The organism is Mucilaginibacter sp. SJ, assembly GCF_028993635.1.
GTDB lineage: Bacteria > Bacteroidota > Bacteroidia > Sphingobacteriales > Sphingobacteriaceae > Mucilaginibacter.
Genome location: NZ_CP118631.1, coordinates 6,283,274 through 6,340,944 on the forward strand (window position 1 = coordinate 6,283,274; position 57,671 = coordinate 6,340,944).

A 57,671-nucleotide genomic window follows, 5' to 3' on the forward strand; every position below is an offset into this window, starting at 1 on the left:
ATAACAAAGCCTCCTATGGTTTTGACCTGGTATCGAACCTGAATACCCTTTGGCAAAATACAAAGGCGGGTACTGCAACTGCTGAGGAAGTGTTCTCGATCCATAATTGTGGTACCTGTAACTGGTTCAACTCAAACGTAGTTACCGGTGCTTCGGCCATGCCGCTTGAGGAAAACGGCTGGGACGATTATTTTACCGAGATCAGGTTTTTTAATGATTTTCCGGCAGGGATAAGGAAGGATGTTACTTTTCATACTGTCATTACCAAAGCTGACGGTACTAAAATTCCGTGGCAGAGCACTTTCGTGAAACATCCTTATTACCAGAAGTTCAGGGCACCGGATGATGGCAATATTAATTCGCCAAGTTCCACGCTTCACCTTATGAGGTTTGCACATGTGCTTTTGATTTACGCGGAAGCGCAGGCACGTACAGGCGCACCGAATGAACAGGCTTATAGCAGTATTAATTCGATACGTTCAAGGGCTGGGCTGGCCCCGTTAAGCGGTCTCTCCAGCACAGATTTCATTAACGCTGTGATCAATGAAAGGGCATGGGAATTTGCGGGAGAATATACCCGTTGGTTTGATATCACGCGGTTACAAATTTTGCCGGCGGTCATCGCTAAAAGAGATGCAGCGGAAAATCCGGTGATTGGCACACCTAAATATTATTTGCCTGTTCCGGCTGGCGAAACTCAGCTTGATCCTAATTTGAGCAACTGATAAATTCAATTTCGGGGATATGTTAAGACAAAAGGATGGCTGCGTTGCAGCCACCTTTTTTGTCTATTTTTAAACCTTATTCATAAGCCTGGCCCATAAAGCCTTAGTACAATAATCTACCTGTTAAAATAGAAAACAAAATATATGAAATATACAGTACTAATCCTGATCTTATCCATATTTTTCACTAATCAGGCGCGTTCGCAAAACATCATTTCGGGCGGAGATTTTAAGGATACCGACGGAAACGTCATTAATGCCCACGGAGCCGGGGTACTTTATCACAATGAGGTATATTACCTGTTTGGGGAAATTAAAAAAGGCAAAACCTGGCTTGTCCCCGGGCAAAACTGGGAAGATTACCGGGTTCCTGCAGGTGGTGTATCCTGTTATTCGTCGACAGATCTGAAACATTGGAAAAACCTCGGAATTGCATTAAAATCTGTGACAGGTGATCAATCAAACGATTTGGATACCGGTAGGGTAATTGAGCGGCCCAAGGTGCTTTACAATGAGAAAACCAGAAAATTTGTGATGTGGTTCCATAACGACAAAAATGATTACCAGGATTCAAAGGCCGGTATCGCGGTAAGCGATTCACCCGAGGGGCCATACACATACCTGGGTAGTATCAAACCAAACAACCAAATGCTGCGCGACATGACACTTTTTAAGGATACCGACGGAAAAGCCTACGTTGTGTATTCATCTGAAGATAACAACACTATGCATGTTTGCCTGCTGACAGATGATTATTTAAAGCCAACGGAACATTATACCAGGATTCTGATCGACAGAAAGCGCGAAAGCCCGGCACTTTTCAAAAATAACGGCAAATATTTCCTGCTCACTTCGGGATGCTCTGGTTGGAGCCCTAATGCAGCGTCCTACGCAACTGCGGATAATATCATGGGACCATGGAGTGAGATAGGTAATCCCTGTAATGGTACCAATTCGGAACAGACATTCTTTGCCCAGGGAAATTACGTTTTGCCGGTAAATGGAAAACCTTCAAATTTTATCTTTATGGGAGATTTGTGGAACAAACTTGACCTGGAGAAATCTGGTTATCTGTGGATTCCTTTTGAGGTAATAGACGGCGAAGTGAAGATAAATAACTGATGTGTTGCTGTCGATAAATTGATTTAGCTTTTAGCTTATTAGTTCTAAGTAATCAGTTAGTAGAAAATTAACATCCCGCATTCATTTAGGGCAACGGCGAGTTGAAAGAAGTAGGTTAACCGGCCACCGGGGCTTATCGGGTCTGATTTGGCAGTTTGTAGCCGATATTACAGTTACCTATGACCCGCCGATAAATTATGGCCTGTAACAGCCGCTGAAAAATGGAATAAAGGCGCTAAATTAGAGCGGAATCATGGATGTTAAAAATCAACCAAACTGATGGTTTATCTCACCGGTTTGGTTGATTTTTAATATGGTCACACGATACAGTATTACATATGTTAAAATCACTCTTGAATACCGCGTAAGTTATCATGAATAATGAATATTATAACCGCAACATATTAAAAACAACACCGCTACTGTATTTACTGCTAACCTTAGCAACAACGATAAACGTTAATGCTCAAAATTTGAGTGTAAAAACTGCTTTAGCTTCAAAACCAACAGATATTACATTGGCCACTGCTCAAAAAAGTATAAGTTTGGCTATTGATGATTCTGATTACCAGGCGGTGAAACTTGCGGCTGGTTTTTTTGCCGACGATATAAAACAGGTTACCGGAACTTCGCCGGCTATTACTACCTTGAAGCATCCTGCCGCTGAAATGATTATTGCCGGCACTATTGGTAAAAGCCCGGCTATTGATAGGTTGATAGCGGCACACAAGATCAAAAATATTAATAAAATTAAAGGCCGTTGGGAGGCTTCATTATGGCAAATAGTTAACAACCCCGCACCTGGTGTAAAAAAAGCGCTCATTATAGTTGGAAGCGATAGACGAGGGACAGTTTATGGGCTTTTACAAATTTCAAGGAAAATAGGTGTATCACCATGGCATTGGTGGGCCGATGTTCCCACTGCTAAAAGAAAAACAGTTACGATCTCCGTACCTAAACCAACATGGGACGAACCGGCAGTTAAATATCGTGGTATTTTTATTAATGACGAAGACTGGGGAATAAATCAATGGGCAAGGAAAAACTTTGAAAAGGATTTTGCACACGGCATTGGGCCCAAGACATATGAAAAATTATTTGAATTGATGTTGCGTTTGCGGCTCAACTATATTTGGCCTGCTATGCATGAAGTGTCTAAAGAATTTGGCGATACTCCGGAGAATGTAGCTTTGGCCGATCGTTATGGTATTGTTGCAGGTTCATCACATTGTGAACCGATGCTGTATAATAACGTGCATTGGAACGAGAAAATTAAAGGTGCCTGGAATTACAGCACCAACACTGATAGCGTTTATAAATACTGGAAAGAAACTGCTAAGGATAGAAAAGATAAAGAAGCAGTTTGGACAATGGGTATACGCGGCATACATGATCGTGGTATGGAATCGCCTCCGTCAGGTATACCCGAAAGGATAATTCTTTTGGAAAAAGTATTTAAAAACCAGCGAGATCTTATTAATCAGTATGTCAATAAACAATGGGGGCCTGTTGCTCAATGTTTTGTTCCTTATAAAGAGGTACTGCCTGTGTATGATGCCGGCTTAAAAGTACCCGATGATGTAACCCTGATTTGGGTAGATGACAATTTTGGATATATTCGCCGCTTATCGAATCCCACGGAAAGGAAACGGGCCGGCGGTAGCGGATTATACTGGCACTTATCGTACTATGGTGGCCCTCATTCGTATACCTGGATTAATTCTACCTCGCCGGCATTAATGTGGGAAGAGTTTCATAAGGCCTGGGAGAATCAGGCCCGGACGATGTGGGTGATTAACGTAGGTGATGTTAAACCAATGGAATTGGGGATCGACTATTTTTCACGTTTATCATGGAACCCGGAAAGTCAACATACGGATGCACAACCCCAATTTTTGAAAGCATTTCTAACAGAACATTTTGACGAAAATGTAACCACACTTAACAACTTGCTTACAGAATTTTATCGTTTAGGCACGGTGCGGAAACCTGAATTAATGAATCGTGATTGGGCTATTTCTTTGTCGGATAACGAAGCTGTGCAATTACAAGCTGATTATCAGAGATTATTAAATCTTGAAACTTCTGTAGCAAAGTCTGTACCTTTAAATAAGCAGGATCCCTATACAGAAATGATTGGTTTTTCGGCCCGTATCATGGCAGAAACCGGACTTATATTTATGCATGACAGGGCAATTGTTTATGGCGCAAATCAATCTGTTCATCAGGCAGAGATAGATCGCCTTAAAGCAGCATTGGAATCCGAAGTTGATAATTATAACAATAAAATAGCAGGGGGGAAATGGCAATATATGATGCCGGGAACAGTAACCGGTCAAAATCTCCTATCATGGAGTAGCCAGGTAGCATGGCCATGGGCTGAAACCAGGAAACCGGACACCACCAAAAAAGCAATTGAGGCGGATATAACAAGAAACGCTTCATCTGCCGATGAACAAACCACAGCCGGAACCGCAAAATGGTCGGTTATACAAGGATTGGGCAACAGCGGCCGGGCTATGGCATTGACACCGGTTAACCTTAATTTATCATGGAAACCTGATGATGCAAAAGCTCCTGCATTGAATTACAATTTTAAAACTGATGGCAACTTAGCAAAGGTGAGGATTGATTTTATGCCAACTTTCAGAATTTATCCTGGTATGCAATTAAGGGTAGCCATTTTAGTTGATAATAAATTTATTTCAACAACAGAAGTGCCGGGGTCAAATGGTAAGGAAGATGAGAATGGACCTAACCGTAACCAGGGTATTAGAAATAATTACGTTAGTGCATTAATAGATTTACCATCATTAGCCACCGGTACACACAAATTATCTATCAGGGCTATTGACCCTGGTGTAGTAATTGATAAAATTTCATTTTATAAAAATTAGCGTCCTTAACTTTTTTATTTATCCCCAAAGCCGACGGGCCAAAAGAAAAGATATATTCAGGAAACCGTCCTGCGGAAATCAGTAGGTGATTGCTGCGTGTGCTTCAAATCTTTATGGCAGGATCTGTGAAATTGTAATGGAACATGCAGAGCCGTTTTGGAGAAACGAGGGTTATGCCGGCTCATAAATATTAAACCCCTGATGGACAACAAATGATGATCACGACCAATCTTTCAGGAATGCGGCAAAAACTTCTTTATATTGTTCTGTTACAGGTATCGTAGTGTTTTCAATCTGAACAGAATTTTTGGTAACGGATTTGACTGCTTCTTTGGATACGATAAATGAGCGGTGGATTCGCAGGAAAATACTGGCCGGGAGTTTCTCTTCAAGGTTTTTCAGGCTTGTGAGGGTCAATAACGGTTTATCCTGGTTCGCCAGGAAAATCTTTACATAATCTTTAAGTCCTTCGATATAAAGGATGTCTGCTATATTAACTTTTACCAGCTGATAATCAACCTTAAGATAAATATAGTTCTTTTCAACAGGCGTTCCGGGAGTTATATTATTTTGAGCGCTTTCCAAAATCTCAAAATAATCATATGCTTTGGTAGCTGCTTTTGAAAAATCAACAAAACTAAACGGTTTCAATAAGTAATCTAACGCGTTCACCTTAAAGCCGTCTAAAGCATATTGATCATAAGCTGTTGTAAATATAACGCGCGGACCTTTTTTCTTTCCGGTTTGCTCAATGATCCGGGCCAGTTCCACACCGCTTAGGTCGGCCATCCGGATGTCTAAAAATATCAACTGAAGGCCGGGTTGTTGATGAATAGCTTTGAGCGCTTCGATAGCGTTGCCGAACGTACCCTGTAAATTTAAAAATGGGGTTTGTTCAATGTACGAAGTAATTAGCTTTAAAGCTATCGGTTCGTCGTCTACAGCTATGCAGTCAATTTTCATTTGAATCGGAAAGTTAAATTTACAATGAATTCCCTGATATTGGAGTCGCGGTGTACCGATAAAGTGTAGCGCCCGGGATAAAGCAGGTCGAGCCTTCTTTTCGTATTGACAATACCGATGCCATTACTATCTTCCAACTGAGCTGTTTGTTCTTCAAAAAGGGAATTTCTGATCTCCAGCTTCAACTCTTCGGCAGATTGACTGATCTCTATATAAATGTAACTTGGGTGTACCCCGCTGATGCCATGCTTAAAGGCATTTTCAACAAATGGCAGGAAAAGCATGGGGCCTATGTCGTGATTTTTTAAGCTGGCCTGTTTTTCAAAAATGATCTGTACATCATCGCTCAGCCTCAGTTTCATCAGCTTGATATAGTCTTCCATAAATTTGATCTCCTTTTCCAGGTCGGTCAGATCATTCTTTGTTTCATAAATAACATAACGCATCATATGCGAAAGTGTATAAACCGCATCTTTGGAGGCCACAGGGTTGCTATCAGCGAGTGCATAAATGGTATGCAGGATATTAAAAAAGAAGTGCGGATTGATCTGTGCTTTTAAAAAAGAAAGCTCAGAGCTGATTTTTTCCTGTTCGGTAGCACGGAAGGCTTCCTGGTCGGCCTTGATTTTCCTGGAGACCGCGATGATTGTACTCACTCCGAGTAAAACAAGTGCAGTTATAATAGTCCAATAATTATAAACATGGTTATCGTCAGATGATTTTTTAGCCGGGTTTTTGTAAACTTTGGTAAATACAGCTTTCCAGCCGGTCACTTCATCTAACCAATTGTTTAAGTACACAACGGAGACGAGAATAGCTATCATCAAAAGAACAAATAATACAGCCTTGTTTTTGTAAATCAATTGGGGCGTAAAATAAAACAGATTGGCATAGAATAATGTTGCCCATACCAAATGTATCAATACCTGTTTGATCCAAAATTCACCGGGGAGTTTTAAGGGCCAGGATAATGGGAATAACATTAACGCTAATAAACAGGCCACTATATAAAAGTGAACTGAGAAAAAGATCTTCTTTAAGCCTGAAAAAGCCATATCGGGAATTTACCATAAAAATAGCGGAAAAAAGTGCGTTTTGTTTCTCAGGCAAAACGCACCATACTGTAATAAAATACAGTAATCAACTAAATCCCATCTCAGCGGGATGATGCAAATGACCAAATGTTTTTTTTATTTTTTTTAAGGAATAGACGGTTTACAGGAATTAATAGACAGAATGACAACTTTTATCTATAGTTTTTATTGAAAATTCCTCAATCGCCAAGCTATAGACTCTAACGTTCGTTTGGTCTATTATTAAGGCCGATCCGTCTATTCTGCAGATTTTGATCAATGTATTTGCTTTGTTTTGTTTCAAAATCTCGAATATGGGAACTGAAAATTACAAGCTCAAGTTAAAAAATACCACGAGCCTGCGGGCATTGAAACTGATAACATGGTTTTTATTGGCGGCAGGAACCGTGCAAGCCCAACAGCCAGCTGGCCCGCCATCAGGGGCCTCTTTGGGTAATGGAACCATCTCAGGAACCGTAATAGACTCCCTGACTAAAAAGCCACTTGACTATTCGACAGTAAGCTTATTTAAAGCAGGCACAACTGCTCCAATGAACGGCAGCCTGACAGATCAGAAAGGGAGTTTCAAAATCACCGGTGTAGCGCCCGGAACTTATCGCGTCCAAATCGCTTTTATAGGTTACTCTACCAAAACAATTGACGGCGTTATTTTAACGGGAACCAAAACCGACAGGAACCTTGGGCAGGTTATCGTTTCGCCAAGTGCTAAGATGCTGGCCGATGTTCAGGTTACCGGGCAAAGAGCCCTGGTGGAGAACCATATTGATAAATTAGTTTTTAATGCGGAAAAAGATGTGACCAGTGCCGGCGGTAATGCTTCTGACATCCTGCGCAAAGTGCCCATGGTTTCGGTTGACATGGACGGCAATGTTTCCCTTCGCGGAAATCAGAACGTACGGATACTGATCAATGGCAAGCCTTCAGGCGCGTTGGTAACCAACGCGGGCGACGTTTTGAAATCCATGCCTTCCGATCAGATCAAGAATATTGAAGTGATAACGGCGCCGTCGGCTAAATATGATGCGGAAGGTTCGGCCGGCATCATCAATATCATCACGAAGAAGAAGGAGGTTGCCGGTGTAAGCGGCTCCATCAATATGGGTATAGGCACCCGTCAAAACAATGAGAGCGGGAATATCAACTTCAACAAAAATAAACTAAGCATTACAGCTAACCTGGGTTATAACGTTGGATGGCCACAAACCACTTATCAATCCTTCAGCAGTCGAAATACCGAACTGGGTACATCATCCTCGTCAAACGGGCAAAATACATCAAACCGTCATTTTACCAATGGCTCGGCATCTTTGGGATATGATTTTAATGATCAAAACACGTTTAACTCTACTTTTAGCCTTAGGGGCGGGGCATTTAAAAATAAAGGTAATTCGGTAAATAGTAATAATTCTGCATCAGAGGGGAATATCGATTATACAGCCTTAACAAGCAACGAATTCAAAGTCTCCAATTTTGACTGGAATAACGATTTTACTCATAAGTTTAAAAAGGAAGGTGAAGAATTAAGCTTTGCTTTTCAATGGACACATGGTACATCAGATGTAAACTATCTGTCAGAATATTCTGCTTTTACCCAAAACCAGCGTGCGGTTAACAACGGTACCAATAATGAATACACTTACCAGTTGGATTACGTACTGCCTGTCAGCAAGGTATTTAAGCTGGAAACAGGTGCGAAAAGTATTTTAAGGAGAATCTCCAGCGAATACGATTTTTTTAATCCTGATGCTTCCGGAGCGTACGTATTTAATGCGGCCACATCCAACACCTATAGTTACGACCAGGATGTATACTCGGGCTACGGCTTGCTTACAGCAAATTTGAAAGATGGTTTTACAGTTCAGGCAGGTGCCCGGTTAGAGAATACAAAAATTAATGGAAATTCGGGCAATGTCAGTGCAGGCCTGGCACCTTTTGATAATACGTATACCAATTTTATTCCAAGCTTTGTGATTTCAAAAGCTTTAACGCCCACCCAAACGCTGAAACTAAGCTATAGTAAGCGTATCCAGCGGCCGAGCCTGCAATATTTAAACCCGTTTCTGAACACCAGTAATCCTCTTAACCAATCGCAGGGTAACCCGGAATTGTCGCCCGAAATTACGCAGACCGTAGAAATGACTTATTCCACCTTCATCAAAAGCAGTGTGATCAATGCCTCCGTTTACTACAGGAAGACCGATGATATTATTGAAAGCTATGTGCGTACTGTGCCTTATACTACGGTGGATAATAGCGGGAACCCGGTTACCAGGGATGTTTCCCTAACCAATTACCTTAACGTGGGTAACAATAATTCCATTGGTGTAACCTTCTTTGGCTCAACAGAACTGTTCAGGGTCCTCACCATACGGGGCAACGTTAATGCGTTTACCTATAAGCCGCAGGTGATCAGCAGCCTGCAACAGGCAAGCCAGTCTACCTATGTTCAGTACAATGCTTTTATTAGTGGAACAGTAAAAATAAACAAAGCATTGTCTGCCGAAACTTTTTTGATCCAGAACTCGGCAAGGAGAACTTTCCAGGGAACAAACCCTTCTTTCAATTTGTGGGTGATAGGTTTGAAGCAGGATGTTTGGAAAAAACGCGGAACGATTGGTTTGAACATTACGCAGCCATTTAAGGATTATAAAGACTTTACCTCCAATATCAATAGCGGTCCGCTTAGTCAAAGCAGCAGGTTCTCGGTGCCGTTCAGATCTTTTGGCGTTAGCTTTGCCTATAATTTCGGCAAAATGAATTTTGGTCCGCAAATGCCAAAGAAGAAACGCGGCGTTAACAATGATGATTTAAAACAGGGCGACAGCAATGGGCAGGGGGCGCAAAACTGATAGACAATATTAAGAGTAGCTTTGTCTTCTAAATGTGTTTAAGTATGTTCCGTATCCATTGACCATGCCTTCTAAAAAATAAACGGGTTATTCTATAACACTTTAATTTACTCAATGTTTATTTGACTTTTCTTACCACTACGCGGTTCTGTGCTCTTAGAGCACAGAACCGCGTAGTCTCACTTGCCATAAAACATAGGTTTTACTCATGACCCGGTTAATAACCAAATTATTAATAACAAATGCTTTCAATGATTTCGTAAGGGTAGTTCTGTACATTTTGCCGGTTTAGGTCCCTGCGAAATCAGGTCTGGTACGTTGCTCTTTTACCTCAAATCATGGCAAGGTTCGGGGCCGTACAATTTGAATAAACTTGAATGGATTTGAACAGTAAATGAATTTGATATAAATGGCACCTCCTGTAAATTTAATTGAGCAAAACGGTTTACATGTTAACCGACATCAATTAATCATAAACCAATGAAAAAGTTAAGATTTTTATTTCTGCTGTTACCGCTTATCGGGAGCCTGCGCCTTCAGGCCCAAATTTTGTATGTTGATCCAGCCAAAGGTAAAGAAGCAGCTTCGGGCTCCGCAACCGATCCGCTGTTAAGCCTTGAAAAAGCAGTGACATTGGCAGGCTCCTTTACGGGAGAACAGCCGGTTACCATCAAACTTGCACCCGGCTTATATGTGGTAGCGCATGAAATGATCATCAAAACTGCGAAAAATGAGGATGATCACTCAAAACTTACCATTGAGGCGGTTATTATGCCGGATGACCCCGACTGGCAGCCGGCGAAAATGCCGGTTATCCAATCCGTGTCGCCAAATAATTCTGAGGTACAGTTTATTCATTGTGTGGGCTTCCTGGTCGCTAAGAATAATGTAAGTTTTAAAGGCTTAAAATTCGTTGGTAATTCGCACCCGGAGGTGCCTTATTATTATCCCATTACCCGTGAAGATGAAAACCTGAACGGGCTTGAAGTTTCCCAGTGTTATTTCATCGGCGAGAAAAATGCCGCCCGCCTGCAAAGCGGGCTCTGGACACATGGTGCCGGTATCCATGTTGATCATTGCATATTTTATAACTGTCGTAATGCAATGGTGCTGATAAAAGGAATAAAGGATTTCTCATTAACCAATTCCATTATTTACGGTGCTTATGAATCGGGCATTTGGTACGGCCTCTCTGACGCTCCCTTTGTTTTTGACCATAATATTGTAACCCATTGCAAATTTTTTTGGGTGAGGCCTGATAAGACACAACCCGCTTACACGTTCAGTAATTCCCTTATCACGGAAAATGATGGCTATCTGGGCTATATCTCTAACGAACTGATCCCGGCAATAACAAACAATCTGATTGAAAAAAATATTAAAAAAACAGGAAAGGTACTATTGGTGGAGATTAAAACGGAAAAGCAACAACCTCATAATTACCTGAACCTTGCGCCGGGCTCGGCGGGCAGCGACATACCTGCCGGGATATTTAAAAATGATAAAAAGTAATCCTGATAAATATCCCGGACTGGTTTGTTTGGTACGATACTATTTAAATGACTTAAAAGCCGCAGCAGCCTGGTTTAATTGCGCTGCGCTGTTGGTTTGCGGGCCATTGTGTATGATGATCCGATACCTGAATGTTACTGATTCGCCTTTCTTTAAAGTAAGGTTCTTTTCAGATTTGCCGTTGGTAAACACCTTTTCGCCCAGCGGATTGGCTGCAAACAGTCCATAGCCACGGGCATGCCAAAAAGTAGGATAATTAGGATTTTGAGGATGATCAATAATGGTGACGCTTACCGAATCGGCTCCAATTTTACCATATACCTTGCACCAAACGCCGCGGGTGCTCCATGCGTCGTTACCTGTTTTGCCCTCGCTTGTAAGGTAAGTGCCGTTGGCAACTTTATCGGTACCACCTTTTACTATGGTTACATTGCCTTTATCGTCGGTAAATTTCTGATCGGCAGGGTCAGGGATTTGCAGCTCATGGGCCAGGCGCAGGCCAAGCATGCCGTCTTTGGCATCTTTAAAAAGAGCGTCCTTATCCGCAGTAAGCGTAGTTACACGGTCAATGATCCGTTCCTGGGTATTTCCGCTAAATTCAAAACGGGTTTGCTCTTCCAGTATCACCTGCTTTTGCTGGTCTGTCCAGTTTGCATGATAGGCCAGTATGCCTTTTGTACCATCTTTTGTTTCCAGAATTTTGTCGGTGCGGATCCAGCCATAACTGCTCTTTTTAGCCGCGGGTATGGCATAGGAGTTATTCCAGAAATCCAGACCGTTCAGGTTTTCAAAGTTAAACCATAACCCTATGTGATGCGGGTGATCTGTAGGGTCGCCGGGTCGTGGGGCCAGCGGAAAGCCGCGGGTTACCAATGTGCCGTTTGCCGACCGCAAAGGATAAAGAACGGGTTTTTCTAAACTGTCCGGATACAGGAAACTGGTAAAGGGTTTTCCACCTATCAGGATATCTATTTTATTATTTGTTGTTTTTACCAGCCTTACCGGTTCGGCTTTTTGAGCTTGGGCCGTTACTGCAAACAGGGTGTTTGCGGCAAAAACAAAAGCCCAGTTTTTTAATACTCTCATGGATAGATGGGGTTATATGATTAGTGTGTAAGATTAACTACATGGAGAGGGGGAATCTACGATTCCTCTCTCTTGGGGGGGTAGGGGTGTGTTTTTGCTGTTTGCTTATCGCTTGCGCAACACACCCCTGCTATCGCTGGTTCCGCCGCTCACCCTCTCGAGAGGGGGGGAATCTTTCCTTTAACTTACATCATTAAGCGTTAATATTTAAATACTTTACCATTAGCCATCACCTCCTGGGTAGCTTCATCAAAAGTTGCTTTATAACCGGTATGTACGGCAGCGTTGGTCATGATGTTGGCTATTGAATGGCTATAGCCGGCTTCAACCGGGGCGTTTGGCTGCTTACGGCTGCGCACGCATTCCATCCAGTTGCGTACGTGGTTTGAAGTAAGTACATCGCCTCCTGTATTGGCCGACGCTACTACCTTTTCTGTATTGGCCAGGCTAATCTCAGGCAGCAGGTTTGCCTTCATATGCATGGCATCGGCCATTTTTTGAGTAAGGCCTCCTTTTGGTGATACTGTATTGGTGATCAGGTTAAGCTCGCCGCCATTTGAATAGTAAATTTCGGCCGGGTGCTCATCACCATTATGCATCCGTGAGCCAAAAGTAACCTGGAAGCCGGTTGAAGGATCATTAAGCGGACCGTAATCAAATGCGGCCAGTATGGTATCCCAGTTACGGCGCCCATCTTTCCACATATAGATGCCGCCGTTGGCAACTACACTACGGGGGTGTTTTAAGCCCGTAAACCAGTGTACAGTATCAATCTGATGGCTCATCCACTGTCCGGGCAGCCCTGACGAGTACGGCCAAAACAGGCGGTACTCCAGGTATTTACGCGGGTCGAAATCTTCATAAGGCCTGTTCATGATAAAGCGTTTCCAGTCGGTATCCTGTTCCTTCAGCTGTCCTAATAGCTCCGGCCGGCGCCAGCGTCCGGGTTGGTTCACGTTCCAGGTAAGCTCAACCATGGTGATAGGCCCAAATTTGCCCGAACTGATAAATTCGTTAGCAGCATGATAATTAGCGCCGCTTCTGCGCTGCGATCCAATTTGCACAATTTTGCCCGATTCCTTTACCGCTTTTAAGGCAGCCCGGTTATCTTCCATGGTTTCGGCAAATGGTTTTTCTACATACGCGTCACATCCGGCCTTTACTGCTTCAATAGCATGGCGCGCATGCTGAAAATCGGCAGTGCTGATGAATACAGCATCTACGCTTTTACTATCATATAATTCTTCATTATTGCGGTAAGCTTTTACATCATGCTGCATTTTTTCTTTCCAGAGGGCAGAGCCTTCTTCCCGCCGCCTGTTCCAGATATCAGATACGGCCACCACATCAAAGTTGAGTTCTTTATAATGGTTCATGAAACTGGGCACGTGTGAGCTTTTGTGCCTGTCTGAAAAGCCCACAACCCCAACCCTGACCCGATCATTGGCGCCAATGATACGTTTATAACTTTGTGCGCTCCAGCTTTTGGGGGTAAGCATAATTCCGGCCCCGGCTAACGAGGCCTGCCTGATAAAGGTACGGCGTGATTTTTCCATGTAGTAAATAGTTTGATTTGCAGGTTGTTTTTCTTCAAAATACCGGTACCGTCAGGGGGCAGGTACCTGCATTTTTTGCTGATTAAAAGGTAAACTGGTTAAAGCCGACACTTATGCGCGGCTAAATCAAATATCGAAGAATAGAATTGAAAAGCAATAGCGTTTTTAACTGTTAATGTAACAATAATACTGTTTTTTGCAGATCAGATTTCCTTAAACATTAACCTGTTTGAAAAATGTAACAGGTTAATATTTAATTAAGCTAAATTGGCTAAGCATTAAGCATAATTACCATGTATTTTATTTTCTTTAGATACTTATCATTTTGTTTTTCAGTGTTTTCTCGTTTAATTAACCTGTCTATTAATGAAATTGAAAGGCATTTTCGCAAGTGATGCGCTAATTTATATTTATATGGCATATTAATTAGCCCGCAATCGGGGGCAAACTGATTGTAAATGCTATTAGTTTAATACAATTATTTTATTTTAGTTTGTACCGGTCGATACTGATCTTGTATCGCAATAAACCTATATTAATTTTAAGCAATCAGAAATGCCCCACAATTTATCTGAGTTAACGGATATTGTCGAAGAAATAGCTGTACATGACAGTTATATTGCTTACAAAAAATTATTTGGGTTGCTTTTTCCATCCATAAAACACTTTTCTTACTGTTTGTTAAAATCGCCCGAACTGGCAGAAGAAGTAGCATCAGATGTAATGATCACTATATGGCGAAAGCGGAAGACAATTACCTCCATCAATAATATCAAAGTGTATGCCTTTGTTATTGCGAAAAATCTTTGCCTAAATATTTTAAAGAGCAACTCCCGGGGCAGAATAGTTTCTTTAGATGATGTTGCTGTCAATTTGCAAATTGATACTACCCCCGAGTGGATCCTGATTAATGATGAATTGAGGAAAAGCCTCAATAATGCCATCAACAAATTACCTACCAGGTGTAAAATGATTTTCAGGCTTGTAAAAGAAGACGGCCTGAGTTATAAAGAAGTTTCTGAAATCCTTGATATATCCATCAAAACAGTTGATTCTCAGCTTGTTATTGCTTCCCGGCGTTTATCTGTCTCCATTAAAAAAGAGTTTAACCTCGGTACAGTAAAAAAATATTAATTTTCTTTTAGGGAGAATTTTTGTTTCTGTTGTCCTTAAGGCTTACCACCAAACATTTCATCATTGATGGAGCAGGAAAGGATCATACAGTTAATAACCAGGAAGCTGGCCGGTGAGGCCACTCCGCAGGAACTTCGGGAACTGGATGAATGGCTGCTATCGTTTCCTGACGCTTTGTATTACGAAGAAGTGTTAAACCAGATTGCTTTTAAAAACGAACTTCCGGAAGAAACTGATATAGATAAGGCGTTTAACCTGCACGAACAAAAATACAGTTATGAATTTGATGGATATAAAGATGCAGGCCAGCCAGCCACAATAAAAAAGAGCCCTGTTAAACGCTGGCTGATAGCCGCCTCGTTCATAGCGATAAGCAGTTTCGTTTTTTATTTCTTATACCATAAAAACAACGCCACTGCTGCATATGTGCCTGATACCGAAATTGTATGCGGAAAGCGGATGCGCAAAAAGATAGTGCTCCCCGATGGCACTAACGTTTGGCTCAATACCAACAGTAAGCTGCAGTATAATGATTCCATGCTGTATAAAGACTGCCGGGAAGTAAGGCTGTACGGCGAGGCTTTTTTTGACGTGGCCAAAGATAAAAAGCACCCTTTTATAATACATACCCAAAAAATAGCTGTGAAAGTTTTAGGTACTGCTTTTAATATCAAAGCATACCCCGGTGATGCTGTTACTGAAACAACACTCATCAGGGGATTAATAGAACTATCGCTTAACAGCGACCCTCAACGGAAGATCTTGCTTCGGCCCAAAGAAAAATTAGCGCTAAATGAAAATGTGCCTAATGAGCATACCGATAAACGCCTTGTCCCGGTAATTCATAACCAAATGGTTATAGAAAACATCGAACCGGTTGAAATATCGAATAAGGATTATTTTGAAGAAACTTCATGGGTTCAAAATAAGCTGGTTTTCAAAGATGAATCTTTTGAAGAGCTGGCCCCGAAGTTAGAGAAGTGGTATAACGTAACCTTTAAAATTAATAATAAAGCCGTGGCCAACTACAGGTTTACGGGTATTCTTGAAAACGAAACACTAACCCAGGCATTAACAGGAATGCAAATAATAAGGCCATTTAAATTTAAGATAACCGCCAATGACGTAGTGACCATTAACTAAAGAAGAGGGTTGAAATAAAAAAGCGGGAAATGCTCGAATATTCCCCGCTGTATATCGATCCATTAATCAGCAACAGGATGCTGCTGATAACTAACCGATTATTTAATTATTAACACCGTAAAATTATGAAAAAAGAAATACTTCATGATAAAGTATTTTCTGTGCCCCATTACCGAAAATTTTTATTGATGCTTAACTGGATTTTTGTACTGACTTTTCTGTTTTGTTTGGATGTATCGGCAAACAGTTATTCGCAAAATGCAAAGGTTAGTTTTAACCTTAAAGATGCGTCGCTGAAAAAAGCCATCTACACACTTGAGCAAAAAGGGCAAACCCGTTTTTTATACAGCGAACAATTACTGCCGCAAAACAAGCAAATTACACTTGATGTTAACAATGTGCCATTGCTTGATGTATTAAACAGGATCCTTGAAGATACAGGCCTTGATTACCAGGTAACTGATAACGGATTGGTGATTATAGCCCTGAAAGGCTCTATTATTAAAAACATTGACGTAAAGGGAAAGGTACTTGATGATAAGGGCAACTCTTTACCGGGGGTAAGTGTAAAGGTACTGGGTACAAATACCGGTACGGTAACCAGTGCAGGGGGCGAGTTCAGTGTATCGGTGCCCGAGGGGGCATCTCTTGTGTTTTCATACATTGGTTATCTTTCGCAAACTGTAGAGGTTGGTACAAAAACGCAAATCAACATAGTTTTAAAGGTAGATGAAGCCAGCCAGAAACTAAGCGAAGTAATTGTGGTTGGATACGGAACCCAGCGTAAAAGCGACCTTACCGGATCAGTTGCATCTATAAGCGGGAAAGATCTGGATAAAACACCGGTATTAGGGGCCGACCAGATGTTACAGGGAAGGGTGAGTGGTTTACAGCTTACACAATCAGACGGGCAGCCAGGCAGCGCTACTTCTGTCCGCATACGGGGTACCAATTCAATAAATTCGGGTAATGAGCCTTTATATGTTATAGATGGCTTTGCAGGTGTGGGAAACCTAAGCTCTATCAATCCCAGCGATATACAATCTATCGAGGTTTTAAAAGATGCTTCGGCAACGGCAATTTATGGTAGCCGTGGCGCTAACGGGGTAATACTTATCACTACAAAAAAGGGAAAAGCCGGGCAGCATAACATAAACTTTGAATCATACACCGGCCTGCAGCACATAGCCCGTAAAATTCCGTTGATGGATGCTACTCAGTTTGGCAATTACCTCAATCAATATTATACCGAATACAATGCGGCTAACCCAGCCACCGCTAAAGCCCTGCCTTATACAAACGAGCAGATTGCCGGGTTTGGGAAAGGTACCGACTGGCAGGATGAGTTGTACCGCACTGCCCCCATCCAAAATTATCAGCTTAGCTTTAACGGCGGTACCAACGAAGCCCGGTATTACCTTAGCCTGAACCATTTTGATCAGGATGGTATTATGAGGGCTACCGGTTTCAGGCGCGAACTGATCCGTTTAAACCTGGACAGGAATATTGGTAAGAAGATTAAGATGGGCTTTTCTTCTCAAATATCATATAATGTACAGGCAGTTGACCCAAGTATAACAGGGGTAGGATATGGCGCTGCAGGCGGCGCCCTGAGTATGAGCCCTATTGTACCTGTAAAAGATGCAAGCGGAGCATATACATTTGCAAATGCGCCGGCCGCATATGTTGGTACTTATGGAAACCCGGTTGCTGCTGTTGAATTGGGTAAAGACCGCATTGCTAATTCGCGCGGACTCATCAATACCTTTGGCGAATATGAATTTATCCCCGGCTTTAAATTTAAAAGCAGTTTTGGGGTCGACTATAATAACACCAACGAAAATTCATACCTGCCTACTACCATGTACATCGGGCAGCAAACCAACGGGGCGGCTTATTCATCAAATAATATCAGCTATAGTTGGTTAAATGAAAATACGTTATCTTTTAATAAGCAATTTAACAAGAACCATGCAATTGATGCCGTAGTAGGGGTTTCGTTACAGGAGTTTAAAACCAAGGCTTTCAGCAGCAGCGCCCAGGGCTTTTTTACAGATAACTTAGGCACCGATAACCTGGCTTTAGGCGCAAATGTTTTGACACCGCAATCCAACACTTATAAAAATACCATCGCTTCATATTTTGGCCGTGTTAATTACCGGTTGATGGAAAAGTACCTGTTTACTTTTACCATGCGTTCCGACGGGTCTTCGCGCTTTGGGGCAACCAAAAAATGGGGTTATTTTCCGTCCGGAGCGTTTGCATGGAGAGCATCGGAGGAGAAATTCATTAAAAATATAAAACAGATCTCAGACCTGAAGATCAGGGCGAGCTACGGGGTTACCGGTAACCAGGAAATAGGCTCTTATCAATCATTATCTCAATATGCCATTAACAGCTACTCATTAGGTACTTCTACAACACGCGTGGTTGGCGTATCGCCAAATAACATTGCCAATCCTAAATTAAGCTGGGAGTCTACAGCTTCGTTTGACGTGGGCGCCGATGTGGGATTCTTTAATAACCGCATCAGCCTTACTGCCGATTATTACCGCAAAACAACCAGCGATCTGCTGCTTAACTTTTCGATACCTCAATCATCAGGCTTTTCAAGCATACTGCTTAATGCAGGGAAAGTAGGGAACCACGGGATTGAATTTTCTTTAAATACCAGAAACATCGAGACGCGAAATTTCAACTGGTCGACTACGATTACTTATGCAGCAAACAAAAACAAAGTATTGGATATGAACGGCACCAACAACATAATGGTGGGCAGCACCGGCCCGTATATTGTAACCAATGGTCTTGCCCCTTCTATTTTACGGGTGGGCCAACCCATCGGATCTTTCTATGGCTATCATTTTGATGGCATATATCAAACCCCGGCCCAAATTGCTGCTGCAGGTATATCAGGCGTAGTACCGGGAGATGCCATAATCCGCGACGTTGACGGTAATAAGATCATTGATGGCAATGACCGCGAAATTATCGGGCAGGCAGCTCCGAAGTTTATTTATAGTGTCAACAACACTTTTTCTTACAAACACTTTGATCTTACCATTTTTGCACAGGGGGTGCAAGGTAATAAAGTGCTCAACCTTACCAGCTACGCGCACAGTAACGGCACTACAGCAAATGTGTATACCTATATGGCTAATGCCTGGAACGGTCCCGGAACCAGTAATACTATCCCCAGAGTTTTGAGCACGTCTATACGTAATGCAGGTGTGGTAGATAATTACCTGGAAGATGGAAGTTATTTAAGGATCCAAACGGTATCGCTGGCATACAATGTACCGGTTTCGCCAAAATCGCGGGTATTTAAAACCTCAACGGTATATTTTACAGTTCAAAACTTACACACCTTTACAAAATACACAGGCTATAACCCGGAAATAAACAGCTTTGGCGCCCAAAATCTGAATGCGGGTACACAGAACCTGAACCCGGGCAGTCAGAATTTAAACCTCGGCGCTGATGTTAATTCATATCCGCCGCCACGTACTCTTTTATTGGGGGTTAAATTAGGATTTTAAATAAAAACATATCAAATATCATTTATATGAAGATAAGAATTTTAATGGCTGTTGCGATAATTGCGTTCAGCCTTACCTCGTGTAAGAAATTTCTTGCCGAGCAGCCATACAGCTTTTTAACGCCCACAAATTTTTATAAAAACCAGGGGGATGCGGTTGCGGCTTTAAACGGTGTTTTTAGTACGATGCAGCCTCAAACCTTTTATCAGCGTACGGTTTATACGGTATCGGATAATGCTTCGGATTTGATGTACGCTGCACCCGGCTCATCAACCGACAGGAACTCGCTGACCAACCACACCTTTGCCGCGGTAAACGGCGAAATTGCCAATTGGTATATTAATGATTATAAAATGATCAAAAATGCCAATGACGTTATTAAATACGTTCCGCCGATTTCGATGGATGCAGTTGAAAAGGCAAATATTATTGGTAATGCCCGTTTTTTGCGTGGCTTAGGTTATTTTAACCTGCTTACAGCTTTTGGACAGGTGCCGCTTATCACAGAGCCCGTTACCGCTACCGATCCAAACCTGTATCCAAAAAAAGCTTCTATTGCAGCGCTTTATGACCAGGTTGTTGCCGATCTTCAATTTGCGGAAGCCAATTGCTATGTAGAGAAAAATATCGCGGCCGCCAATAAAGGAAGGGTATCCTCTGGCGCGGCATCTGCTTTATTGGCAAAGGTATTGTTAACACGGGCCAAATCAGATGCTGCAAAGGCTACCGATAGTCAGGATGCGCTCACCGAATGTAATAAGGTAATTAATGATGGCTCATACAGTTTGCTTAGCGATTATGCCAGCATCTTTAGCTCAGATAATAAATATAACAAGGAGATTGTTTTTGCCGTGCGGTTTGGCACAGCACCTAATGTTGGTAATATTATATTACGGATGTTCTATCCAACTGTATTAGGTGGGTATGGTTCATTTTTTGCTCAGAATAACTTTTTCAACAATGGTTTTCCGGATGGTAACAGGGATGTGCGTAAAACCTATAGCATATCTAACCAGGCTGTTGACAGTAAGGGTGTAACCCAAACTGTAACACCTTTTATTTATAAATTCAGGGACAGCCAATGGAAACAGGATAATAATTCCAGGTCGGATTGGTTTGTGTTACGTTTGGCCGAGGTTTACCTGTTACAGGCAGAGGCTATGAATAATATCAATCCGGCCGACCCTAACAAATTTAACGGGATAAATATAGTAAGGGCAAGGGCTGGGTTATCATTGCCTACAGACCAGCTGAATTTAACCAATACACCTACCGCTGATGCTTTTGTAAATGCTTTACTGGCCGAACGGGCTCGTGAGCTTTGCGGGGAAGGACAACGCCGCTGGGATCTTTTACGTTTAGGAAAGTTAAAAGCGGCAATGGCTGTTGTTGGCGTTACTGTTGATGATAACCATTTGTTATTTCCGATACCTCAATCTGAAAAAGACGCCAACCCCAATTTATAGTGGTATAAGGTTTGGGATGAAATTTAAATCTGTAACGTCAAGCCTTGAGGCAAGGAAGGTGCGTTGTCCTTATGCATGACAGGTCGTTGAATCCAGACTTACGAAGTAATTAAAAGCTTCGTAAGTCTTCAACAGCTTTTGTAATTGCTTTCTTCAGCATTAGCGGGATTTTGACACTCAACCTAATTGGGAGGGGACGCTGTTCATGCTCTTGAGCCGAATATCAAAACCTTACATTGTTCCTAACTTTCTTTAGGATTAGGCTCTCCTTTACCTGTAGTAATGAGGTTGTACAAACTTCCTGTAATATAACCGGTCCAGGCGTTTGAGCAAACCTCATAACATTCATGCTGTGGAACCAGGCCCTGGTGTGTGAAGCGGACTTGTGTTTTGCCGTCGTGTTCGGAAATTTCAAAGATCACTTTGGTGCCTTTCCACTCGGTTTGGTCTTTGGTGAAACTAAAATAGTTATCCAGTACAAGCCAAACCACTTTTTTGTTGGGGATTACTTCTGTTAATCTCATGGTACAGCGGTGAAGCTCCCGGGCTTTGTAGGTAAACTCATCATTGAGTTTCTCTGTGCCTCCTATAACTTCTTCCGACCACCATCCGCGAACGTTATTAATGGCATCAAAAGCCTCTTTAGAGGTTTTATCAACCGAAATGGTGATAGTTAAATCCTGATCTTTCATTTTTTGTTCATTTTATCGTTCATTAAAGCTCCCAGTTTATCCAGATTATCGCCCCAGAATTTATCATAGTAAGCTAACCAGGCCTGTAGCTCTTTAAAGCCGTCTTGTTTCAACACACAATGCCTTTCTCTGCCGATATCCTGAATGGAGATAAAACCTGCATTATAAAGCACTTTGATATGCTTTGAAACTGCAGGCCTGCTCATGTCAAAGTTTTCGGCCAGCGCGTTAATGGTGCTGCTATCTTTCGAAAGCAGGTGTAGTATCTGCCTCCTGCTTGGGTCGGCAATTACCTGGAATACATCAAGCCTGTGCTGTTCCATCTTTTTCCGCGTTTATGATCTGCAGCATTTTGTTGATAAGCACTAACCAGCCTTTTTCCATCGAGCTAAACATCAACGGGTTTACAGCGTCTTTAAAATCACGGTGTACCAGCAAAAGTTCGGTGCCATTATCTTTTTCAGTTAACGTCCAGTTCACTGTCGAATCGCTTAATTCGCCATTGCCGGGTCCGAATTTCCATGAATAGGAAAGTTTTTTTAAAGGGACTACTTCCAGGATCTTGCAATAAAAAATCCCGTCGAAATCCATTTCAGGCATAGGTTTGGCCCGGAGCTGAAATTCGTGACCTGGTATAGGTTTCAGGTCGCCTGGCATCAACCATTGCGATATCAGTTCCTGATCTGTTAGAAATTCCCAAACCACCGCGGGTGGGTGCGGGTAAAATAATTGGTGCTGAATAATTTTTGCCATGATAGGTAACTTTTAAGTTACTCAAATATATATGTAACTTATGAGTTACGCAAATTTATTTTTATTTTTATTTTGAATGTCTGAAAAGCTTGTTAAAAATGTAGAGACGCATCACATGCGTCTCCCTGCATGCAAATTGCGATAAGCAAGTGCTGTAAAGGGAGTTTACCTTATAGGAAACGCATCCATGCGTTTCTACATAAAAAATAATTGAGTGTTTTGTGTCTTAGGGCAGCTTCTCTATGCAGGATGAGCGTTTTGATACAAGATCACAACGGTTATTATCAACGCAATTACAAACAGCACGGCCAGGATAATTTTAATGGCGCTCACCGGGCGCTGGCCGATAACCTCACCTGTGCTGGCGTTAACTGTAAACTGATAAATCTTATTATTATAGTTATAAGCGCTTACCCAAACCGGCAGCATCAGGTATTTTATAGCTTTATCAAGATATTGGGTGTCGGTGCTGTCAATCCTTTGTTCGTCTCCGCCTATGTCGTCTCGTATGGCCGAATTTATCGCTCCAACGGTTTGTTCAGCTGCCTTAGCAAACCCTTGTTCCGGGCCTAACTGGTAGGTTTCGGAACGGAAGCCGCTCATGTAGCGTTCATCAAACTTAACCAGCATATTAAAATTCCAGGGGCCAAGTTTATCAAGTGTTTTTTCGGGCAATGATTTACTTGCGGGTACCATCAGGTCGCGGAAATCACATTCTACTCTTCCGGATGCGTATGACCAATCGGTATGGCGTACCTGCCTGGTTTTGGTTTGTGTTTTACCGTCGACAGTTTCTGTATAGGTCTCGGTAGTATAGTAGTAATCGCCGCGCTCACCGCTATAATCGGTTATAGTATAAGTATCATAGGTCCAGTGGGGCAGGTAAACACCTTTTAATGCTGATGATGCATCGCTTACTTTTTTAGCCAGGTCGTTTGGCGCCCACCAAAGGCTTTTAAGCCATTTTTTGAAAAAGTCAACGCCCTGTTGTTGTGTAACTGCAAACGGCAAAATATAATGCGGCGATACATATTGCTGCCCGCTTTCAAGGTCTAAAACCAGGGGGGCTGTACAAAACGGGCATTTATCCGAGGTTACAAACTGATCGAGGAGGGTTTGCGAGCCGCAGTTTTTACAGTTCACTACCTTAAGATCGGCACTTTGTTTATTGTTATCAATACCGGCGACAAATTCTTCATAATCATAGGGCAGGATATCGCGACTGTCGGGGGCGCTTTCAATGGCGTTGCTCACGCCGCAGTAATCACACAACAAATTATGAGTGCCGGGATTAAAGTGCAGTAATGCTCCGCAGCCCGAACAATTTAAAGAATTGTTTATGGCTGATGGATTGACCTGGTTGTTCATCTCGAAAATATAGATTTAGGAATAGTTGCAGATCAGGCTATCGGCGGAGGTACATTATTAAACAATTCTGCAATCTCTTCAACAGACGATGCAACCGCCCATGCAGCCATACCTTTTTTCCAAATCATGCTTTCCCTGCTTAAGGTGCCGCTGGCGATCATAGCATTAATGCCATCTATAGAGTGCGGCCCGTCTGACTTCCCGTCTTTCACAATATGATATTGGATGCCCGGCAGGGGTGGAGGAGGTGGTACATCACCACCGGTATTATTAGGAGTAACCTGATTTTGCTGAAAGATATTGCCAACCTGGCCCATCATTGCCGCGCCAACGCCTAAACCCATACCAGCTGCACCTAAATTACCACCGATGGTATTTTCGGCGGATTTTTCAATAGCATTGGCAGCCTGGAATTGTGCATAAGCGCCAAGATTACCCAATATGCCCATTTCGCTGCGTTTGTCAAGTACCTGCTCAACTTCGGTTGGCAGGGAGATATTTTCAACTAATAGTTTGGTTAGGTTTAAACCAAGTTCAGCGAAATCAGGCTGAATAGATTCTGTTATGAATTTGCCCATTTCGTTGTAGTTGGCTGCCAAATCAAGCACGTTTATTTTTGATTCGGCTACGGCATCCATCCCCCTCGAAACAACGGTGTTACGCAACTGCTCATTGATATCTTCAATGATGAAATCGGGATTAGTGGCAGCTATTTCCTTAATAAATACTTTAGGATCCTGAACCTTAAAGTTAAACGAACCAAATGCCCTCAGCCGCACCGGTCCAAACTCAGCATCGCGGATCATTACCGGGTTTTTGGTTCCCCATTTTTGATTGGTGAACTGCCGCAGGTTTACGAAGAATATATCAACCTTAAACGGGCTTTCAAAGCCATATTTCCAGCTCATTAAGGTGGTTAAAAGGGGCATATTCTGAGTTTGGAGCTCATAAGTACCGGGAGTAAATACATCGGCGATGCGCCCCTCGTTCATGAAAACAGCGGCCTGCGATTCGCGAACAATAAGTTTTGCACCCATCTTTATAGCATTATCATGGCGCGGAAATTTCCATACAAGCGTATTTTGGGTGGTATCAACCCACTCTATTACATCTATAAATTCGTTACGAAGGATATTGAACAGGCCCATATTTTTGGATGTCAGGTTTAAATAATGATTAAATATGTGAAAAAAACAAATAGGTGAATGCGCCCACTGTTAATTATTTTATGCTTTTAAATCTGCATAAAACAAAAAACCGGGCATTAGTCAATTGACTAACACCCGGCTCAAATGTTACAAATTCAAAAAATTAAGGGACTATTTTATCAAGCGGGGGGATATTGGTTTCCGCACCTGCGTATCCTTTGCTTTGGTTAATATGACCATTTACATTCAGATCGATTTCGCTTTGCGGGATAGGCCATAAAACGTGATATGGTGAAATGGTGAAGTGATTACCCGAATTGGTTACAACGTTAGGGTTTTTGTAAAAGTCGTTCTTCTCCATGATCCTGTCGTAAAAGAAGTTGCTTGTTGAAAAATTAGCTACATTATAGCTTTTTCCGTTATAAGCGGCAATTCCTGTTTGCGCAAAGATGAAAGCGATCCGGGTAAGCTCAGTTTTACGTGGCTCCTCCCAATACAGTTCTCTTTGGCGTTCGTCAAGTATAGTGCCGATATTAACTTTGCCCGGATCTGTTAACAATTGTGCATTTGCACGTGCCCTTACTTTGTTGATATCATCCATAGCAAATGCGGTTTGGCCTTTCCATACATAGGCTTCGGCGCGCAACAGGTAAGTTTCGGCTAAGCGGAAAACATACCAGTCGGTGTTGGTACCACGCGGCGGGCTCCACCATTTATCAAGCGCGATAGGGCCCGAACCAATAAACACTTTGTAATGCGGCCAGCCAAACCAGGCGCGGATGGTATCTTTTGCTCCATTTAGGAAGCGTTGCTTAACATTTGCCTCGGTATATTGCTCAAGATGCTTACCATACCATGCAGGATCGGAGGTTTTAATGGCCGGGCTATTGTAAACCAGGTCAGTCATGTTCATCCAGTTTCCGGGAGCGTGCCTTAAGTCGGTATTATCTGTCCAGATGTATTTGGTAGCGTAAGGCGTACCGCGTAAGCGGCCAATACCACGGCCATACCATAAAGTAAGCGGAAATTCTTCGGTTACTTTATCTGAAATGCCCGGTTTCAGCGCTCCGGGAGTAAGAATAGTACCGTTATGCCACATAGGCACACAGTTCCTCATCACCTGCGATCCGTTTGGTGTAGCGCCGTCAAGTGTTTCGCGGTCAAGCACTACATATAAAGCTTCGGCGTTTGTTCCCAAAGCCTTGTTTTCGGGGCGGTGAAGGTCCCAGATGATGTTTTTAGATGCATCGCCCGCAACTATACCAAAACGATTGGTCATGAGGTGATATGGGCCGTTGATGGCAACGTTGGCGGCTGCAATGGCATCATCAAATAAACCAAGTGCCAGATCAACTTTAGCTAAAAGGTGGGCAGCGCCGCCTTTGGAGATATCGCCTTTAGCGTTCGCATCGGTAAGATTAGCTACAGCGAACTCCAGGTCTGTTTTCATTTGCTTCAGGATAACGATACGCTGCGTGCTGAAGTAGCCTGTGTTTACCGCGGTTTCTTCTTTTAGCAGCAATGGCACATCACCAAACTCATGTACTAAACGATAGTAGCGGTAAGCCCGGTGAAATAAAGCTGTCGCTTTTACCAGGTTTTTATCGGCGTCTGAAGACCATTTAATGTTATCCAGCCTCGATAAAATAACGTTACAATCATGGATGCCTTGGTACCATGCGCTCCAGTAGCGACCTATCTTGTTATAGTCGTCACTGTTTAAGTTTGCGGTAGGGGTGATCCGCGCGTTCAGATCCTGTGCCGGCGTGGTTTTATCGGTAGTACCTTCAACTGCGGCATCAGTAAATATCGATTCAGTAAGCAACGGGGCCGAGTCGCCAAAGTATTCAAACCTGACGCTTACATTTAGCGTAGCTAAAGCGGCTTTAAAAGCAGCAGGTGAAGTATAAGTTACGTCGGGTGTAAATTTTGAAGGTGCCTGCGGATACAGATCAGCCCGCTTGGTACAGCCCCCGGTTATAAATATGGTTGCCGCTGTTAAAGCCGCAGCCATGGTGTTTTTGTTTATCTTTTTCATGTATTAAATCCCTCCTTTAAAAAACTACGTTAAACCCGGCTGATAAATATCTTGGAGTAGGACCGCCGTTTTGCGGGTCCCAAAGCGGCCAGCTTGAAAACACAGCGGCATTGCTTGCATTTACAAATAATTTGGCGCTTGATATGCCCAGGCGTTTGATAAGCTGCGGACTGAAAGTGTAGCCGATAGAAGCGGTTTGCAGCCTTACAAACGAAGCTTTACGCCAAACGTTAATAGTTGTGCCTGATGAACCTGAGTTTAAGCGGGCATAATCATCAATTTCGTTATCAGGTGTCCAGTAAGGTAATACGTATGAATTCATACGCGCAAAGCCTACGCTGCCGGGGTTGTTTAATGCCTGGTTGTATTGTCTTAACTGACCAATGCTTGATACCAGCAGGAACGATACATCGAAATGTTTAAGGAAATTGAAATCATTGCGTAACGACCAGCTAAAGCGTGGATTGGTTGAACCCAGAAATTGCTTATCATCATTAGTGAATTTAAAATCGCCGTTTACGTCCTGTAGTTTAAAATCACCGGGTTTAGCGCCGTATTTAGCTGCTTCAGTAGCATCGGCGGTTTTCCAAACACCCAGGATCCTGTAATCCCAAACAGCGTTTATATCGTGACCAATGAACCAGCCGTTGCCTATATCATCTTTTTCGACATTAGTAGTAACACCATTGGCATCGGTAACCGGGAATGCACCATACAGGTGAACAATTTTGTTGCGGTTTAAGAAAAACGTTCCGCTGGCATTCCAGTTAAAGTTTTCGCTTTTGATGATCTTGCCATCCAATGAAATTTCAAACCCCTTGTTGTTAACCTGGCCGATGTTGGTGTATGGGTTGGAATTGTTAGCCCCACCAACTAAATCGCCCGATGAGTTGTAGCCCTGAACATCAAGAATACTTCGTTTAACCAGCAGGTCGGTAGTTTTACGGTCATAAACATCTATTGAACCGCTTAATCTGTTATGCAGTATGGTGAAATCCAAACCAATATTAGGGCCTACGGTACGTTCCCATTTCAACTGAGCGTTTTGCAGGGTGCTTACATAAATACCACTGTTGTTGATAACTGTACCCGAGTTGTTTGCCGTTGGATATTTAACGCCGCCCAATACAGCCAACGAGATAGATGGGTCGGCAGTGGTTGTAGATGTACGGTTACCGTTTGCACCGTAGCTGAAACGTAATTTACCATAGTCAAGCCATTTAAAAGCGTCACCTTTCATGAAGCTTTCATCACTGAATACCCATGCTACTGCTGCCGAAGGATATACCTCCCGAGGGTTCTGCAAACCAAATGCTGAGAAACCGTCGCGGCGTACGGTGGCGGTAACAATGTATCTGCCTAATAAGGTATAATTGATCCTGCCCATGATGGCATCGGCATTATAAATTCGGTCATCGCTGCTTTCTACAGGTAAGTTACCTGCACCGATGTTGTGGTAGCCCAAAATATCAGTTGGTGTTAACTGCGTGTTTGAAGCATTGGTATACCAGGTTTGATACTTTTCTTTGTTAAGCAGGAAGGTTGCATCAAAGCTATGGATGCCAAATGTTTTGTTCCAGCTTAATATGTTATCGAGGTTGTACCTGTAACGGTTTTCCTGAGTACGGATAGCAGTACCACCCGAAAGCTCGTTAGGATTAGCTACGGGGCGGAAAAAGAAGTTCCTATATGATTCTATGGTTGGCGCATAATTCACCGTATACTTAATACCGAAAGGAAGATCCAAACGGGCAAAAAGTACGGAGAATAAGGTGTTTTGAACAGCCACGTTTTGATTGTAGCGGTTCCCGAGGAATGGGTTACGCTGATTCAAACCACTATCATCGGTATCGATACGGCGTAATGAACCATCGGCATTGTACACATCTCCATAAGGAGATGAGTTAATGATCTGCGTCCAGTCGGCTTCGGTAGCATCAATACCCTGGCCACTGAGCGGGGTGCTGGCTGCACCTTCATCGCGGCTTGCAAATTGCGCATTTACACCAAGGGTTAAAAATTTAGCAGCTTTGCCTTCGAGGTTTACTCGGAAACGGCCATCGGTATATTGACCGCCCTGGATCAGGTTTTGGTTTTTAGTATAGTTGCCCGATACATAGTATTTAACGGTTTCTGAACTTCCCGAAAAGCTGCCGGTATAATCCTGACGGAAGCCATTGCGGAAGATCAGTTTTGACCAGTCGGTCATTTTACCAGCCTGGTAGTTGGCAATCTCGTTCGGGAATAAACCCAAACGCTGTAGCCAGATGGTAGTTGGATCGCCTGTAGCGCCATTAAGGAATTGGGCAAGCGTTACACCATCAGGTAGTTTGTTAGGGTTGCTGTAGTAATAGTACGGGTTTGAAGTATTGGAGCTGCGGGCACCGTCGGCACGCCAGTTAAGAAAGCCGTCGCCGGTGTAATATTTTTGATTTTGCAACAATTGAGCAATGCCAAAGTTGGCATTTAAGGTGATTTGAGTGCCGCCTTTTTTTCCTTTTTTGGTAGTGATAGCTACAACGCCGCCTGCCGATTGAGCACCATATACCGCAAGTGCGCTTGGGTCGCGGAGTACATCAACACGGTCGATATCGTTAGGGTTGATATCAGCCAGCTGGCCGGGATAAATAACACCATCCAATACGATAACAGGCTGAACATTGCCCGAAAGAGAGGCTTTACCCCTGATCTGCAGGTCGCCGGTACCGCCGCCTTTGGCCGAGGTATTCAAAGCAACCGAAATTCCCGGGATATTTCCTCTGATAATGTCGGTGGCACTGGCTGGGTGCTCGTTTTCTAATTTCTCGGCCTTAACACTGCTGATGGCACCGGTAACATCTTTAACGGCACGTGTGCCGTAGCCTATTACTACAACTTCTTCCAATTGTTTGTTAGCATCGGCCAGTGTTACATCAATAGTTGTGCGTCCATTAACTGGCTGCTCTTGTGTGGCCGAACCCACAAAGCTGAAAACAAGTGTAGCGTTGCTGTTGGCTGTGATAGAATAGCTGCCTTTTAAATCCGTAACTGTCACTGCACCTGTTGACTTGTTTTTTACAGTGGCACCAGGTATTGGCAGGCCCTGGCTGTCTTTAACAATACCTTTCACGGTAACGTCCTGTGCTAAGGACCGTGTTAGTATTGTAATAAGTAAAACAAAAATTAGCGTAATTTTTTTCTTCATAATTAATTGCTGTTTAGTTGGTTAAGCAGCACTTGGCTGCCGGAATGGGCTATGGGCAAACCTGGTTTACACCATAGCGATGCAGGTAAGAACTGCTGTGCAATCTTTACTTCATATAAGCGATTTATTGGTTAAGCGTATTACTAATTGGTATTTGGTGGGGGTAAATTTAACGTGGAATAAACCAATAATGCAATAGGTTTATCTTATGTAAGTTATTGATTTTAAGATGTTTAAATAAATTTTGATACGTTTTGATAACGAGAAACTCAAACGTTGAAGTGGCGTATTTACAGCGGGTTACACCCGGTTTGTTTTTGCAGCTGATACGCTTTGTGAACAAGAAAAAAAAGTGAAAATAATTTGAAAAATGACAATGGAGGGAATCTGGGAGGTGGTTAAAACCTGCTTAATTATCAGAGAAATGAAGTTTTCGCGACGTCAGGATCTCCTGCGAGCTTGGGCTAATGCACAAACCTAATAGCAAATGGCTATTGCCAATTGATCGGTCAGCGTGGGTTGAACCCCTCTTGGGCTCGTACAAGAGGGTAGGACATTATTTCTACAAACCTTTTCCCCTTCCGGGGAATTATATAATTTAATAAACAACCATTAATGAGATGTACTTAAGGACGGGCGCACCAGAGGCGCAAAAGGTTTGTAGCACGAAAAATTATAAAAGTATGCCTTGCACAGAGGGCAAAACGAGACGGATTACTGAGAATAAACCATTGTCGGCCTCAGAGCGCCACGGTGTTTATACCAAATAAAGGAGTATGTTTTGGCTCCGTGCCTCCTATCAACATTCAGAGAAGCTGTCTCACATCACCAGCACCGTCCATCCTTGCTGATCATTCTTCTTGCGTGATTTTTTCTTTTCCTGCAATACCTTTTTTATGCGGATGGCATAGGTCCAGCAGGTGCTTTGCCTGATATCGAGCTTTTCAGATAATTGGTGCGAAGATATGGTGCCGTTGGTGCTGTAAATAAGATAAGTGAGGTAAAAAGCCTTATTAATCGGAATGCGGCTGTTTTGAAATATGGTGTTATGCAGGGCCGATTCTTCATAACTGCATTTGGTACACCGGCGGCTGTGCGGCAACCTTCCGGCACAGTAGGTTGTATTCGAACACCGGGTGCAAATAAAGCCATCTTTCCATTTTAAAGCCGACAGGAATTTAAAGCAGGTTTCCTGATCGGGATATTTAGCGCTGAATTCTTCATAGCCAAGCTCTGTAGATAACGCGCGTGATTCGGTAACCTTTTCAATATTGGTTTTGAGCTGAACATTATCTTTTTCAAGTAAAACATTCATTCTTAATATTTCACCGGCCTGCTTTTCCAACTGCTCGTTGGCCCGTAACAATTCTTTGTTTTGGTTTTCGATGATCTGGCTTTGTTGCCTCACCTCGTTTGATTTTTCAACCAGTTCATGCGTGCGGATTTCAACCTGACGCTCCAATTCCTCATTTATCGAATCCTTCAACTGGCTGTTCAAATGCATTTGCCGTATGGTTTCTTCATGGGCTGCATCCTTCTCTTTCCGCAGGATCCTTACCTGATCGCCAATGGCAAATGATAACAGCACCATCTCAATAATAAAGCAAAAACTAAGGCTATAGTAACTTATAGGGGCGGGCAAAAAGTAAGCATAACCAAGGGCGGTAAACGCTTTCACTATAAATCCTACAAACAAAATCGAGTAGGCCAGCACAAAGAAGCGGGCCGGCTTGTAGCCGTTTTTATAGATATACACACCGGTAGCAAAAGCCAGCGATAGCGGGATCACTTCAACAAACTTATATACAAACAGCGAATTGTTGAAGATAAGACAGTACAGAAAATAGGTAGTGCGCAGTAATAACACATAATTGATTAGTCTGTTAAACTGTGGAGCTTTTGTTTTAACCTGCAATAACTCCTTGCTGAATATCAAGGCACAAATACTGGTGAAATATAGGGCGGTGCCGTTTCCGTAATTATTCAAAGCTGGTGCCCCCGGCCATAAATATTGGAACGCGATGCCATCGGCACTCATTTCGTAAAGGCCTACGCTTAAAATGTAAAATACGTAGTACAGGTATTGTTTCTTTTTAACTGCCAGGAACATGAGCAGGTTATGGAAACAAAAAATGAGGATCATACCATAAAACAGGCCGTAGGTTAAGTATTCATTAAGCGCATAATGGATAAAGTAATTAATGGTACGGTAAACTATGATAACGTTTACTGCATTGTGCGATTTGATCCTGAAATAATAAGTATGATAGCCAGGTTTGGTATCCCCGATCAGAAACTCAAAGTTTTTATGATGAAAAAGCCTGCTGTTGAAATTAAGATTAGCGCCCGATTCATTTTTGATATAGTTGCCTGCCGCATCAGGCATATAAGCTGTTACCTCATCAGTTGTTTGATCAAACAGCTCAATGATACTGTTGTTGTTTACGGGTTCACTAAAGTACATCCGTACGCGGAACCAGTAGGTGGAGTTTTTATGGTGATTGCTGGGGTAGTATGAGCTGTTTTCGGTAAAAGAGGAGCTCATTTCCTGTATATTCCGGAAAGTTAGCTTCCCGGTGCTATCCTGCAGGTATTTTATCTCGTTAAGGGTAAACTTATGTTGCTGAACGCTTTTATCAACCCTGAGTATATTTTGAGCACGAGAAGTAAGTGTCCACAGGCTTAAATAAAAAATAAATAAATACTTAGTCAATGCAGGTAAATGTTTAATCAAATGTTTTTAATAAGCAGTGTAGCCTGCAATAATTACGCAATCATTTAAATGCATAATCATGGCATTCCCTATTTTTAAGGATGATGGCTATATGTAATAAATGTTTTATTAAGAACCGGTTTATAATATCCCAAATATAATTAATTGTTAATTATTTGTCTTCAATATCGGTGTTATTTTCTTCATATCTTTTGATACGCTTTTGATGCGTTGCAATTCCTGATGTACCAAAACAGGATAAAATTTGCGAATGAAAGCCTGCTATATTTTGATACCTTTGAAAGCAACCAGTTATTGATTATACGGCGAATGTTTCAGCAATTAAAGGCCTTTTTGCTTATTTCTTTTTTGTGCTATTCTTTAGCAGCTTCAGCAAAAGGTCCTGGTTTTCCCGTTAGGTATTTGGGTATTGAAGATGGCCTTTCAAATAATGCGGTAACCTGTATTACGCAGGATAAATATGGCTTTATGTGGATGGGGACTTATGACGGTCTTAACCGCTATGACGGCTATACCTTTAAGGTTTTTCGGAATATTTGGGATGATAAAAATTCACTTGTCAATAACCACATCAAGTCCATCAAGGCCTGCGGCGGACGAATATATGCAGGAACTGAAAAAGGCCTGATGTATTTTGATTATGTCGATTCCCGCTTTCATGCGCTTTACTGCTATAATGAAAAACATCAGCCTGTTAAGATTGGGTTTAACATTAACGAAATAGTCGCCGACCGGTTGGGGAATGTTTTCGCTACCAATGGCACATACGGCTTCCTGAAATTTGGGAAAACAGATACCATTGGTAAAGAGATCCTGTATGATGCAAAAACAAAACGGTTTAATACCATTGCTGCCCAGATGGATAAGCAGGGCACTATCTGGGTCCTGGTAAATGGGGTTGGGCTTGGGAGGTACGATGCAGCAACTGAAAAGATAAAAATTGTAGCTCCTGAACTGGCATATGCAGGCTGTATGACCATTGATGGAAAGGGTAAAATAATTGCAGGCTCTGGTAACGAGTTGTTGATGTATGATCCCGTCACCCTGAAAACTACGAGGCTCGATAACGGGTTTAACAAAGTGACCAGCAACAATATTTTTAGCCTCACCACAACAAAAAACGGCGATATCTGGATTGCAACCAATGGAGGAGGAATCAAAGTTTGGAATCCTGCGGCCAATACGCTCACCTATATCAATGCAGGCGAAACACCTAATAGCTTACGCAGCGATGCTGTTGATGCTGTTTATGAGGATGATGAATCCCGGATCTGGATAGCGACCTTACGTGGCGGCGTAAACATTATTGACCGTAAGCCGGCCTCATTTCATGTATTTGCGCATGATGCTTTTAATAAAAATAGTGTTATCAATAATTTTATCCTGTCGTTTTGCGAAGATAAACAGCATAATGTATGGATTGGCACTGACGGCGGCGGGTTAAATTACTGGAACATTAAAACAAATACGTTTACTGCCTATATACATCAAAATATCCCGGGATCTATCAGCAGCAATTTTGTTGTAAGTATTTTAAACGACTATACCAACAAAATATGGGTGGCAACCTTTAACGGTGGCATTGATGCGTTTGATAATACAACCGACCGGTTTAAACATTATAGCTGTTATAACCCCGTAGATAAAAAAGAGGAACGGAACTTTTGGAAGCTTTATGAAGATTCGCAGCACCGCTTGTGGGCGGGCAGCACCTGGGGAGGTGCTTTGTTTTTATATAATCGTGCAAAAGACCAATTTGAACTTTTTGATAACAACCTGGTAAATATCCACGCGCTTTTTGAAGATCATGCGGGTAATTTATGGGCGGGAAATTATAGCCGTCTCATCAAAATAGATGTTCAGCATAAAAAACACCAGATTTATTTTATCGGCCAGGCCATCAGGGCTATTACCGAAGATAATAAACGCAATTTATGGATTGGTACCGAAGGCGGAGGCCTGCTTCAATATAATGCCAACACCCATCAGTATAAAAGATACACGGAATCGGCCGGCTTACCCAGTAATACTGTGCTGAATATATTGGTTGATAACAGCGGGAATTTATGGTGCAGTACTTATAACGGCCTTTCTAACTTTAATGTAACAACGGAAAAGATCACCAATTACAACGCATCTGATGGATTACAAAGTAACCAGTTTAATTACAACGCGGCCTTAAAACTGGCATCGGGCAAAATGTTGTTCGGCGGTATAAAAGGGTTTAATTTGTTCTCGCCTGATAGTATTGCCCCTTACGCGCACCAGCCCCGGCTCATGCTTTCTGATTTTAAAATAAACAATGTATCAATTGAACTCGATAGTGCATATAGCCCAAAACTGCCGTTAAATGAAATAAAGAAAGTAACTATCCCGTTTAGCCAGGCTACGCTGAACATCAGTTACACAGCGCTTGAATATTCATTTCCCGAAAAGATCTCCTACGCCTATTACCTTGAGGGCTGGGACCATGGCTGGAATTATGTAGGCAAACTAAAGTCGGCCTATTTTTCGCGTCTCAATGAAGGCTCCTATACACTGAAAATCAGGGCCACCAATACAGAAGGACAGTGGACAGCGCCACCCATCACCATTAAAATTATTGTTTTGCCACCATGGTACCGCACCTGGTGGGCCTATATAATTTATCTGTCATTAATAGTTGCTATAGGCTACGCGTTTTACAGATACAGATTAAACCAGGCCGGGCTCAGGTTTAAGGTAAAGCTCGCCAACCTGCAGGTGGAGAAAGAAAAGGAACTTAATGAAAAGAAGCTGACCTTCTTTACCAACGTATCGCACGAATTCAGGACCCCGTTAACGCTTATTATCAACCCCATCAAAGATCTTCTTAATCAAAATAAAGGCAATACCGAAGAGCTGAGCACAATTTACCGCAATGCGCGCCGACTGCTTGGTTTGGTTGATCATTTGCTGCTTTTCAGAAAAACCGAAAGCGAAAATGCTTCGCTGAAGGTGAGCAGATTAAATTTTGTGATTTTGTGTAACGAGGTTTATTCGTGCTTTATTCAGCAAGCCAAAATTAAACATATTCGTTATACCCTTGAGGGCGGATTAGATGCCATTGAGGTATACTGCGACCTGGAAAAGATAGAAATAGCTTTGTTTAACCTCATTTCAAACGCTATAAAGTTTACTCCGGATAGGGGAATTATCCATGTTGTAATTGAACAGGACGATACTTATGTATATTTTAAAGTAATTGATAATGGTATAGGCATCAATACGGAAGCCGGCGACAGACTGTTTGATAAATTTTACCAGGCAAAGGATAAAAACTATTTCCGTAAGGGTTTTGGGATAGGCTTATACCTGGTTAAGGTTTTTATTGAAAGTCATAAAGGTAATATCAGCTACTCCAACAATCCCGATGGGGGTACCACCTTTGTGCTTGCGTTACCGAAGGGTAAAGCACATTTTTCGGGAGAGATTATCGTTGACGATGTTGTACCTGATTATACTTATGTAAATGAGCTTATTAGCGAAGATAACAAAGATGTTATGCCGGAAGACGATGACCTGGCAGCGTTGGAGCTATTCAGCTCGGCCAGGCATACACTTATAGTGATTGATGACAATGACCAGATCCGTACATACATCAAAAAGATTTTTACTCCCGGATATAACGTAATTGAGGCCCAGAACGGTACCACGGGCCTCGAACTTATCAAGAAGCATATTCCCGATGTAATTATAAGCGATATTGTAATGGACGGCATTAGCGGGCTTGATTTGTGCCGGATTGTTAAAGAAGACCAGGCCATAAGCCATATCCCAGTTATCCTTTTAACCGGGGATACAACGCCCGATATTATGCTAAAAAGTATAGACGAGGGAGCTATTGACTTTTTACGCAAACCCTTTGATAAAGAATTACTCATAGCAAAGGTAAAAAGCGTGTTGCGCAATAAAACTGAGCTTCAGAATTACTTTTATAAGGAGGTTACCAAGAAAAGCACCGGTCGAAGTATTTCGCAGGAGAATAAAGACTTTCTGAACAATTGTATTTCGGTGATTGAGCATTATTTTACCGACGATAAGTTTGATGTATATGTGCTGGCTAAGGAGATCGGGATCAGCTATGCAACCTTATTTAAACGTCTTAAAAATATCACAGGGCAATCGGTCAATAACTTTATCCGTTTTGTACGCCTGCGCAAAGCTGCCGAATTACTCATTCAAACCAATTGTAATGTTAACGAAGCCGCGTTCCAGGTTGGCTTTAGCGATGTGAAATATTTTCGCGAACAATTCTTCAAACAATATGGGATCAACCCGTCTGATTTTATCAAAAAACACCGCGCCAGTTTTCAAATTTCGTATCGCATAAACGAGTTTGAGAAAAACTCTTCTAAATAGGCCTGTCTTTAACAGTGTTGGTGTGCCATCACAAGAAAAGCTTTCCGGAAAAATAAAAGTGAATTTGACACTTATTTTCTTGTGTATTCTACAAAAACTATCAAAAGGAGCGTTTTTTATACATTTTGACCCCGGTAATTTATAGTTTTACCCCTCTCTCGCAAAGCCAAATTCCACTTATTTCGTTTCAACCGACAGGCAATAATCAGTACCAATATTTTATTGCCGGCAATTCATAAACTAAAAATTAATGCAATGAAAATTTCAAAAATGTGCTGCCGGGCAGCTAATGCCGTGGTGTTAAACCGTCCCGGATAGGCTTAGTCACCACCCAAAATTCCAAATTAAATGAACCCTATAAACCAAATTAAATTATGAAATATAGATTTACTCTCTTAAAAAGTTTTTCCGTATTGCTTTTAATGATGATGCTCACAGGCATTGCTCAGCTGGCAAGCGCGCAAACAAAAATTAATGTAAAAGGTGTTGTAAAAGATGCCACCGGCAATGTGTTGCCTGGTGCAACTGTAAACATCCAGGGCACAACCCAATCAACCACAACCGATGTTAATGGCGCTTTTAAAATAGAGGTTGCCGAAGGCTCAACGTTAAAGATCTCTTTTGTGAGCATGGTAGCCAAATTCATTGCGGTTACAAAAAATACCACCACACTAAATATCGTGCTTGAGGATAGTAACAAGCAGCTTAACGAAGTAGTAGTGGTAGGTTACGGTACGCAAAAACGTTCGGACGTTACCGGCTCGGTTACAACGGTACCAAAGTCCCGCCTCTCGCAGTTACCTGTTACCAACGTTTTGCAGGCTGTAGAAGGAGCTGTTGCCGGTGTAACTGTAACCACATCATCATCTATTCCTGGCCGTCAGCCTTCGGTTACGGTGAGGGGGCAAAATTCTATTTCAGCTGCTTCAGGCCCTTTTGTGGTGGTTGATGGTATTCCGCTTACCAAAAGCGGCGGATCGCTTAATGATATTAATCCAAATGATATCGCATCAATGGAGATCCTGAAAGATGCGTCGGCCGTGGCAATTTATGGCGCTAATGGTTCGCAAGGTGTAATCCTGATCACTACAAAACGCGGTACCACCGGTAAACCGGTTATCCGTTATAACGGTTATGCAGGTTACGAAAACCTTGCGCACATTCTTAAACCCCGCGACCCAGCCTCCTTTACGCAGAAATTCCTCGATTATGAGTCGCAAAATCACTTAACCCAACAATTTCCGGAGCCAGTATATAATAACTCCGAAAGGGCAAACTATGCAGCAGGCCGTACTATTGATTGGGTGAAAGAAGTTACTCAGCAAGGTTTTATGCAGGATCATAACCTGAGTGTAACAGGCGGTACACCCGATGTTAAATACTTTTTATCAGGCGATTACCTGAAACAAAAAGGTGTGATAAAAGGCTATCAGTATAATCGGGCAAGCGTACGGTCAAACTTGGATGTAAACGTAACCAGCTATCTGAGTGTAGGCGCGAACTTGTATTTTGCTAATAATAATTATGACGGCGGCAGGGCAAACTTACTGAACGCTACAGCCATGAGCCCCTACGGTAACGTATATAATGCCGATGGCACTTATACCATTTACCCTATGGCCCCCGAACAGCTATATGTTAATCCTCTGCTTGGTTTAACTACCGACCAGATAAACCGGAGCGTAAACATTAGCGGCAACGGTTATGCCGAAGTGAAATTTGGCGGGGTGCTTAAAGGTTTAAAATACCGCCTGAACGCAGGGTATACGTACCTGCCTACCCGTGTTGATAGCTACAGCGGCCGTTTGGCTAATACGCCTTTAGGTTCGGCAACCGCGGTAAGTTCCGAAACAAATAGCTACACGCTGGATAACCTGTTGCTTTATACCCGCGATTTTGGTAAGCACCGCATTGATTTCACAGGCTTATACAGTGCTCAACAACGTAAATATTTCATTTCGGGGATAGCCGGTACCGGTTATATAAACGATGAACTATCATTTAACCAGATTGGCATTGGTGCAACGGTATCAGGTGCAAGTGTAAATGGCTTTTCGGGCACCTATTCAGACAGGTATGCGCTTAATTCGCAAATGGCCAGGTTGAATTATTCGTATGACAGCAGGTACCTGGTAACCCTGACGGTTAGACGCGACGGATCATCGGTGTTTGGTGCCAATACTTCAAAATACGGATGGTTCCCGGTTGCAGCCCTTGGCTGGAATGTGAGTAATGAGGATTTTCTCAAAAACTCAAAACTGATCAATAGTTTAAAGCTTAGGGCATCATATGGTAAAACCGGTAATGAGGCGGTAAGTGTGTACAGAACCATAACATCGGATGGTACAGTAAGGTTCCCCTTTAATGGGGTAAGTACTGTAGGTATACAGGCAAGCAATCTTGGTAATGGTAACCTGCACTGGGAGAGCACTAATCAGGCTAACATCGCCGCTGACTTTTCCGTACTTAAAAGCCGCATTAATGGTACAGTTGAATACTATGATTCGAGGACTTATGGTTTGTTGCTAAGCCGGTCTCTGCCAACAATAACCGGTTACAACCAGGTTGTTGATAACATAGGTAAGGTAGCCAACAAAGGTGTTGAGGTAACTTTAAATACCCGCAATATCGATGGCAAAGATTTCAGATGGGAAAGTACCATTGTGTTTGCTGCAAACAAAAATAAAATTGTTGATCTGTATGGCGATGGTAAGGACGATATTGGTAATAAGTGGTTTATCGGCAAACCCGTTGGCGTAATATATGATTACAAAATGACAGGTGTTTGGCAAACCGGCGAAGATCCTTCAAAACAGGATCCGGTAGCTAAACCGGGCGATTTGAAATTTGCCGATATCAATGGTGATGGTAAGATCACTGCTGATGGCGACAGGGTAGTGCAAGGACAAACTTCACCAAAATGGACGGGCGGTTTAACCAACACATTCCATTATAAAAATTTTAACCTCAGTATTTTTATCCAAACTGCGCAGGGTATGCTGAAAAATAACGCCGATTTAAATTATGCAGATGAACCGGGCCGGAGAAACACGCCTGCAGAGGTTGGTTATTGGACACCAACCAATAACAGTAATGAGTTTCAGTCATTAACCTACACCAATACACGTGGCTATGGTTATCCGCGCAATGCAAGCTATACCCGTATTAAGGATGTTACCTTTAGCTATGTTTTACCACAAAGATTGCTTGATAAAGCAGGCATAAGTGGTTTAACCTTCTATTTGAGCGGTCGTAACCTGAAAACCTTTACAAACTGGATAGGATGGGATCCTGAGGCCAGTTACTCAACCCGCGGATCGGGCGATTGGACAAACAATTATCCACAAACCCGTACAATAATTTTAGGTGCTAATATTTCCTTAAAATAACAAACCAGTAAAAGACATGAAAAATTATTCAGTAATATTACTCTTTGCAGGGGTGTTAACAGCATTCGCATCCTGCAAAAAATCATATCTCGACGAAAAACCATATTCATCGTATACCCCTTTAACGGTTACCGATTCATTGGGCATGGAGGCATCGGCGATAGGTTTATACAATCTGGAAACCGGAATACTAACTTATTCTGGCCGGCAGGGGTGGCCAAGTGTTTGGCAGGTAGGTACAGATGTGGCAAATGCAACAGCCCAGCAAGAGGGAATAGAGGTGCCTTACTATAACTATAGTCTGTTAACATCACAAGATAACGCCGCCGCTTATATTTGGGGCAAATACTATGCGATGATCAATAATGCTAATATTATAATTGATAACGCCGAAAATCCATCAAATACAAAATTAGGGCCTGTAGGTAAAAAACAGGTGGAAGCAGAGGCCAAGTTTTTCAGGGCTTATGCCTACAATAACCTGGTGACCTTGTTTGGAAAAGTTCCGCTTACTGATCATGCTTTAACTGTTCCCAAAATAAATTTTACCCGTGCTTCGCTTGATGAATTAAACGCGCTTATTGTAAGTGATCTTACCTATGCAAGCACTAACCTGTCTGATTTAAATGCCGGTAACTCGAAAACGAACGCTCAGGGTAAGCCCGTTGGCAGAGCCAATAAATATATGGCCATGCAGTTATTAGCCGAAGCTTACCTGCGTATGGGTAAAAACGACCTTGCCGAGCAACAGGCACAGGCTGTTATCAATAGCGGCAAATTTAGCCTGATAAAAGCCCGCTACGGTGTAAGGGCAGCAGGTGCAGGTGATTACTATTCAGATATGTTTGTATACGGTAACGAACGCCGTGCACAGGGAAACAGCGAAGCAATATGGGTACTTGAACAGGAAAACCCATCTGTTGTTGTAGGTGGCAATGTGGATGCCGCCCAGCAGCGCCGTGTGTGGGGTGCTGCTTATTATGCAGTTCCCGGAATGTTGCCGTGTGATTCATTGGGTGGGCGTAGTATTGCCAGGTTAAGGTTAAGTAACTGGGTACTTTACGGACTGTATCCGCAAGGCGATCTTCGTAATTCACAATACAGTATTAAAAGGCGATACTATTATAACGACCCCGCTTTCCCTGCGTTATTAGGCAAACCAGTGCCTTTTGCCGGCGCCGACACCTTATTCCGGATTTGCCCAAGTACAACCAAATGGGGAGCTTTTGATCCAAATGATACCTTTGGTTATGCAATGATCAAAGATTTTATGATGATGCGTTTAGGCGAGACTTACCTGCTGCTTGCTGAGGCACAGTTTAAACAAGGCAAAACTGCTGATGCGGCTACCTCGATTAACGTGTTAAGAACCCGGGCCAATGCACCACAAGTAACTGCCGGACAAATAACACTTGATTTTATACTTGATGAACGTGCCAGGGAGTTGATCGGTGAGGAAAACCGCCGTCAGACCCTAATGCGTACCGGTACCCTGGTCGACCGCGCAACGCGGTTAAACAGCAACGATGCCGTTCATCCAACAACAGGTATCGCAGCTAAAAATATGCTGCTGCCTATCCCGCTATCTGAAATTCAATTGAATAAAGATGCTGTATTGGAGCAAAATCCGGGTTATTAATTAAAACACAAATAAAAAGTAAGGGCAATTAATATTGCCCTTACTTTTACTTTTTATGAAGCTATACCATTTAAGATCACTGTTTTTTATATGTATCCTGTTTGGGAGCACTGTTGTTGTATTCGCTCAAACCCACAAAGCAACTACTACCACTATTGGTTTAGGCTGGGCAAATAACTCCGTCAACACGGTTGTGTTCCGCAAAAACTCATTGGTTACTTTTAAAGGCGAACAATATGCTGCTTATTATAACAACGACGAGGTGTTGGTTTTGGCTAAAAGAAAAAGCGGATCTGCTAACTGGCAGGTTGCCGCAACGCAATATAAAGCCGATGCTGCCGATGCTCATAAGGATATCAGTATCATGGTTGACGGCGCCGGCTATTTGCACGTTGCCTGGGGGCATCATAACCAAACCTTGAATTATGCTAAAAGCATTAAGCCCGGAGGTCTTGTTTTGTCGGCGCAACAAAGTATGACGGGTATTACCGAAAACAAGGTAAGCTACCCGGAGTTTTACCGTTTGCCGGGCGGAGATCTGTTATTTGTTTACCGCGACGGCGGCTCGGGGAATGGAAACCTGGTGATGAACAGATATAGTATCGCCACGCACAAATGGGTCAACATCCAGCAAAATCTTATTGACGGTGAGGATAAACGAAATGCCTACTGGCAAATGTGCATCGACAAAAAAGGGACTATCCACATTTCATGGGTATGGCGTGAAAGCCCTGACGTAGCAAGCAACCACGATATGGGGTATGCCCGCTCAAATGATGGTGGCTTGAGCTGGGAAAAATCAACCGGCGAAAAATATACGCTGCCAATTAATGCAGCGAATGCGGAGTATGCTTGCAAGATACCGCAGCACAGCGAACTCATTAATCAAACATCCATGTTTGCCGATGATAGGGGTAATCCATTTATTGCCACTTATTGGCGCGATAGTAGTACGACCATCCCACAATATCATATTGTTTTTAAAACCAGGGGGAATTGGCAGTCGGCTGATCTTGGTTTCAGGAAAACGGCATTCGACCTTGGTGGCACGGGTACCAAACGGATCCCAATTTCGCGCCCACAGATCATTGCCTGGAACAAGGACGGGAAGCAATCAGCAGCGCTAATTTTCAGGGATGCCGAACGCGGCGATAAAGTTTCTGTAGCGATGAATGCCGACCTGAAAACTTCAAACTGGCAGGTTAGCGATTTAACAACTACACCTGTAGGGGAGTGGGAGCCAACCTATGATACCGAATTATGGAAGGATAAAAAGATTCTTAACCTGTTTGTACAACAGGTTACCCAGGTTGATGGCGAAGGTAAAGCCAGCATACCGCCCACCAAAGTACAGGTGTTGGAATGGAAGCCTTCGTTGTAAGTCTTAAATTTTAAGTCAGAAGTCTCAAGTCGAAAGTCTTTAGAAAAAAAAGGACTTGGTACTTTCGACTTAAGACTTTCAACTTAAATAAATGCATAATAAAACAAATAAACAGCCAGGATGAAGAAACTCATATTTTACTTCGTATTGATAAGTGCTCCGTTTTGTGCATCCGCCCAAAGCAAAAAGAATACTGCGCAGGTATCCGACAGGAAATTATGGCTAAGCTACATGGATAAGGTAGCCCGGCCTGTGATCAGCAACCTTGCAGCCGATCAGCTTAAAGAGAAAATGCCTATGCAACTATCAGATAAGATTGATAATAAGGAAAGCCGGGCCAAAGTGGGTTACCTTGAAGCTTTTGGCCGCACGCTATGTGGTATAGCACCATGGTTACAGTTAGAAGGTGGTGATCCAGCCGAAATAAAACTTCGTGAGCAATATCGGGCATGGTCTTTAAAGGCTATCGCTAACGCTGTTAATCCGCAGGCTAAAGATTATCTGCAATGGAACGGAGGCCAGCCCTTGGTTGATGCCTCATTTGTGGCTTTTGCATTGGTACGGAGCCCATGGTTATGGGAGCATCTTGATGAAGCTACAAAAAAGCAGGTGGTTGAAGTGATGAAGGTTACCCGCGCAACTGTTCCGGTTTACTCCAACTGGATTTTGTTTTCGGGGATGATAGAGGCCTTTTTTTGCAAATATGATTTGGGCTATGACCCGGTAAGGGTTGAATTTGGCATCCGCGAATTTACCGAACACTGGTATGTTGGCGATGGTATGTATTCGGACGGGATGAGCTTTCATCTCGATTATTATAATAGCATCGTGATCCACCCAAACCTGAGCAGCATATTGGAGGAAGTTAATGCTAAAAAGAAAACTTATGTGCGTGAGGAACAACGTGAGTTGGCTGTTGGCCAACGTTATGCCGAAGTGCTTGAGCGCCTTATTAATGCTGATGGAAGCTTTCCGGCTATCGGACGGTCTATAGTTTATCGCGGCGGCGCATTTCATCATTTAGCAAATATCGCCTACAAAAAACAACTGCCTGCAAACCTGAAACCGGCACAGGTAAGATGCGCGCTAACAGCTATGATCAAAAAAACACTTGGCGCACCGCAAACTTTTACTGCCGATGGCTGGCTTAATATGGGTTTATATGGCAAGCAGCCCGGCCTGGCCGATTTTTATATTACAACCGGCAGCCTTTATTTCTGCGCTACTGTTTTTGTACCATTAGGCTTGCCCGAAACCGATCCGTTTTGGGCCGATGCAGATGAATCATGGACGGCTGTTAAAATCTGGAGCGGCCAGGATGCACCTGCCGATCATGCACTTGACATAAAAAAATAATACAAACATCTTTATATGAAATACTATCGATTTTTACTACTATCTGCTCTTTTGCTGTTAAGCATTGTCGGCCGGGCTCAAACAAAATTAACCAGCTTTAGTCCGGGAGCTATCTGGCCTGACGATAAAGGGGTACATATTAATGCTCATGGGGGAGGCATCCTTTATAATAATGGTGTATACTATTGGTTTGGCGAACACAAAATTGCCGGTGATGCCGGTAACAGGGCGATGGTTGGGGTTCATTGCTATTCGTCAAAAGATCTGTACAACTGGAAAGACGAAGGGATTTCGCTGAGCGTTTCGTCCGATACTACGAACGACATTGCAAAAGGCTGTATCCTGGAAAGACCAAAGGTTGTTTATAACAAAAAGACCAAAAAGTATGTGATGTGGTTTCACCTTGAGCTATTAGGCAAGGGCTACAGCGCAGCGCGTGCCGGGGTCGCTGTAAGCGATAAGGTGACCGGCCCGTACAAGTTCATTAAAAGCTACCGCCCAAATCCAGGACAAATGCCGTTTTATCCTGCACTTACTCCCGAAGGCGATAAAATAAACTGTGTTAGTCCGGCTCACGAAACCGATAAGTTTTTTTGCCGCGATTTGCCCGGAGGCCAGATGGCCCGCGACATGACCGTTTTTGTTGATGACGATGGCAAAGCCTACCACGTTTTTTCATCCGAAGAAAACTATACCCTTGATTTGGCAGAGCTAACACCGGATTATATGGGCCATACAGGTAAGTTTATCCGTATTTATATAGGCCACCAAACTGAAGCTCCTGCTTTGTTTAAACGTAATGGCACTTATTATATGATTGGCTCTGGTTGTACAGGCTGGGCGCCAAATGCTGCCCGCTGGTTTTCTGCAAAATCAATCTGGGGGCCCTGGACTTATCACGGTAATCCTTGTCAGGGACCGGATAGCAAAATTACTTATGGCGGTCAAAGTACGCATGTATTGCCTGTAGCCGGTAAAAAAGATGCTTTCATATTTATAGCCGATAAATGGACCCCGAAAGATGCTATTGATGGCCGTTACCTGTGGTTGCCTATCAGCTTCAAGGGCGATGACATCGAAATAAATTGGGTGGATAACTGGAACCTTGATGTATTTAAAAAATAACATGCGAAATTTTATAAGTTTATGCTGCCTGCTGCTTGTTGCCGGCACGGCCGCTGCACAGGATAGCCTGATCACCAATATTCAAAGCCGTAAATCGCTTGATCTGAATGGCAAATGGCAATACATTGTTGACCCCTACGAAACCGGGTTTTATGATTATCGTTACAAGGAGCTTAACGAAAAAAATGGCGACGCCTACTGGAACAGTGGCATCCCGGCTAACAAAACGGAGAAGAGGGAGCACGGCTACATTGATAAATATAGCATTGATGTACCCGGTGACTGGAATCATCAAAAGCCGGAGTTTACTTATTATGAAGGTACTATCTGGTATAAAAAATCATTCGACTATGTTAAATCCGCCAATGGCAGCAGACAGTACATATATTTTGGTGCTGTAAATTATCGTGCCGATGTATACCTGAACGGTAAAAAGCTGGGCATGCACAAAGGTGGCTTTACGCCGTTTAATTTTGAAATTCCTGCCGGACTGCTTAAGGAAAAGGAAAACCTGTTGGTGGTTAAGGTTGATAATAAGCGTTACGCCGATGAGGTGCCCACCCTCAATACCGATTGGTGGAATTACGGCGGTATTACCCGCGATGTAAAATTGGTTGAAGTGCCTGCTACCTACATCCGCGATTTTGTGATCCAGCTAAAAAAGCCCGTTAACGGTGCGGTTCCTGCTAAACAACCAGAGGTAAGCGGATGGGTTAAACTGAGCGATACTCCGCCAACTGGTCAAAATATCACCGTACAAATACCCGAACTTAAGTTTAGTAAGCAGTTTGCTGCTACAGGTACACTTACGCAAGTTAGTTTTAAATTACCAAAGGTGCAGCTATGGTCGCCGGAAACACCAAAACTGTACAAAGTTATTATAAGTAGCGGCGCCGATAAAGCAGAAGATAAGATAGGGTTCCGCACCATCGAGGCGCATGGCCCGAAGCTATTGTTAAACGGTAAGCCCGTATTTTTACGGGGGATCTGTATCCATGGCGAAATACCGCAGGATGTACGAAGGGCTTACAGCCAGCAGGATGCCGAACAATTGCTAAATCAGGCGCATGAGCTTGGCTGCAATATGGTAAGGCTGGCACATTATCCCCATGATGAAAAAATAACCCGACTGGCCGATTCTCTGGGTATTATGGTTTGGTCGGAGATCCCGGTTTACTGGACTATTGATTTTGGTAACGCTGCAGTGCTTGAAAAGGCAAAGGCGCAACTCAATGAGATGATCACCCGTGATCATAATCGCGCAAGCATCATTATCTGGTCGGTTGGTAACGAAACGCCAATAAGCGCAACCCGTACCAATTTTATGCACAACCTCATTATTAAGGCTAAGCAATTAGATAATACACGCCTGGTTTCGGCTGCGCTTGAGGTAAACTATAGTTCGGGTAAGGATTTGAATGTTGTGGATGACCCGTTGGGCGAGTTTGTTGACCTTGTTGCTTTTAACGAATACCTCGGCTGGTATGGCGGTCTGCCTGATAAATGCCGTACCACAAACTGGAGTACGCCATATAATAAACCTTTATTTATCAGCGAAACCGGGGCCGAAGCTAAAACCGGTTTTCATGCCGATTCATTGACCCGTTTTAGTGAAGAATACCAGGAATGGTACTTTAAGGAACAGGTAGATATGTTTAAGCGGATGCCTGCAAATTTTGTAGGTCTGTCACCATGGGTAATGGCCGATTTCCGGTCGCCAAAACGGAATAACCCACTGTACCAGGAAGGCTGGAACCGCAAGGGCCTTTATGACGATAAAGGCAATAAAAAGAAAGCGTTTTATATTCTTCAAAACTATTACAAACAAAAAAGCGCAGAAGCGCTGAACCGATAGCGCATCACAATGAAAAAAATTATCATATCCTTTTTAACAGTTTTAAGCCTGAGCATAACAGGTTTTTGCCAGGTACCCAAACATACCTTTGCACTGGGCGATGAAGCTTTTCTGCTTGACGGGAAACCTTTCCAGATGATTTCAGGCGAAATGCATTATCCCCGTGTGCCGCGCGAGGCCTGGCGTGCCCGCATGAAAATGGCGAAGGCAATGGGCTTAAATACCATTGGCACCTACGTTTTCTGGAACCTGCACGAGCCACAAAAAGGCAAATTTGATTTTAAAGGCAATAACGACGTTGCCGAATTTGTACGCATAGCCCAGCGGGAAGGCCTGTGGGTGATCCTTCGCCCAAGCCCATATGTGTGTGCTGAGTGGGAGTTTGGCGGATATCCTTACTGGCTGCAAAATAAAAAAGGCCTTGAGGTACGCAGTAAAGAGGCGCAATACCTTAAAGAGTACGAAAACTATATTAAAGAGGTTGGCAAGCAATTGGCTCCGCTGCAGATAAATCACGGCGGTAATATATTGATGGTACAAATTGAAAATGAGTATGGCTCGTATGGGAGTGATAAAGAGTATTTGGACATTAATCAAAAACTATTTAAAGAAGCCGGTTTTGACGGATTGCTGTACACCTGCGATCCTGCCCCTGATTTAGTAGCCGGTCACCTGCCGGGATTACTGCCGGCCGTTAACGGCCTCGACAATCCTGCAAAAGTGAAAAAGATCATCAATGAAAATCATGATGGCAAAGGTCCGTATTATATTGCCGAGTGGTACCCGGCCTGGTTTGATTGGTGGGGAACTGCCCATCACACTATCCCTGCCGAACGCTATGCAGGCAGGCTTGATTCTGTATTGGCAGCGGGTATCTCTATTAATATGTACATGTTTCATGGCGGTACTACCCGTGCGTTCATGAATGGTGCTAATTTTAAAGATACCTCGCCTTATGAACCGCAAACGAGCAGCTATGATTATGATGCACCGTTAGATGAGGCGGGTAATGCTACCCCGAAATTTATGCAGTTCAGGCAGGTGATCCGGAAGCATTTGCCTGCCGGTATGCAATTGCCGGATGTGCCGGCAGCCAAACCGGTAATCACAATTCCTGCTGTTAAACTAACACAATCGGTAAGTTTATTAAATACTCTGCCGGCTGTTAAAGAAAATCTAAGTCCGCTTACGTTTGAAGACCTGCACCAGGACTATGGTTTTGTGCTGTACCGAACTATTTTAAACGGAAGCAAAAGTGGACAACTTAAACTCAAAGAGCTTAGGGATTACGCTGTGATCATGATTAACGGTAAAAAAGTAGGCACGCTTGACCGTAGGCTTAATCAGGATAGCCTGTATCTAAAACTTCCGGCAGGTAAAGTAACGCTTGATATTTTGGTAGAAAACCTTGGCCGCATCAACTTTGGTAAGTATCTTTTGCAAAATAAAAAAGGGATCACCCAACAAGTGCTTTTAAACGGAAGGGAAGTGCAGCATTGGAAAATGTATTCGCTGCCCTTTTATGATTTAAGCACCGTGAAATTCTCTGCTGCGAAGCAAAATGCGCAATCGCCGGTGATCAGGAAAGGCGGATTTACGCTGGATAAAGTGGGCGATACTTACCTTGATATGAGCAACTGGGGTAAAGGTGTGGTTTGGGTAAATGGCCACAATCTTGGCAGATACTGGGGCGTTGGTCCGCAACAAACCTTATACCTGCCGGTTGAATGGTTAAAAAATGGATATAATGACGTTGAGGTTCTGGAATTGTTAAAGCCTGAACAAGATCAGTTATCCGGAATTGACAAACCGATATTGGACGTAGTAAAACCATAAAAAAGCTTAAAGCCGAAAGCTTAAGGCTCAAAGCCTTTTTATGTGTGTCGGAGAAATAAACTAATAAAAGCTTTGAGCTTTTCGCTTTAAGCCTTAAGCTCTTTTAATAATATAAATACTATTTACAATGGCAAGAGTAGCGTTTAAAATGAAGCTTCATGAAGGGCAAACCGCCGAATACAAGGCGCGGCATGATGCCATCTGGCCCGAATTGAGCAGTTTGCTTAAAGATGTGGGGATCAGTAACTATTCTATTTTTTTAGATGAGGATACACATTGGCTTTTTGGTGTGATGGAAGTTGAAGATCAGGAAGTCCTTGATCATTTGCCTGATAGCCCTATTATGAAAAAATGGTGGTTATACATGGCCGATATCATGGATACTAATGCCGATCATTCGCCGGTGAGTATCCCTTTGGAAGAGGTTTTCTTTTTGCCGTAGATACGAATATTGCTATTATTAAAATGGTTGTCATAAAGAGTGTGCTGCGGTAGGCGCCTTTGTGGTGGCCATTTTTGTTTTGTACGGATAGCATATGCCCGGCTTTTACCTTGCTGTATACGTTGTATCTTAATTAAAACAATTATTTTTACGGATATAGTTAGTTTCATACCATGGTTGAGATATTTCAGAATATCCGTAAAATATACAGGTTCAGCGCACCTTGCGAAGAGCTGGCTAACTATATCGAATTTTATTCACAATCAGTTTTAGATTTATCTGCACAGTACGTAAAAAATGAATTTTCATCGGTGAAGATGTTCCCCAGTTGGACACCTACTTTTTATATCAACCTTGGTTCGCCCTATTATATTGATTTAAAGAATACCCGGTATCATGTAAGGGAGCAGCAAGATGTTTTAATATTGAGAAATGAGGACGTTACCAGGCATAAACTATCTGCCGATAATATATTCACGGTTAAATTTAATCCGGGCGGTTTAGAGGCTGTTTTAGGTCTAAATCAAGTCCCGGTTATTGACAAGATCATTAACCTTAATCAAATTTTGCCCTGGCAATTACTTCAAAATGTAAAACAGCCTGTAAGTTTCGAGGAGCGTGTAATCATTGTTGAATCATTTTTGTTAGAGAAGCTCATTAAACAGGTAAGCCAGGATCATTATGTTAAAATTGTTAACGACAGCATTGGCGAATATCAGGCTACTGGCATGCAGTTGAATACATCAAAAGTTGCTGAGAGGCTGTTCATTACTTCTAAAACTATCAATCGGTATTTCAACAGGGTGATTGGCACCCCGCCTAAAAATTACTTCTCAATTGTGCGGAGCAGAAATGCATTAACAGCATTTGTAAATGACAGGGAAAACTTTGTTCCGATAGATTATGGATATTATGATTTAAGCCATTTTCATAAGGACGTCATGAACCTTACCGGGCAAAGGATAACGAAGCATCAATTTTAATTTGTCCGTTTTTTACTTTCAACGGGTAAGGCAGATCGCTTTCTTTGTAAGCTAAACAACGGTCATGAAAACATTCCTTATCATATTATTTGGCGCTACTTTTCTTATTCAAAAAGCTTATAGCCAGAAATACAAACCGGTATTAGAGTCTTACCCCGGGTTGGTTAAGGCAGACCCAAGGCTTGTTTTAAGAACAGGTTACCTTGTTGTACCGGAAAATAGAAGTAAACCAGCAGGGCGCAAAGTGAAGATCCCGTTTTTATTTGTACGCAGGCCGGACCAGGACCCGCGTAAAAACATCTCGCTTTACACAACAGGCGGGCCGGGCTATAGCACCACGCTTAATATCGATAGCATAAGCTATAACTCAGGCTGGTTAGCCTATGGCGGTTTTATCGCCTTTGATCAACGCGGAACAAAGCGGGCGCAGCCATGCTTGGATTGCATGGAAGTAACAACGGCCATTAAACGCAGTTACAGGGAAGGGAAAAATAAAGATAGCCTCGTATCTCAGGCCGTTACACAATGCCGAAACAGGTTTACAAAACAGGGTGTCGACTTATCAGCCTATAATACTATTGAAAGCGCAGAGGATATAAATGACTTAAGGTTAGCCTTAAATGTTGATTCGCTTAACCTGATTGGTATATCCTATAGTGGCGGCCTGATGCTGACCATGGCGCGAAACCATCCTGAGGGCGTTCGGGCGTTGCTTTTGAATTCACCGCTCCCCGGTTACGTAAATTTTGAAGAACACGCTTTGTTTAATATTAATGAAGCGCTTGAGCAGGTATTTCATAATTGCGAAACGGATTCCTCTGCCACGAAATATAAAAATTTAAGAACGAAGTTCCATCAATACTTCAGCGCTATCAACGGGAAGAAATATACCATAGCTTATCAGGAAAAAGGAAGCAATCAAGCTAATAGTCTCACTTATACAAAAAACGAACTACTCGATGCAATAATAGGCCGGATGAACTCCCGGCAGGTTAGCACGGTGCCTGCGGTAATGATTGATTTAATTGAAGGCCGTCATGATAAATATGTACAGGAGGTGTTTGATGGCTATTTCGCGGGTAATTCAAGCGTATCACTGGGTATGAGGTATTCTGTTTATTGCTCAGAACAAATTTCATACGATGATCCTACATTGGAAGCACAACAACATTTGGTATTGCCGTGGTTGGCTGGGTATCCGTTTAATAATGTAAATCATGCTATATGCAATTGTTGGAAGGTGAAGGCTGAACCTGCTATAGCAAAGCAGCCTGTTTATTCTACAGTACCGGCATTAATTTCGGCAGGTGACGTCGACCCCGATTGCAGGCCGTTTTATAACAGGTTGATAAAACGGTATATGCCTAATAGCCAATTATTGATCATTCATAATAGAGGGCATGCTCCGGGTTTTAGCGTAGACGGGACTGATTATGTGAAACTTTTTTTTGAAAATCCTTATAGAAAACTCACATCTCAATCAAAAAATTTGATCATAGAATAGGTGAACACTTTTCGACTGCTTTATGATCGATAAAGGTTTTCTGGTTTCTTAACATTAGCCTAACATGGCAACCTTACATTTGAGCCAAAACAACTCTTTGGCATGTATCCTGCACTTACTGATGAAGCGTTGATGGGGCTTATACAGCAAAGTAATCCCGTTGCCCTTGAAACTCTTTTTAATCGTTATTACAAAACTCTATGCCAGTTGTGCACGGTGTACACTAAGGATTATACTGTTGCCGAAGAAATTACTGCCAACCTTTTCATTAAACTTTGGGATAACCGCGATACTGCCATCCTTAATGTAAAAAGTTACCTGTTTGTAGCCGCCAAAAACCTCTCCTTAAATCATATCCAAAAAAAGAAAGACCCGGTACATTCCATCGAAGATATCGACCTTCAGGGCCATGTGTTAAAGGATAGGGATAATCCGTTCAAAATCCTTTCGGGCCGCGAATCGTACAATAAAATTTTAAGCCTGATTGATACATTGCCGGCCAGCCAAAGGCAGGTGCTGCTCATGAGCCGTATCGATAATCTCGACAAAAACGAGATTGCCAGAGTTTTGGGTATTTCGGTACGGACGGTTGAAACCACACTTTACCAGTCTATAAAAAAACTCCGCCAGCTGTTAAAAGGGCAGCACAATTTTACTTCCGAGGGTTAATGTGAGAGGCTGTTTAAAAAAATGTCATTTCGACGAACAGGAGGGATTGTGCTGCCGGAGTGAGGAGAAATCTTTTACGCCCGGTTATGAACTCTGCAAAATTGTCGTTTCTGACGCAGAAGATTTCTCTTTCGCCCGGATACTCGGCCCCCGCTGCTCTATCGAAATGACAATTTTTATTAATCGGGCCTAATTTTTCTTAACCGAACTTATATGATGTTTAATGATTTCTTAATGTAAACTTAACTTTTTTCGCTACGTATCGGCTACGTAAAATCAGTCTTTATTGCAGAGACAGATTTAATGGAAGATAATAGCTACCGCTTAATAGTTGAATATTTTGAAAAAACCATCAGTGATGATGGCTTAACACAGTTACAGGAGTGGATTGAGGAGAGCCCCGAAAACCTTGCCCAGTTTAGTGAAACCATCCAGATCCTGGAAGCATCCAAAGCATACTTTAAACAGCCGGAAAATGCCGAAAGTACCTGGGTTAAGATCAATGCTCATATAACCCAGCCTCAAACACCTGTAATTAAACGCACTCTTAAATTCAACTGGATAACTTGTGCTGCTGCCTGCCTGCTTATTTGTACTACAGGTTGGTTTGGATATAGGTATTTCAAACAATCGCCAGTTTTGGTTTATGAAGAAATCAGCAATGCCGATGGTAAGCGTTCTAAAATACAATTGCCCGATAGTTCGATAGTTTATCTTGGTGGCGGCAGTAAACTCAAATACGTCAAAAACTTTAGCGGTGAAAAACGCAACGTAACGCTTGATGGTGAAGCCTTTTTTGATGTGGTTCATCAGGCTAAGCCTTTTGTAGTTAAAAGCGGAGATATCACCACTGTTGTATTGGGTACTTCATTTAATATAAAAGCCTACCTGGCTGATCATAAGGTAGCTGTAACTGTGCAAAGCGGTAAAGTAGGGGTAATGGCCAATGTGCAGGGAAAACCTCAAATGGTTAAATACCTGGTGAAGAACGAGGAGATCAGCATCAATACTCAAAATGGTATTTACACTTTTAATAATACAGATGCATCGTCGGTAACTTCGTGGATCAACAACGAATTTGTTTTCTATAATACAACTTACAAGGAGATAGCTACTTCGCTTGAGCATCATTACGGCGTTAAGATCAGGTTTACAGAACAGGATTTGGGCAACGTAAGGCTTACAGCCAAATTAAGAGGGATGACATTGACAGATGCCATGGAAACGCTCAGCGCACTATCAGGATTGGGCTATACGCAAAAAGGCGATCAGCTATTTATTTCAAACAACAATCAAAAAGGAGGAAGTATAATGAAATAGTATTTACCCGGCTATTGGTAAAAGCCCGGACGTTGCTGGTAACAACCCCAGGCTTCAGAATTTTGACAATTTAAACTCACGGTTAGACAAGTATAAATTAAAGTAAATATATGAAAAAGTTATGGTTATTAACCATGCTGTTCTTTTTACAATTGCCTTTCGGCGGCATAAACGCTAAGGCTCAAACAGTAATAAACAAAAGGATCACGTTTGGTGCCGAGGGTATCATGCTTAAAGATGCCTTTCAGCAAATTGAAAAATCAGGCGATATCTCTATTAGCTATAACAATAGCCTGCTTGATGATAAACGCAAAGTACACATAACAAAAGCAGAGCGCTCATTAGGCGAAACACTCGACCTGCTTTTAAAAGGAACTACCTGCACTTACAGGGTGGCAGGTGAACGTAATATCCTCGTCATTGCAAAAACACAGGATAGGGGTAGTATTAAAGGGAAAGTGGTTGATGAAAAATCAGAACCACTTCCCGGTGCTACTGTAAAAGTTCCGGGGACCGGGGCTACAGCTATCAGCGGTGTTGACGGTTCATACACGTTAAATATTGTGCCGGGTACTTATACGGTTGAGGCAAGCTTTATCTCGTACGAAACAAAAAGGATTCAGAATGTAAGTGTTAGCTCAAATGCAAACACTGTTTTAAATATCACGCTTAGTCCGGCCGATAATAAGCTTAACGAGGTTGTAGTAACAGCCCTTGGTATTAAAAGGGAAGATAAAAGTTTGGGTTATTCTGCGCCGGTTATTAAAGGTGATCAGCTAACCGGCGCCCTTTCAGGTAACTGGACTGACGCGTTATCTGGTAAAGTAGCAGGTTTAAACCTCATCCGTTCAAACAGCGGTCCGGCAGGATCAAATAAAATCATTCTTCGCGGTGAAAACAACCTTACAGGCGATAACGAAGCTTTGATAGTGGTTGACGGTGTGGTAATTAACCAGGGTAGCGGCAGGCGTACAAGCAACTCCGGCGAATCGGCCTATGGCACCAGCAGCGATAACATGCCTGCCGATTATGGCAGCAACCTGAACGATATCAACCCGGAAGATATTGAAACGGTAACCGTGTTAAAAGGCCCGGGCGCGGCAGCACTTTATGGTCAGCGTGGTGCTAACGGTGCCATTATTATTACCACAAAATCGGGTAAAAAACATAGTGGTTTAGGTATCACTTTTAATTCAAATGCCAGCCTTGAAAGTGTAAACCGCTGGCCCGACCTGCAGTACGAATACGGGCAAGGGACGGCAGGTTCGCGTTATTATTCGTTCGGCGCGGGGCCGGATGGTGCAAGCACAAGCGCAACAAGTTCGGCTTACGGCCCTAAGTTTGATGGCCAGCTTTTTTACCAGCTTGATCCGGTTACTCAAAAGCAAAGTACAACACGTACGCCATGGGTGCCATATAAAAACCAGATCCGTGATTTTTTTGATGTTGGCCAAACTTTTACCAACTCGGTAAGTGTCGACGGCGGTAGTGATAAAACAACAGCGCGTTTTTCGGCCACTAATGTTACTAATCACTGGATAACGCCTAACACTGGTTATACCCGTAACAGCATCGCTTTATCGGTTAACTCAAAGATCAATGATAAGTTAACCATCAACGCAAAAGTAAATTACAACAACAAAAACAGTGACAACTTACCGGGCGCAGGCTACGGTAACCAATCGTTGATGTACTGGTTTATATTCTGGCAGCCCAATGCCAATTTAAACTGGTTGAAGAACTACTGGAAAAACGGACAGGATGGTAAGGCTATATTTTATCCTTTCAGCTCGTTTCCTGAAAACCCTTACGCGGTATCATACGAGTTTATCAATAAATCAAACCGCAACTCAGTTACCGGAAACGTTGAGGCGCTTTACAATGTAACAAAAGAGTTTAGCGTACAGGTTCGTGCTACTTTAGATATGGGTTATGAGCAGCGTGCACAACAACGTCCGTATGATGCCGGTACCAAATATCCAAAAGGTTCGTATCGCACCCAAAACATATATTCAGAAGAGCAGGGCGCCGATTTCCTGTTGAAATACAACAAGAAAATAACGCACGATGTTAACATTACCGCTACAGCCGGTGGCAGCATGCTCCGCAATAATTATAACCGCGATGAGGTACGTGCCGATTCACTGGTGTATCCCGGTGTATATTCAATGGCGAACAATGCTGGTCCGCTGGTTACGTTGCCTTATAAATCAAAATATGCTATCAACAGCTTTTACGGCTTGTTATCGACATCTTTTAAAGATTATTTGTATATGGATTTAACAGCCCGTCAGGACTGGATCAGTACACTGGCTACTGCGAACCGTACCGATCAGGTTGGTTTCTTCTATCCATCGGCAAGCATGAGCTTTTTGCCATCAGAAGCTTTCAAACTGCCTAAATTTATTGACTATGCAAAAGTGAGGGCATCGCTTGCAGGTGTTGGTAGTGGTACAACAAACCCTTATCAAACCTCATTTAATTATGTATCGGCGGGTAGCACTTATGCAGGTGGTTTGCAAAATCCGCGTACACTATCAAACCCCGATTTAAAACCACTGCGCACTACCACACTTGAAGTTGGTGCCGAAGCAAGGATGTTCAGCAATCGATTAGGTTTTGATATCGCTTTATATACTGGTAATACCAAAAATCAGATCCTTAGCCGCACTGTGGATCAATCGTCAGGTTATAACCAAGCCGTTATCAACGTAGGTAAGGTAAATAATAAAGGCATCGAGATTTCATTGAACGGAACGCCTATACGCAAAGCCAACGTGTTTAGCTGG

At 42.7% G+C, this 57,671-nt stretch carries 35 protein-coding genes (2 of these 35 running past the window's edge); 23 read left to right on the plus strand and 12 right to left on the minus strand.

Translation table 11 applies throughout. From position 1 onward, the window contains the following. From MusilaSJ_RS25770 to MusilaSJ_RS25780, 3 genes are all read left to right on the plus strand, one after another. On the plus strand, positions 1 to 725 hold the end of the coding sequence (locus tag MusilaSJ_RS25770) for a RagB/SusD family nutrient uptake outer membrane protein (RefSeq protein ID WP_274987625.1). Its footprint begins 727 nt before the window's first position; 725 of the gene's 1,452 nt are visible here — the last part of the coding sequence; its start codon lies off the left edge, out of view; its stop codon occupies positions 723 to 725. 144 nt (positions 726 to 869) lie between these two features. Then, complete coding sequence (locus MusilaSJ_RS25775; protein WP_274987626.1) at positions 870 to 1,847, plus strand: glycoside hydrolase family 43 protein; 978 nt, start codon at positions 870 to 872, stop codon at positions 1,845 to 1,847. Positions 1,848 to 2,221: 374 nt separating this feature from the next. Next, on the plus strand, positions 2,222 to 4,744 hold the full coding sequence (locus MusilaSJ_RS25780; RefSeq protein WP_274987627.1) for a glycosyl hydrolase 115 family protein: 2,523 nt from the start codon (positions 2,222 to 2,224) through the stop codon (positions 4,742 to 4,744). A gap of 219 nt (positions 4,745 to 4,963) precedes the next feature. Here MusilaSJ_RS25780 and MusilaSJ_RS25785 read toward each other — a convergent pair whose 3' ends face one another. Next, on the minus strand, positions 4,964 to 5,707 hold the full coding sequence (locus MusilaSJ_RS25785; RefSeq protein ID WP_274987628.1) for a LytR/AlgR family response regulator transcription factor: 744 nt from the start codon (positions 5,705 to 5,707) through the stop codon (positions 4,964 to 4,966). Next, a complete protein-coding gene (locus MusilaSJ_RS25790; protein ID WP_274987629.1) occupies positions 5,704 to 6,531 on the minus strand; it encodes a sensor histidine kinase in 828 nt (275 codons plus the stop codon). The genes MusilaSJ_RS25785 and MusilaSJ_RS25790 overlap by 4 nt, the downstream gene beginning before the upstream one ends. 563 nt (positions 6,532 to 7,094) lie before the next feature. Here MusilaSJ_RS25790 and MusilaSJ_RS25795 point away from each other — a divergent pair. Then, positions 7,095 to 9,650, plus strand: a complete 2,556-nt coding sequence (locus MusilaSJ_RS25795; protein WP_274987630.1) for a TonB-dependent receptor — start codon at positions 7,095 to 7,097, stop codon at positions 9,648 to 9,650. Positions 9,651 to 10,130: 480 nt separating this feature from the next. Next, on the plus strand, positions 10,131 to 11,162 hold the full coding sequence (locus tag MusilaSJ_RS25800; protein WP_274987631.1) for a right-handed parallel beta-helix repeat-containing protein: 1,032 nt from the start codon (positions 10,131 to 10,133) through the stop codon (positions 11,160 to 11,162). A gap of 39 nt (positions 11,163 to 11,201) precedes the next feature. Here MusilaSJ_RS25800 and MusilaSJ_RS25805 read toward each other — a convergent pair whose 3' ends face one another. Beyond that, positions 11,202 to 12,248, minus strand: a complete 1,047-nt coding sequence (locus MusilaSJ_RS25805; protein ID WP_274987632.1) for a DUF6807 domain-containing protein — start codon at positions 12,246 to 12,248, stop codon at positions 11,202 to 11,204. Positions 12,249 to 12,448: 200 nt separating this feature from the next. Further along, complete coding sequence (locus MusilaSJ_RS25810) at positions 12,449 to 13,804, minus strand: Gfo/Idh/MocA family protein (RefSeq protein WP_274987633.1); 1,356 nt, start codon at positions 13,802 to 13,804, stop codon at positions 12,449 to 12,451. A gap of 555 nt (positions 13,805 to 14,359) precedes the next feature. Here MusilaSJ_RS25810 and MusilaSJ_RS25815 point away from each other — a divergent pair. The 4 genes from MusilaSJ_RS25815 (at position 14,360) to MusilaSJ_RS25830 (ending at position 21,086) form a co-directional block, all read left to right on the plus strand. After that, positions 14,360 to 14,938, plus strand: a complete 579-nt coding sequence (locus MusilaSJ_RS25815) for an RNA polymerase sigma factor (protein WP_274987634.1) — start codon at positions 14,360 to 14,362, stop codon at positions 14,936 to 14,938. A gap of 66 nt (positions 14,939 to 15,004) precedes the next feature. Continuing rightward, on the plus strand, positions 15,005 to 16,081 hold the full coding sequence (locus tag MusilaSJ_RS25820) for a FecR family protein (RefSeq protein WP_274987635.1): 1,077 nt from the start codon (positions 15,005 to 15,007) through the stop codon (positions 16,079 to 16,081). Between the two features lie 125 nt (positions 16,082 to 16,206). Further along, positions 16,207 to 19,620 (plus strand): TonB-dependent receptor, encoded by a 3,414-nt coding sequence (locus MusilaSJ_RS25825; protein ID WP_274987636.1) that lies wholly within the window; start codon positions 16,207 to 16,209, stop codon positions 19,618 to 19,620. Between the two features lie 26 nt (positions 19,621 to 19,646). After that, positions 19,647 to 21,086, plus strand: coding sequence for a RagB/SusD family nutrient uptake outer membrane protein (locus tag MusilaSJ_RS25830; protein WP_274987637.1), 1,440 nt, complete (start codon positions 19,647 to 19,649; stop codon positions 21,084 to 21,086). Positions 21,087 to 21,328: 242 nt separating this feature from the next. Here MusilaSJ_RS25830 and MusilaSJ_RS25835 read toward each other — a convergent pair whose 3' ends face one another. The 8 genes from MusilaSJ_RS25835 to MusilaSJ_RS25870 form a co-directional block, all read right to left on the minus strand. Continuing rightward, positions 21,329 to 21,778 carry an SRPBCC family protein gene (locus MusilaSJ_RS25835; RefSeq protein ID WP_274987638.1) on the minus strand — a complete coding sequence of 150 codons (450 nt, stop codon included), beginning with the start codon at positions 21,776 to 21,778 and terminating at the stop codon, positions 21,329 to 21,331. Next, positions 21,775 to 22,101, minus strand: coding sequence for an ArsR/SmtB family transcription factor (locus tag MusilaSJ_RS25840; protein WP_274987639.1), 327 nt, complete (start codon positions 22,099 to 22,101; stop codon positions 21,775 to 21,777). The genes MusilaSJ_RS25835 and MusilaSJ_RS25840 overlap by 4 nt, the downstream gene beginning before the upstream one ends. After that, positions 22,082 to 22,531, minus strand: coding sequence for an SRPBCC family protein (locus MusilaSJ_RS25845; RefSeq protein WP_274987640.1), 450 nt, complete (start codon positions 22,529 to 22,531; stop codon positions 22,082 to 22,084). The genes MusilaSJ_RS25840 and MusilaSJ_RS25845 overlap by 20 nt, the downstream gene beginning before the upstream one ends. Positions 22,532 to 22,771: 240 nt before the next feature. Continuing rightward, positions 22,772 to 23,899 (minus strand): zinc finger domain-containing protein, encoded by a 1,128-nt coding sequence (locus MusilaSJ_RS25850; RefSeq protein WP_274987641.1) that lies wholly within the window; start codon positions 23,897 to 23,899, stop codon positions 22,772 to 22,774. Positions 23,900 to 23,931: 32 nt separating this feature from the next. Next, positions 23,932 to 25,047: an SPFH domain-containing protein gene (locus MusilaSJ_RS25855; RefSeq protein ID WP_274987642.1), complete on the minus strand. Its 1,116-nt coding sequence runs from the start codon at positions 25,045 to 25,047 to the stop codon at positions 23,932 to 23,934. A 163-nt stretch (positions 25,048 to 25,210) separates the two neighbouring features. Beyond that, the gene (locus MusilaSJ_RS25860) at positions 25,211 to 27,085 is read right to left on the minus strand and encodes a RagB/SusD family nutrient uptake outer membrane protein (protein ID WP_274987643.1); all 1,875 of its coding nucleotides are present in this window, start codon (positions 27,083 to 27,085) and stop codon (positions 25,211 to 25,213) included. 16 nt (positions 27,086 to 27,101) lie between these two features. Next, on the minus strand, positions 27,102 to 30,269 hold the full coding sequence (locus tag MusilaSJ_RS25865) for a SusC/RagA family TonB-linked outer membrane protein (protein WP_274987644.1): 3,168 nt from the start codon (positions 30,267 to 30,269) through the stop codon (positions 27,102 to 27,104). A gap of 820 nt (positions 30,270 to 31,089) precedes the next feature. Further along, positions 31,090 to 32,982 (minus strand): 7TM diverse intracellular signaling domain-containing protein, encoded by a 1,893-nt coding sequence (locus MusilaSJ_RS25870; RefSeq protein ID WP_274987645.1) that lies wholly within the window; start codon positions 32,980 to 32,982, stop codon positions 31,090 to 31,092. A gap of 243 nt (positions 32,983 to 33,225) precedes the next feature. On the opposite strand from MusilaSJ_RS25870, the gene MusilaSJ_RS25875 reads away from it, so the two are divergent. From MusilaSJ_RS25875 to MusilaSJ_RS25940, 14 genes are all read left to right on the plus strand, one after another. Beyond that, complete coding sequence (locus MusilaSJ_RS25875) at positions 33,226 to 37,383, plus strand: hybrid sensor histidine kinase/response regulator transcription factor (protein ID WP_274987646.1); 4,158 nt, start codon at positions 33,226 to 33,228, stop codon at positions 37,381 to 37,383. A 374-nt stretch (positions 37,384 to 37,757) separates the two neighbouring features. Beyond that, positions 37,758 to 40,772, plus strand: a complete 3,015-nt coding sequence (locus MusilaSJ_RS25880; protein ID WP_274987647.1) for a SusC/RagA family TonB-linked outer membrane protein — start codon at positions 37,758 to 37,760, stop codon at positions 40,770 to 40,772. Positions 40,773 to 40,788: 16 nt separating this feature from the next. Next, on the plus strand, positions 40,789 to 42,411 hold the full coding sequence (locus MusilaSJ_RS25885; RefSeq protein ID WP_274987648.1) for a RagB/SusD family nutrient uptake outer membrane protein: 1,623 nt from the start codon (positions 40,789 to 40,791) through the stop codon (positions 42,409 to 42,411). A 55-nt stretch (positions 42,412 to 42,466) separates the two neighbouring features. Then, on the plus strand, positions 42,467 to 43,792 hold the full coding sequence (locus MusilaSJ_RS25890; RefSeq protein WP_274987649.1) for a BNR repeat-containing protein: 1,326 nt from the start codon (positions 42,467 to 42,469) through the stop codon (positions 43,790 to 43,792). A gap of 120 nt (positions 43,793 to 43,912) precedes the next feature. Then, on the plus strand, positions 43,913 to 45,148 hold the full coding sequence (locus MusilaSJ_RS25895; protein WP_274987650.1) for a DUF2264 domain-containing protein: 1,236 nt from the start codon (positions 43,913 to 43,915) through the stop codon (positions 45,146 to 45,148). Positions 45,149 to 45,163: 15 nt separating this feature from the next. After that, positions 45,164 to 46,273, plus strand: a complete 1,110-nt coding sequence (locus tag MusilaSJ_RS25900; protein WP_274987651.1) for a glycoside hydrolase family 43 protein — start codon at positions 45,164 to 45,166, stop codon at positions 46,271 to 46,273. Position 46,274: 1 nt separating this feature from the next. After that, entirely contained in the window at positions 46,275 to 48,128 is a 1,854-nt protein-coding gene (locus MusilaSJ_RS25905) for a glycoside hydrolase family 2 protein (RefSeq protein WP_274987652.1), read from the plus strand. A 9-nt stretch (positions 48,129 to 48,137) separates the two neighbouring features. After that, positions 48,138 to 49,964: a glycoside hydrolase family 35 protein gene (locus MusilaSJ_RS25910; protein ID WP_274987653.1), complete on the plus strand. Its 1,827-nt coding sequence runs from the start codon at positions 48,138 to 48,140 to the stop codon at positions 49,962 to 49,964. A 127-nt stretch (positions 49,965 to 50,091) separates the two neighbouring features. Next, positions 50,092 to 50,406: an L-rhamnose mutarotase gene (rhaM, locus tag MusilaSJ_RS25915; protein ID WP_274987654.1), complete on the plus strand. Its 315-nt coding sequence runs from the start codon at positions 50,092 to 50,094 to the stop codon at positions 50,404 to 50,406. Between the two features lie 173 nt (positions 50,407 to 50,579). Beyond that, positions 50,580 to 51,389 (plus strand): helix-turn-helix domain-containing protein, encoded by an 810-nt coding sequence (locus tag MusilaSJ_RS25920; RefSeq protein ID WP_274987655.1) that lies wholly within the window; start codon positions 50,580 to 50,582, stop codon positions 51,387 to 51,389. Positions 51,390 to 51,453: 64 nt separating this feature from the next. Continuing rightward, complete coding sequence (locus tag MusilaSJ_RS25925) at positions 51,454 to 52,893, plus strand: alpha/beta hydrolase (protein ID WP_274987656.1); 1,440 nt, start codon at positions 51,454 to 51,456, stop codon at positions 52,891 to 52,893. Between the two features lie 102 nt (positions 52,894 to 52,995). Next, positions 52,996 to 53,562: an RNA polymerase sigma factor gene (locus tag MusilaSJ_RS25930; protein ID WP_274987657.1), complete on the plus strand. Its 567-nt coding sequence runs from the start codon at positions 52,996 to 52,998 to the stop codon at positions 53,560 to 53,562. 303 nt (positions 53,563 to 53,865) lie between these two features. After that, a complete protein-coding gene (locus tag MusilaSJ_RS25935) occupies positions 53,866 to 54,882 on the plus strand; it encodes a FecR family protein (protein WP_274987658.1) in 1,017 nt (338 codons plus the stop codon). Positions 54,883 to 54,992: 110 nt separating this feature from the next. Continuing rightward, on the plus strand, positions 54,993 to 57,671 hold the 5' portion of the coding sequence (locus tag MusilaSJ_RS25940; RefSeq protein ID WP_274987659.1) for a SusC/RagA family TonB-linked outer membrane protein. 774 nt of this gene lie beyond the right edge of the window; the window shows 2,679 of its 3,453 coding nt (coding positions 1-2,679); it begins with the start codon at positions 54,993 to 54,995; its stop codon lies off the right edge, out of view.

Excerpts from the sequence above, each read along its gene's own strand:
- MusilaSJ_RS25775 (WP_274987626.1), top strand. The coding sequence starts at position 870 with ATGAAATATACAGTACTAATCCTGATCTTATCCATATTTTTCACTAAT.
- MusilaSJ_RS25780 (WP_274987627.1), top strand. The coding sequence starts at position 2,222 with ATGAATAATGAATATTATAACCGCAACATATTAAAAACAACACCGCTA.
- MusilaSJ_RS25785 (WP_274987628.1), bottom strand. The coding sequence starts at position 5,707 with ATGAAAATTGACTGCATAGCTGTAGACGACGAACCGATAGCTTTAAAG.
- MusilaSJ_RS25790 (WP_274987629.1), bottom strand. The coding sequence starts at position 6,531 with ATGATAGCTATTCTCGTCTCCGTTGTGTACTTAAACAATTGGTTAGAT.
- MusilaSJ_RS25795 (WP_274987630.1), top strand. The coding sequence starts at position 7,095 with ATGGGAACTGAAAATTACAAGCTCAAGTTAAAAAATACCACGAGCCTG.
- MusilaSJ_RS25800 (WP_274987631.1), top strand. The coding sequence starts at position 10,131 with ATGAAAAAGTTAAGATTTTTATTTCTGCTGTTACCGCTTATCGGGAGC.
- MusilaSJ_RS25805 (WP_274987632.1), bottom strand. The coding sequence starts at position 12,248 with ATGAGAGTATTAAAAAACTGGGCTTTTGTTTTTGCCGCAAACACCCTG.
- MusilaSJ_RS25810 (WP_274987633.1), bottom strand. The coding sequence starts at position 13,804 with ATGGAAAAATCACGCCGTACCTTTATCAGGCAGGCCTCGTTAGCCGGG.
- MusilaSJ_RS25815 (WP_274987634.1), top strand. The coding sequence starts at position 14,360 with ATGCCCCACAATTTATCTGAGTTAACGGATATTGTCGAAGAAATAGCT.
- MusilaSJ_RS25820 (WP_274987635.1), top strand. The coding sequence starts at position 15,005 with ATGGAGCAGGAAAGGATCATACAGTTAATAACCAGGAAGCTGGCCGGT.
- MusilaSJ_RS25825 (WP_274987636.1), top strand. The coding sequence starts at position 16,207 with ATGAAAAAAGAAATACTTCATGATAAAGTATTTTCTGTGCCCCATTAC.
- MusilaSJ_RS25830 (WP_274987637.1), top strand. The coding sequence starts at position 19,647 with ATGAAGATAAGAATTTTAATGGCTGTTGCGATAATTGCGTTCAGCCTT.
- MusilaSJ_RS25835 (WP_274987638.1), bottom strand. The coding sequence starts at position 21,778 with ATGAAAGATCAGGATTTAACTATCACCATTTCGGTTGATAAAACCTCT.
- MusilaSJ_RS25840 (WP_274987639.1), bottom strand. The coding sequence starts at position 22,101 with ATGGAACAGCACAGGCTTGATGTATTCCAGGTAATTGCCGACCCAAGC.
- MusilaSJ_RS25845 (WP_274987640.1), bottom strand. The coding sequence starts at position 22,531 with ATGGCAAAAATTATTCAGCACCAATTATTTTACCCGCACCCACCCGCG.
- MusilaSJ_RS25850 (WP_274987641.1), bottom strand. The coding sequence starts at position 23,899 with ATGAACAACCAGGTCAATCCATCAGCCATAAACAATTCTTTAAATTGT.
- MusilaSJ_RS25855 (WP_274987642.1), bottom strand. The coding sequence starts at position 25,047 with ATGGGCCTGTTCAATATCCTTCGTAACGAATTTATAGATGTAATAGAG.
- MusilaSJ_RS25860 (WP_274987643.1), bottom strand. The coding sequence starts at position 27,085 with ATGAAAAAGATAAACAAAAACACCATGGCTGCGGCTTTAACAGCGGCA.
- MusilaSJ_RS25865 (WP_274987644.1), bottom strand. The coding sequence starts at position 30,269 with ATGAAGAAAAAAATTACGCTAATTTTTGTTTTACTTATTACAATACTA.
- MusilaSJ_RS25875 (WP_274987646.1), top strand. The coding sequence starts at position 33,226 with ATGTACCAAAACAGGATAAAATTTGCGAATGAAAGCCTGCTATATTTT.
- MusilaSJ_RS25880 (WP_274987647.1), top strand. The coding sequence starts at position 37,758 with ATGAAATATAGATTTACTCTCTTAAAAAGTTTTTCCGTATTGCTTTTA.
- MusilaSJ_RS25885 (WP_274987648.1), top strand. The coding sequence starts at position 40,789 with ATGAAAAATTATTCAGTAATATTACTCTTTGCAGGGGTGTTAACAGCA.
- MusilaSJ_RS25890 (WP_274987649.1), top strand. The coding sequence starts at position 42,467 with ATGAAGCTATACCATTTAAGATCACTGTTTTTTATATGTATCCTGTTT.
- MusilaSJ_RS25895 (WP_274987650.1), top strand. The coding sequence starts at position 43,913 with ATGAAGAAACTCATATTTTACTTCGTATTGATAAGTGCTCCGTTTTGT.
- MusilaSJ_RS25900 (WP_274987651.1), top strand. The coding sequence starts at position 45,164 with ATGAAATACTATCGATTTTTACTACTATCTGCTCTTTTGCTGTTAAGC.
- MusilaSJ_RS25905 (WP_274987652.1), top strand. The coding sequence starts at position 46,275 with ATGCGAAATTTTATAAGTTTATGCTGCCTGCTGCTTGTTGCCGGCACG.
- MusilaSJ_RS25910 (WP_274987653.1), top strand. The coding sequence starts at position 48,138 with ATGAAAAAAATTATCATATCCTTTTTAACAGTTTTAAGCCTGAGCATA.
- rhaM (WP_274987654.1), top strand. The coding sequence starts at position 50,092 with ATGGCAAGAGTAGCGTTTAAAATGAAGCTTCATGAAGGGCAAACCGCC.
- MusilaSJ_RS25920 (WP_274987655.1), top strand. The coding sequence starts at position 50,580 with ATGGTTGAGATATTTCAGAATATCCGTAAAATATACAGGTTCAGCGCA.
- MusilaSJ_RS25925 (WP_274987656.1), top strand. The coding sequence starts at position 51,454 with ATGAAAACATTCCTTATCATATTATTTGGCGCTACTTTTCTTATTCAA.
- MusilaSJ_RS25930 (WP_274987657.1), top strand. The coding sequence starts at position 52,996 with ATGTATCCTGCACTTACTGATGAAGCGTTGATGGGGCTTATACAGCAA.
- MusilaSJ_RS25935 (WP_274987658.1), top strand. The coding sequence starts at position 53,866 with ATGGAAGATAATAGCTACCGCTTAATAGTTGAATATTTTGAAAAAACC.